At 43.3% G+C, this 57,671-nt stretch carries 47 protein-coding genes and 1 pseudogene (1 of these 48 running past the window's edge); 19 read left to right on the top strand and 29 right to left on the bottom strand.

Going from position 1 to position 57,671, the window contains the following annotated elements:
- Positions 1–1,185: the 5' portion of a cytochrome c gene (locus DVY93_RS09755; RefSeq protein ID WP_230710555.1), read on the bottom strand. Its footprint begins 192 nt before the window's first position; the window shows 1,185 of its 1,377 coding nt (coding positions 1–1,185); it begins with the start codon at positions 1,183–1,185; its stop codon lies beyond the left edge, outside the window.
- A gap of 242 nt (positions 1,186–1,427) precedes the next feature.
- Between DVY93_RS09755 and DVY93_RS09750 the strand changes: the two genes are divergently transcribed.
- Both DVY93_RS09750 and DVY93_RS09745 read left to right on the top strand, forming a co-directional pair.
- On the top strand, positions 1,428–3,536 hold the full coding sequence (locus tag DVY93_RS09750) for a PhnD/SsuA/transferrin family substrate-binding protein (protein WP_230710553.1): 2,109 nt from the start codon (positions 1,428–1,430) through the stop codon (positions 3,534–3,536).
- 48 nt (positions 3,537–3,584) lie between these two features.
- Positions 3,585–4,244, top strand: coding sequence for a response regulator transcription factor (locus tag DVY93_RS09745; RefSeq protein ID WP_198334143.1), 660 nt, complete (start codon positions 3,585–3,587; stop codon positions 4,242–4,244).
- Between the two features lie 113 nt (positions 4,245–4,357).
- On the opposite strand, the gene DVY93_RS09740 is transcribed toward DVY93_RS09745, so the two are convergent.
- From DVY93_RS09740 to DVY93_RS09725, 4 genes are all read right to left on the bottom strand, one after another.
- Entirely contained in the window at positions 4,358–5,152 is a 795-nt protein-coding gene (locus tag DVY93_RS09740) for an ABC transporter ATP-binding protein (protein WP_230710551.1), read from the bottom strand.
- A gap of 67 nt (positions 5,153–5,219) precedes the next feature.
- Positions 5,220–6,125, bottom strand: coding sequence for an ABC transporter permease (locus DVY93_RS09735; RefSeq protein ID WP_193006651.1), 906 nt, complete (start codon positions 6,123–6,125; stop codon positions 5,220–5,222).
- A 469-nt stretch (positions 6,126–6,594) separates the two neighbouring features.
- Entirely contained in the window at positions 6,595–7,632 is a 1,038-nt protein-coding gene (locus tag DVY93_RS09730) for an ABC transporter substrate-binding protein (RefSeq protein ID WP_230710549.1), read from the bottom strand.
- Positions 7,633–7,758: 126 nt separating this feature from the next.
- The gene (locus DVY93_RS09725) at positions 7,759–8,811 is read right to left on the bottom strand and encodes an ABC transporter substrate-binding protein (RefSeq protein WP_230710548.1); all 1,053 of its coding nucleotides are present in this window, start codon (positions 8,809–8,811) and stop codon (positions 7,759–7,761) included.
- Between the two features lie 568 nt (positions 8,812–9,379).
- Here DVY93_RS09725 and DVY93_RS09720 point away from each other — a divergent pair.
- Complete coding sequence (locus DVY93_RS09720; protein WP_230710546.1) at positions 9,380–9,772, top strand: hypothetical protein; 393 nt, start codon at positions 9,380–9,382, stop codon at positions 9,770–9,772.
- Positions 9,773–9,921: 149 nt separating this feature from the next.
- Here DVY93_RS09720 and metG read toward each other — a convergent pair whose 3' ends face one another.
- The gene (gene metG, locus DVY93_RS09715) at positions 9,922–12,018 is read right to left on the bottom strand and encodes a methionine--tRNA ligase (RefSeq protein WP_230710544.1); all 2,097 of its coding nucleotides are present in this window, start codon (positions 12,016–12,018) and stop codon (positions 9,922–9,924) included.
- An 830-nt stretch (positions 12,019–12,848) separates the two neighbouring features.
- Here metG and DVY93_RS09710 point away from each other — a divergent pair.
- The 5 genes from DVY93_RS09710 (at position 12,849) to dcd (ending at position 18,080) form a co-directional block, all read left to right on the top strand.
- Positions 12,849–13,562 carry a CoA transferase subunit A gene (locus tag DVY93_RS09710; RefSeq protein WP_193006656.1) on the top strand — a complete coding sequence of 238 codons (714 nt, stop codon included), beginning with the start codon at positions 12,849–12,851 and terminating at the stop codon, positions 13,560–13,562.
- Between the two features lie 142 nt (positions 13,563–13,704).
- Positions 13,705–14,334, top strand: a complete 630-nt coding sequence (locus DVY93_RS09705; protein ID WP_198334138.1) for a CoA transferase subunit B — start codon at positions 13,705–13,707, stop codon at positions 14,332–14,334.
- 460 nt (positions 14,335–14,794) lie between these two features.
- Positions 14,795–16,027: an iron-sulfur cluster carrier protein ApbC gene (gene apbC, locus DVY93_RS09700; RefSeq protein WP_230710543.1), complete on the top strand. Its 1,233-nt coding sequence runs from the start codon at positions 14,795–14,797 to the stop codon at positions 16,025–16,027.
- 208 nt (positions 16,028–16,235) lie between these two features.
- Positions 16,236–17,372, top strand: coding sequence for a DUF2804 domain-containing protein (locus DVY93_RS09695; protein WP_330165966.1), 1,137 nt, complete (start codon positions 16,236–16,238; stop codon positions 17,370–17,372).
- Between the two features lie 132 nt (positions 17,373–17,504).
- The gene (gene dcd / locus DVY93_RS09690; RefSeq protein WP_149489812.1) at positions 17,505–18,080 is read left to right on the top strand and encodes a dCTP deaminase; all 576 of its coding nucleotides are present in this window, start codon (positions 17,505–17,507) and stop codon (positions 18,078–18,080) included.
- A 90-nt stretch (positions 18,081–18,170) separates the two neighbouring features.
- Here the strand turns inward: dcd and DVY93_RS09685 are convergent, their stop codons facing one another.
- The 6 genes from DVY93_RS09685 to DVY93_RS09660 form a co-directional block, all read right to left on the bottom strand.
- The gene (locus DVY93_RS09685; RefSeq protein ID WP_198334135.1) at positions 18,171–18,605 is read right to left on the bottom strand and encodes a ClpXP protease specificity-enhancing factor; all 435 of its coding nucleotides are present in this window, start codon (positions 18,603–18,605) and stop codon (positions 18,171–18,173) included.
- A 140-nt stretch (positions 18,606–18,745) separates the two neighbouring features.
- Positions 18,746–19,360, bottom strand: coding sequence for a glutathione S-transferase N-terminal domain-containing protein (locus DVY93_RS09680; protein ID WP_193006660.1), 615 nt, complete (start codon positions 19,358–19,360; stop codon positions 18,746–18,748).
- Positions 19,361–19,556: 196 nt separating this feature from the next.
- The gene (locus tag DVY93_RS09675; RefSeq protein WP_193006661.1) at positions 19,557–20,273 is read right to left on the bottom strand and encodes a cytochrome c1; all 717 of its coding nucleotides are present in this window, start codon (positions 20,271–20,273) and stop codon (positions 19,557–19,559) included.
- A complete protein-coding gene (locus DVY93_RS09670) occupies positions 20,273–21,478 on the bottom strand; it encodes a cytochrome b (protein ID WP_193006695.1) in 1,206 nt (401 codons plus the stop codon). Before DVY93_RS09670 ends, DVY93_RS09675 begins: the two co-directional genes overlap by 1 nt.
- 22 nt (positions 21,479–21,500) lie before the next feature.
- Positions 21,501–22,085: a ubiquinol-cytochrome c reductase iron-sulfur subunit gene (gene petA / locus DVY93_RS09665; protein ID WP_198334134.1), complete on the bottom strand. Its 585-nt coding sequence runs from the start codon at positions 22,083–22,085 to the stop codon at positions 21,501–21,503.
- A gap of 490 nt (positions 22,086–22,575) precedes the next feature.
- Positions 22,576–24,516 (bottom strand): ATP-binding cassette domain-containing protein, encoded by a 1,941-nt coding sequence (locus DVY93_RS09660; RefSeq protein ID WP_230710542.1) that lies wholly within the window; start codon positions 24,514–24,516, stop codon positions 22,576–22,578.
- A gap of 236 nt (positions 24,517–24,752) precedes the next feature.
- On the opposite strand from DVY93_RS09660, the gene DVY93_RS09655 reads away from it, so the two are divergent.
- From DVY93_RS09655 to DVY93_RS09645, 3 genes are all read left to right on the top strand, one after another.
- Entirely contained in the window at positions 24,753–25,013 is a 261-nt protein-coding gene (locus tag DVY93_RS09655) for a SlyX family protein (RefSeq protein ID WP_193006664.1), read from the top strand.
- 220 nt (positions 25,014–25,233) lie between these two features.
- The gene (locus DVY93_RS09650; RefSeq protein ID WP_230710541.1) at positions 25,234–26,454 is read left to right on the top strand and encodes an OmpP1/FadL family transporter; all 1,221 of its coding nucleotides are present in this window, start codon (positions 25,234–25,236) and stop codon (positions 26,452–26,454) included.
- A 351-nt stretch (positions 26,455–26,805) separates the two neighbouring features.
- Complete coding sequence (locus DVY93_RS09645) at positions 26,806–28,134, top strand: OmpP1/FadL family transporter (RefSeq protein ID WP_230710539.1); 1,329 nt, start codon at positions 26,806–26,808, stop codon at positions 28,132–28,134.
- Positions 28,135–28,615: 481 nt separating this feature from the next.
- Here DVY93_RS09645 and putP read toward each other — a convergent pair whose 3' ends face one another.
- Both putP and DVY93_RS09635 read right to left on the bottom strand, forming a co-directional pair.
- On the bottom strand, positions 28,616–30,124 hold the full coding sequence (gene putP, locus DVY93_RS09640; protein WP_230710537.1) for a sodium/proline symporter PutP: 1,509 nt from the start codon (positions 30,122–30,124) through the stop codon (positions 28,616–28,618).
- A gap of 482 nt (positions 30,125–30,606) precedes the next feature.
- Positions 30,607–31,479 carry a LysR family transcriptional regulator gene (locus tag DVY93_RS09635; protein WP_193006668.1) on the bottom strand — a complete coding sequence of 291 codons (873 nt, stop codon included), beginning with the start codon at positions 31,477–31,479 and terminating at the stop codon, positions 30,607–30,609.
- Between the two features lie 416 nt (positions 31,480–31,895).
- Between DVY93_RS09635 and leuC the strand changes: the two genes are divergently transcribed.
- From leuC to DVY93_RS09610, 5 genes are all read left to right on the top strand, one after another.
- The gene (gene leuC, locus DVY93_RS09630) at positions 31,896–33,314 is read left to right on the top strand and encodes a 3-isopropylmalate dehydratase large subunit (protein WP_230710535.1); all 1,419 of its coding nucleotides are present in this window, start codon (positions 31,896–31,898) and stop codon (positions 33,312–33,314) included.
- Between the two features lie 72 nt (positions 33,315–33,386).
- A complete protein-coding gene (gene leuD / locus DVY93_RS09625) occupies positions 33,387–34,037 on the top strand; it encodes a 3-isopropylmalate dehydratase small subunit (protein WP_193006670.1) in 651 nt (216 codons plus the stop codon).
- Between the two features lie 140 nt (positions 34,038–34,177).
- Entirely contained in the window at positions 34,178–34,864 is a 687-nt protein-coding gene (locus DVY93_RS09620; protein ID WP_193006671.1) for a hypothetical protein, read from the top strand.
- 147 nt (positions 34,865–35,011) lie between these two features.
- Complete coding sequence (leuB, locus tag DVY93_RS09615) at positions 35,012–36,115, top strand: 3-isopropylmalate dehydrogenase (RefSeq protein ID WP_230710534.1); 1,104 nt, start codon at positions 35,012–35,014, stop codon at positions 36,113–36,115.
- A gap of 445 nt (positions 36,116–36,560) precedes the next feature.
- A complete protein-coding gene (locus DVY93_RS09610; protein ID WP_230710532.1) occupies positions 36,561–37,679 on the top strand; it encodes a L,D-transpeptidase family protein in 1,119 nt (372 codons plus the stop codon).
- Between the two features lie 271 nt (positions 37,680–37,950).
- On the opposite strand, the gene infA is transcribed toward DVY93_RS09610, so the two are convergent.
- The 7 genes from infA to dinB form a co-directional block, all read right to left on the bottom strand.
- Positions 37,951–38,172, bottom strand: coding sequence for a translation initiation factor IF-1 (gene infA, locus DVY93_RS09605; protein ID WP_021814850.1), 222 nt, complete (start codon positions 38,170–38,172; stop codon positions 37,951–37,953).
- Positions 38,173–38,278: 106 nt separating this feature from the next.
- Positions 38,279–39,118 carry a tRNA pseudouridine(38-40) synthase TruA gene (gene truA / locus DVY93_RS09600; protein ID WP_193006674.1) on the bottom strand — a complete coding sequence of 280 codons (840 nt, stop codon included), beginning with the start codon at positions 39,116–39,118 and terminating at the stop codon, positions 38,279–38,281.
- A 42-nt stretch (positions 39,119–39,160) separates the two neighbouring features.
- Positions 39,161–40,261 carry an asparaginase gene (locus DVY93_RS09595; RefSeq protein WP_230710530.1) on the bottom strand — a complete coding sequence of 367 codons (1,101 nt, stop codon included), beginning with the start codon at positions 40,259–40,261 and terminating at the stop codon, positions 39,161–39,163.
- Positions 40,262–40,393: 132 nt separating this feature from the next.
- On the bottom strand, positions 40,394–42,067 hold the full coding sequence (locus tag DVY93_RS09590) for a FimV/HubP family polar landmark protein (RefSeq protein WP_230710529.1): 1,674 nt from the start codon (positions 42,065–42,067) through the stop codon (positions 40,394–40,396).
- Positions 42,068–42,118: 51 nt separating this feature from the next.
- Positions 42,119–43,732, bottom strand: a complete 1,614-nt coding sequence (locus DVY93_RS09585; RefSeq protein WP_230710527.1) for a type IV pilus assembly protein FimV — start codon at positions 43,730–43,732, stop codon at positions 42,119–42,121.
- 204 nt (positions 43,733–43,936) lie between these two features.
- Positions 43,937–45,100: a tRNA preQ1(34) S-adenosylmethionine ribosyltransferase-isomerase QueA gene (gene queA, locus DVY93_RS09580; protein WP_414706621.1), complete on the bottom strand. Its 1,164-nt coding sequence runs from the start codon at positions 45,098–45,100 to the stop codon at positions 43,937–43,939.
- Positions 45,101–45,310: 210 nt separating this feature from the next.
- Positions 45,311–46,396, bottom strand: a complete 1,086-nt coding sequence (gene dinB / locus DVY93_RS09575) for a DNA polymerase IV (RefSeq protein ID WP_193006678.1) — start codon at positions 46,394–46,396, stop codon at positions 45,311–45,313.
- Between the two features lie 367 nt (positions 46,397–46,763).
- Between dinB and DVY93_RS09570 the strand changes: the two genes are divergently transcribed.
- Positions 46,764–47,009: a hypothetical protein gene (locus DVY93_RS09570; protein WP_193006679.1), complete on the top strand. Its 246-nt coding sequence runs from the start codon at positions 46,764–46,766 to the stop codon at positions 47,007–47,009.
- Positions 47,010–47,805: 796 nt separating this feature from the next.
- Here the strand turns inward: DVY93_RS09570 and DVY93_RS09565 are convergent.
- The 4 genes and pseudogenes from DVY93_RS09565 to DVY93_RS09550 form a co-directional block, all read right to left on the bottom strand.
- Positions 47,806–48,606, bottom strand: a pseudogene (locus DVY93_RS09565) (COG4705 family protein).
- 128 nt (positions 48,607–48,734) lie between these two features.
- The gene (locus DVY93_RS09560; RefSeq protein ID WP_025672617.1) at positions 48,735–50,390 is read right to left on the bottom strand and encodes a sensor histidine kinase; all 1,656 of its coding nucleotides are present in this window, start codon (positions 50,388–50,390) and stop codon (positions 48,735–48,737) included.
- Positions 50,383–51,042, bottom strand: a complete 660-nt coding sequence (locus DVY93_RS09555; RefSeq protein WP_025651479.1) for a response regulator — start codon at positions 51,040–51,042, stop codon at positions 50,383–50,385. The genes DVY93_RS09560 and DVY93_RS09555 overlap by 8 nt, the downstream gene beginning before the upstream one ends.
- A gap of 149 nt (positions 51,043–51,191) precedes the next feature.
- Positions 51,192–51,761, bottom strand: coding sequence for a PepSY domain-containing protein (locus DVY93_RS09550; protein WP_025651480.1), 570 nt, complete (start codon positions 51,759–51,761; stop codon positions 51,192–51,194).
- A gap of 196 nt (positions 51,762–51,957) precedes the next feature.
- On the opposite strand from DVY93_RS09550, the gene DVY93_RS09545 reads away from it, so the two are divergent.
- Positions 51,958–52,503 carry a manganese efflux pump MntP gene (locus DVY93_RS09545; RefSeq protein WP_025651482.1) on the top strand — a complete coding sequence of 182 codons (546 nt, stop codon included), beginning with the start codon at positions 51,958–51,960 and terminating at the stop codon, positions 52,501–52,503.
- On the opposite strand, the gene DVY93_RS09540 is transcribed toward DVY93_RS09545, so the two are convergent.
- The 3 genes from DVY93_RS09540 to DVY93_RS09530 all read right to left on the bottom strand — a co-directional run bounded on the left by DVY93_RS09540 (position 52,465) and on the right by DVY93_RS09530 (position 54,780).
- Positions 52,465–53,229 (bottom strand): PAP2 family lipid A phosphatase, encoded by a 765-nt coding sequence (locus tag DVY93_RS09540; RefSeq protein ID WP_025651483.1) that lies wholly within the window; start codon positions 53,227–53,229, stop codon positions 52,465–52,467. The two genes, DVY93_RS09545 and DVY93_RS09540, sit on opposite strands and share 39 nt — an antisense overlap.
- A 48-nt stretch (positions 53,230–53,277) precedes the next feature.
- Positions 53,278–53,751 (bottom strand): diacylglycerol kinase, encoded by a 474-nt coding sequence (locus DVY93_RS09535; protein WP_025651484.1) that lies wholly within the window; start codon positions 53,749–53,751, stop codon positions 53,278–53,280.
- A gap of 432 nt (positions 53,752–54,183) precedes the next feature.
- Complete coding sequence (locus DVY93_RS09530) at positions 54,184–54,780, bottom strand: PepSY domain-containing protein (RefSeq protein WP_025651486.1); 597 nt, start codon at positions 54,778–54,780, stop codon at positions 54,184–54,186.
- A gap of 274 nt (positions 54,781–55,054) precedes the next feature.
- Between DVY93_RS09530 and DVY93_RS09525 the strand changes: the two genes are divergently transcribed.
- The gene (locus tag DVY93_RS09525) at positions 55,055–56,035 is read left to right on the top strand and encodes a CorA family divalent cation transporter (protein WP_230710524.1); all 981 of its coding nucleotides are present in this window, start codon (positions 55,055–55,057) and stop codon (positions 56,033–56,035) included.
- A 56-nt stretch (positions 56,036–56,091) separates the two neighbouring features.
- Here DVY93_RS09525 and DVY93_RS09520 read toward each other — a convergent pair whose 3' ends face one another.
- Positions 56,092–57,438 (bottom strand): sensor histidine kinase, encoded by a 1,347-nt coding sequence (locus DVY93_RS09520; RefSeq protein WP_193006272.1) that lies wholly within the window; start codon positions 57,436–57,438, stop codon positions 56,092–56,094.
- Between the last annotated feature and the right edge of the window lie 233 nt (positions 57,439–57,671).

The following is a 57,671-nucleotide window of genomic DNA, read 5'->3' as shown; positions in this document are numbered from 1 at the left end:
TTCAGGCATAGTGAATGCCATACGGTCATGTGGGGTTTCAGGCATACGACCTCCGCTCAAGGTAATCTGTAGTACCGAATCAGCGTTTTTAGAATAGACTGCACTATTACCATCAAGCGCTGGGAAAATACGCGCGACCCCTTTACCATCGACACGGTGACAAACTTGGCAATATTCGGCGTACAAAATTGAACCGCGCGAATCATAGTCGCCATCTAGTAGTTTTTGCGTGGTGATGTCTTTTTTCGTAGGCAGTGTGGCTTCCTTGTTTGGCGCTGGTGTTAACGTTTTTAGATAGGATGACATGGCGTTGATATCGTAGTCCGTCATATATTGGGTGCTATGCTCAACTACTTCAGCCATGGCGCCAAAAGCAGCAGTGGTATCAGTACGTCCGGTCTTAAAGAAATCATTTAGTTCTGCAACTGTCCAAGTACCAAGTCCGCGATGCTCACCGCGTATGCTTTTGGCACGCCAGCCATCGATGATGGCACCGCTCAAATATTTGTTAGAATCTGCATTACTTAGAGCCGTTTCTTGGAAACCGATACCGCGCCCAGTGTGACAAGAGCCGCAGTGCCCGGGACCTTCGATTAAGTATTGACCACGAGTCAATAGGGCGTCGTTTGTCTCAGGAACAAAGTCACGCTTGCGATCAAATAAGACCTGCCAGTATGCCAAGGGCCAGCGCCAGTTTGCTATGGGAGGTAGCTCACTTTTTAGATTGGTTTGCTTGACGGCTTTGACATCGGACATAAAGAAGGCGTACATAGCGGCTAAGTCTTCGTCTGGCATGAGCTGGTAAGATGGGTACGGCATAGCAGGGTACAAGGTTTTATTATCACGGCGTACCCCATGTTTAACGGCGTTTTTAAAGTCGTCGAAACTATAGTTGCCGATGCCGGTTTCTTTGTCTGGCGTGATATTGGTTGAATAAATTGCCCCAAGCGGCGTTAGCATAGGCAGGCCGCCTGCATAAGTCTCGCCATTGAGCGTGGTATGACAAGCGACACAATCAGCGGTGCGTGCGATATATTCACCCTGTTTGATGAGAGCAGGATCAGTGATATTGACCTCGATATCGCTACTGCTAGTACGTATATTTGGCAGTAATTGCCCAATAATAAAGGCAACGGCCAGCCCGATAATGGCTGTTACTATTATAATCAGTGGCCATTTTTTCATAAGCCCGCCCTCCATAAGATATTTTTACCAAGCTTATAATCCATCACCCATATTTCATGAGGAGTGTTAGTCATCCAGATGAAAAACAAATATTTGTGATTTAAGCTTCGCGAATTAAAAGTTACACGACTGTCATCTAGTATAGGGTAGCGGGTAACATTGTGATATTGTGGAAAACCACATTATAAATAAGGTTTTCATTTATAATGCAAGTTTGGGCGGACAAACGGAAAGCGAAATTTATGCATAGAAGGCTTAAAAGCTTGGTGACCTTAAACGCTTTTCGCGTTATTTTTGCAGCGCTTCTTGCTTGGTCAATCTTGTCCAAGGCAAACGCACAAACTTACTATTTAGGTGTGTTGGCACCTCAAGGTGAGACTGCCGCGCAAAATCGCTGGCAGCCATGGCTCGATGAGCTCAATAATCAGTTGTCAGATGACACCGTGATATTGGTACCCTTAGCGCTGGAAAATTGGCAACAGCAAATTGGTGCCCAACAGTTTGCTTTGGTGCTTGGTCCTCAAGTACAGTTTATAAAAATGAATACCACGAGATGGCGCTGGTTGGCTACCCTCCAAGCAGATACTGCCCAATCGGACTTAATTGCTCCCGCGAATGACAATGCTCAAAGTTTTGATGCGCGCAAATATGAGAATCAGCTTTCTACCACTGTCATTCTCGCCAATGAATTTAATAAATTAAATGAGCGTGTATCACTAAAACAGCCTAGTGCGATGGAAGAAGTCGCTAGTGCACTATGGGTTGCCGCTGACAGCGATATTTATCGGCTGCAAGATTTACAGCAACGTAGTGTTGCTGCGGTTGATGCCGATGCATTTGGTGGTTATTTATTAGGAGCGCATTTATTACAGAAAAACGGCCTAGCACCCAATCGTTATCGAGTACAGTTTGTCGGTTATCCGATTGAGAATACTTTGCATACCTTGGCTAGCGGAAAAGTAGACGCTGCAATCGCGCCGCTTTGTTTAATGGAAGAGATGGCGCGGCAGGGTAAAATTAATGAAAGGCAGTACCGGTTGATTCATCCAGTCGCGACAGTATCAAGTTGTCAGTCTTCAACGGGAATATATCCAAATTGGACGTTAGCAGCGACAGAGCAAGCACCTGCCAATTTAATACGGCAAATCAATCAGAGTATTTTTGGTGTAGTACGACCAGTCAATGATAAAAACAGTTTAAGGCAACGCTGGCTACCACCAGAGTCTAGTACTGATGCTGAACGCATACTATATGAGATGAATCAGCATCCAGCGCAAAAGCCGCTTGGAGCACACATCGTAGATTGGATAAAGTCGCATCGATTGTGGATGGGTATGATCATTTTTATTATCGTGATATCGGCGATTAATTATGGCTGGATGAGCTGGCTGGCATGGCGGCAGCGTCAAAAGATACTGAAACAAAATAGTCTGATCCGAGGTTATGAACAGCAGTTGCGTCAAACAGAGCGCTTTGCTGTCATCGGCGAAATGAGTGGCTCAATCGCCCATGAGATTAATCAGCCACTAGCGACCATACAGAATTATGCGCAAGGGCTGTTGATACGTAGTCAGCAAGCAAACTCGCCTAAAAAGGCTGATGATATAGTGCCAAATGATAATGCACTGACAGACAATGCGTTGCAGCAAATCGTTAATGAGACCGAGCGAGTCGCCGCTGTAGTAGCTAATATCCGAAGCTGGGCGGGCCAGTCGCAAGCCAGTGAAGTCAAAGTCGATATCGCAGCAACGTACCAACAATGTATCTTGCTATTGGGTGAGCAAGCAGTAGGTACTCACTTTTGGCTAGCAAGTGATTATCAGCACTTAACTTTGCCAAATTTATTGCTAGATCAGTTACTGATAAATAGCGTAACTAATGCCGCGCAGCAAGGGGCGACCAATGTCCTGCTACGCTGTCAGGCAGAGGAGTATAATGATAAGCAATGGTTGGTATTGCATCTAAGCGATGATGCTGGCGGCTTTGACCAAGCCCAGCTTAAGGCGCGGCACCTACCAGAAATCCTGCCCAGTCAGTACGCTACCCAATCAACGAAAGCAGATGGACTAGGGTTGGGACTAATGATATGTCAGCGATTATGCAAGTCGCTTGGCGGTGTGATGCAGCTGAATAATGTGAACGTAGGTGATGAACTTGATAAAATTCATGCGATAGATGGCAAACATCTGCAGCGTTTCAAACGTATCCTAAATGGTAAAATCCAACTGACGCAGACCAGTACTGCCCACCAGCCTTTAAACTTCATAGGTGCACAAGTATCTTTTTATTTGCCTTTACCTGTAACGGATAGAGATGCTGATAGTGGCATGAGTCACAAGTATCTGAAATGAGGCACCTTGCTTTTTGAGATCCAACTGATATAGCCAATAAGGTAGTGTATGACCTCTGATCAAGTAGCAAGCACACATTCTGACAACGTATCTAATAAAGTACCGGAAATACTCCCTGAGCAGTTAATAATTCATATCATCGATGATGAAGAAAGCGTTCGTACCTCGTGTGACTTTCTAATTAGTAGTTTGGGAATGCCGACTCGAGTATGGTCGAGTGCCACGGTGTTCTTGCAGCAAGTAGATATTCATAGACCCGCAGTGATTGTCAGTGACTTGATGATGCCTGAGATGAGTGGTCAATCCTTACAAGCAAATCTTGACAAGTGCGGTAGCCCTATGGCGCTCATTGCGTTAACCGGTAATGGCGAGATTGCTGATGCAGTCAATATGCTTAAACAAGGGGCAGCCGATTATCTAGAGAAGCCTATCAAGAGCAGCCGCTTACAAGAGGCCATAGCATATGCTCAACAGCTAACTATTAAACGTGCTAAGCGTTACGAGATTCGCCATCTATACATGCAGCTGACTGATAAAGAAAAGCTGGTAGCCAATGAATTGTTAGGGGGTAATCTGAATAAGAATATCGCTGATCATTTAGATATATCAGTCCGCACGGTAGAAGTGCATCGCTCACAAGTCATGAAAAAAATGCAATCACAGCATGTCAGTGAGTTGATTCAAAAATTAGTTATGCTTGAGTCTTAACAGTTAGTAAAAAATTGATGCTTAACCATTTTGCCTGACAATAAAAAACGCCTGTTATTAGACAGGCGTTTTGCACTCTCTGTTTTCATTTTAAGGCAGTGAGTTTACATGAGCTAGCTCAAAATCAAGCTGTCATCTTCAACTTTTTCACCGCGAGTTTGCTCAAACATGTCGAGCAAATCATGCACGGTCATACCGCGACGAGCCTCACCAGCCACGTCTAGTACGACTTGGCCTTGATGTAGCATAACGGTACGCGTGCCATGTGCCAAAGCCTGCTGCATCGAGTGTGTGACCATCATGGTGGTAAGCCCATTGTCCGTGACAATCTTATCGGTTAACTCTAAAACAAAAGCGGCTGTTTTAGGGTCAAGCGCCGCAGTGTGTTCATCAAGCAATAAAATCTTGGAGGGTTGCAATGATGCCATCAGCAAACTAACCGCTTGACGCTGTCCACCGGATAATAATCCCATACGGTCAGTCAGACGATTTTCTAGTCCTAACTTTAGGACAGACAACTTTTCTCGAAATAAGTCACGGTTATTCTGGTTTAGGGCAAAGCTTAAACCACGCTTGCTGCCGCGTTTATAGGCCAGGGCCATGTTTTCTTCGATAGTGAGCGCCTCACACGTGCCCGCCATTGGATCTTGGAACACACGCGCCACCCAATGGGCGCGCTGATGGGCGCTTTTTTTGGTGACATCAATACCATTTAACAAGATTGAGCCACTGTCGACACGCGTGGTACCACTGACCGCATTTAAAAAAGTCGACTTACCAGCACCATTGGTACCGATGACAGTCACAAACTCACCATCCGCAATGTTCAGATCGATACCGCGTAGGGCAGGGTTTTCAATGGGTGTGCCAGGATTAAAGGTCAACCGTAAATCTGTGGCTTGCATCATAATAATTATTCCTTATGTTTGCCTCAAGCTTGGTGAGCACAGTCGCTGTTTACGACGTTGTTGTTCGTTAACGTTGAGATCGTAATTTGCGGCTCAAAATCTCGTTTTTGGCTTTAGGTAATACCAACGCTAATACCACTAGCAAGGCGGTAATCAAGTTCAAATCTTGCGGGCCAAAGCCAATACTGCGTAGCGTATCGCTTGACAGAGCCACCTGAATGAATAGCTTGTATAACACGGCACCCACGACCACGGCAAAGGTAATCAGCCAAATTCGCTTGGCAGGAATAATGGTCTCACCGATGATGACGGCTGCCAGACCAATGACAATCGTACCGATACCGATCGAAATATCAGCGCCGCCTTGAGTCTGGACAAACAGCGCACCCGCTAGCGCAATCAAACCGTTCGAAACAGCCATACCGACGATGGTCATCCATGAGGTATGGATACCTTGTGCCTGTGCCATTCTTAAGTTTGAGCCGGTAGCACGCATGGATAAGCCCGTTTCGGTACTATAAAACCAGTCTAAAAACAACATGGCAAGTAGCACGACCGTACCAATGATAAGACAGCGCATCCAATAGCCGTTGCCATCGGTTACCAAGGTACTAAAGACCGTCGTTTCACCCAGCAATGGCAAGTTTGGCGCACCCATGATGCGTAAGTTGACAGAATACAACGCTACCATCACCAAAATACTGGCAAGGAGTTGCAAAATACCAAGTTTGACGTGTAGCCATGCAGTAACGATACCGGCGACTGCCCCTGCTAGCATACCAAAGGCACATGCCAACCATGGGTTGATACCAGCAATGATAGAAATACCAGCGACTGCGCCGCCTAATGGAAAACTACCATCAGCGGTTAAGTCGGGAAAGTCGAGAGTGCGAAATGAGATCAGCACACCAAGTGCGACTAGGCCATAAATCAGACCACTTTCAAGCGCACCAAAAAAAGCAATTAAGGACATAAGAGATCAGTAAGTCATAACCAAGCGTTTAGTAAATAACTGTCTAGTCATAGCGTAAGTGAGCGGTACCTACCACCGCTGTTTTACCTATGGTTTGTCAGTCAATGTTAGCTAAACGGCTAAGCGGTGAATTTAACAGATTAAGCAATCTGCGGTTAGGGTAAACCAAAACATGTCACGATGAACAACGATCATAAGCCACCTTGGTTCAAAGCTTCGATTCAAAAATTTGTCAATCTAGAAATGCGTCAATACTTTATACTTAGCAAGTGTCTTATCAGAAATGAGCCACCGTAAAGTAGTAAATAACTCTCGCTTAAATAAGAAGCCCAGCCTACTGATTCATAGCTGGGTTTCTTATGTTAAACACTGGGTCTCATAGCGAAAAGCTAAATGACGAATAATGATAAATTGGTCAAAACAGTCGTTTATCGGGTGACTGCTATGATAAGACAACTATAAAAGTGCGTTATTCTACCACTTCTTTTGCTTTATCGATAACCGCTTGTGACAAAGTAATGCCTTGTTCTTTAGCGTGTGTTGGGCTGACATATAAATCGAGATTCTGCGGGGTATAGACAGGGATAGCGCCTGCTTTTTCACCGTTTAAGATACGCACAACGATTTTGCCAGTTTCGCGGCCAAGATCGTAGTAGTTTACTCCCAATGCTGCAATTGCACCACGCTCAACTGAGCTGGTATCTGAGGCAATGAGTGGAATCTTACTTTCTTTAGCAATTTGATATAGCGACTCATAAGCGGAGACCACATTGTTATCGGTCGAGGTGTAGATCATATCGACTTTACCTTCAAGGCTACGTGCTGCCATTGCGATATCATTACTACGCTGCGCAGGTGCCTCATGCACATTGATACCTAGTGGCGTCAGTTTCTCTTTGAGGTTTTGTAAAGTGATGGTTGAGTTTACTTCACCTGGACTATAGACATAACCGACGTTCTTTAAATCTGGAATGATTTGACGCATCAATTCGATTTGTGGCTCATAGGGTAGTGCGTCTGATGCTCCCGTTACATTGGTACCAGAACCATCTAGTTTAGGTACTAGCTTGGCTGCGACTGGATCGGTGACGGCTGAGAATACCAACGGAATACTGCTAGTAGAAGCGGCGACAGACTGGGCCGATGGGGTTGCAATAGCGACGATAACATCGGGTGCATCGGCAACGAATTGTTTGGCAATCTGGCCAGCAGTGGCCGTGTTACCCTGTGCACTTTGGAAGTTAACCTTTAAGTTTTCACCATCTTTAAAGCCGGCCTCATTTAACTCATCGATGACACCTTTGCGTACATCATCAAGCGCTGGATGTTCAACGATAGCGGTGATGGCAACGGTCTTCATATCAGTTGCGGCATCGCCAGTTGCACTATCCGTGGTACTCGCATCTTGTGCTGACTGGTTACAACCTGTCAAGAGGGCGGTACAAACGCCGCCTAACAATAGCGCCTTACTAAAATTGAAACGACCAAAAAGATTTTGATACAACATGGGTCTCACTCCTGAAAACAATAATGTGTCCGTACATTATTTAATAGATGGATAAAAGGTAAAGCGCGCCATATAGATGGCCAAATATTTTGTGTTAGTACTGTTTGTCAGTACTACTTGTTAGAGCTATTTATCCGCACTCTGTGCTTGTTTGTCGACATTGATGGCATTTTTTAACAGGTCATCTGACAAGCTCACCCCTTGTTCAGCCGCGTGTTTTGGGCTTGCGTATAAGGTGAGGGTATTCATCACTTCAGGTTTAATCGTGTTGACCGCCTCGCCACTTAACACCCGATAAACCATTTTGCCTGTGGTACGACCAAAGTCATAATCGTTGACACCAAGTGCAGCAGTGGCACCGCGTCTGACACTAAATTCATCTGAGGCGATGATCGGAATATCAAGCTCGTTTGCGGCACCGGCCATCGCTTCAAATGCTGATACCACATTATTGTCTAACGAGGTATAAATAACATCGGCGCGTCCTGCAAGGCTACGAGTCGCCATAGCAACGTCAGTGGGGCGATTGGCGGTGACGTCTAGTATTTTTAGGCCACGGGCGGGTGCGGCTTTCTTAAGTTGATTGAGCACCACAACCGAGTTGACCTCACCGGGGCTATAGACGTAACCAATGGTCTTGGCATTGGGCGCAATTTTTTGAATGTTGTCTAACTGTGGCTCGATTGGTAATTCACTAGACAAACCTGTCACATTGGATTGGATAGGCACGTCGTTTTCATCGATAAGCTTCGCTGCTACCGGATCTGAGATGGCGGTATAAATAACGGGTACCGTCTTGGTTGATGCGACAACAGACTGCGCAGATGGCGTCGAGATTGCGACGATAGCATCTGGGTTGTCACCGGCAAACTGTTTTGCAATCTGACCCGCTGTCGCTGTGTTGCCTTGGGCGCTTTGGAAATTGACGGTTAGGTTTTGACCTTCAACATAGCCTTTATCAGCCAGCTCATCAATAATGCCGCGACGCATCTCATCTAATGAAGGATGTTCGACGATTTGCGTGATGGCCAATGTTTTGGCAGGCTTATCAATATCGGCAGCTGTATTTTCATCAGTCGTGGCAGCGGTGTCTGTGGTATTTGAACAGCCAATTAATCCAAGGGTGGCGCTGATAGCAGCACCGTATAGGCTCAAGCGTAAGGTAGAAGCAATAGTCATTATCAGGTTAACTCATAGGTTATATCCGTCTCAAAACCAAGCGCACGTTATTACTTGCTCAGCCTAATTATTGTAAGGCTTACGCTCGTTTTCGTTAACGTTGGTTCTTAAGAATGATATTGGAAAGTGCAGATTAGCCGAGTCAATGCTATGTTGATGCCAAGATAGCAGGCTAACAATAAAGTAATCGTTCCATCGATCATTATGGTCATATTATGACAGTAATGTAACTTATCGCAATAAAAAATTAAAGCGTATTCGTCATAGGGTGCATTAAGGTATGTGCTGAGGGTTTTATTGGAGAAGGTTTCACGGGTTTTGATCACAAAAAATTCCGCTTAAGGCGTGTTTATATCTAATAAAACTGTCATTCAAAAGCGTACAAGCCAGCAACGCATTCATTACGTAGCCACTTTATAATGAACATAAACTAATTTTCATAAGAAAGTAACATTAAAAAGTCACGTTAAAGAGAGTCCAAAATTCATCGAATGCTGATTTGATGAATGTTCGATAGACTCTGGTATTTAGCTAATCTTTCATAACCGAATATACTAAGGATGACATCATGAACACTGCTAATTTTAAGTTATTAACCATTGCTGGTATTACGGCCGCCTCGTTGACTGGTTTGCCTGCTATGGCAAAAGACCATCATGGGCATAATGGCAACGGTCATGGAAATGCCAAAAACCAATCCGTTTATGTCGGTAATAACCATAGGGGCAATGCCCATCCGAACATCAACGCTTATCGCAATGCTAGCCCTAACGCCTCATTTAAGCGTGATCTTGATAAATACGGCTATAGAGTAGTCGGCAATCTCGATAGAGATATCTATGATCGGTCAGTCGTTTTAGATCGTTATGATGACCGCTACGTTCGTATTCGTACGCCAGAAAATAACATTGTGACCGTGATTAATGACACGTTGCAGATCATTGATATTTTGAGTAGATAAGGGTAAGGCTTGAGTTTTACTCATTTTATAAATCAAGCACAAAAAAACGGTCTGTTTAGACCGTTTTTTTATGGCGATAGTTTTATTCGTGTCTAGAGTCTACTGAATAATCATCCTATCATGACAGTATTGACCCCAACCTCATAAGGTTAGGCCAACGTATCACCAACCACACAATCATCAGGTAGGGTTACGACCGTTAGTCCTGTTTTTGGATTACCAGTCGATAGTACCATCCCTTCTGAAACACCAAACTTCATTTTGCGCGGCGCAAGATTGGTGACGCAAATGACTTTCTTGTCGACCAGTTGCTCAGGCTCATAAAATTTACGAATACCGCTAAACACATTACGCGGTTTGTCTTCGCCGACATCTAGGGTAAGCTGTAATAGCTTATCAGCGCCTTCGACATGGTTGCATGCTAAAACGTGTGCCACTTTCATCTCAACTTTGGCAAAGTCTTCGATACCAATGTAGTCAGTTTGCTCGGCATCTGCTGCTGGCGATGTGTTTTTTGCGTCTGGTTTGTTGCCTTCGCTAGGTACGGGCGTCTCTGTTTGCGTTAACGAGGCTTTTGAGTCTTCAACCATGGCCGCGACATCTTTTTCTTCGATACGCTGCATCAGTGGTTTGAACTTATTGATTTTATGTCCAAGCAGCCATTCATTACGGCTGGCAAAGCTTAAGTCATCAATGTTTAAGAATGCTTTGGCATTGGCCGTCAGTTCAGGCAGTACAGGTGCAAGATAGACCATCAACTGACGGAAGATGTTAATCGCCACCGAGCAGACGTCTTGGACTTCTTGCTCAGTGCCTTCCTGTTTAGCCAATGACCACGGTTTTTTAGCGTCGATATACTCGTTGGCTTTGTCCGCGCACTGCATGATTAAGCGCATGGCACGTGAGAATTCACGGTTTTCATAAGCGGCAGCAATCTCATCGCCCGTTTTGGTAATATCTTCTAACAGCTCAGACTCTACGCAAACATCCGAGAGCATACCGTCATATTTTTTCACTAAGAAACCAGCACTACGACTGGCGATATTGACCACTTTACCGACCAAATCAGAGTTAACCTTTTGCATGAAGTCTTCTAAATCAAGGTTGATGTCTTCAACTTTGTCAGACAACTTGCTGGCAAAGTAATAACGCAAATATTCAGGATGCAAATGCTCAGCGTAAGTTTCAGCCTTGATAAAAGTGCCGCGTGATTTACTCATTTTTTCGCCGTTGACCATCAAGAAGCCGTGGGCAAAGACACCCGTTGGCGTGCGGAATTCACTACCCGCAAGCATGGCTGGCCAAAATAAAGCGTGGAAATAAACGATATCTTTACCAATGAAGTGATAAACCTCGGTTTTGTGCTCGTTTTCTTGCATCCAATAACGGTCAAAATCAAGCGCTTGCTCTGTCCCTTCGCGCTTATCGCACAGGTTTTTAAAGCTTGCCATGTAGCCAACTGGGGCATCAAGCCACACGTAAAAGTATTTATCTGGCTCATCGCTTGGGGTGTCTGGAATCTGGAAGCCAAAGTAGGGCGCATCGCGTGAGATATCCCAGCTGGCAAGTCCAGCATCAAACCACTCTTGTAGTTTGTTGGCGACCGACACTTGCAAGCGATTGTCACTGCGCGTCCAATCTTTTAAGAATTGCTCAAACTCTGGCAAGTCAAAGAAATAATGCTTAGAGGTTTTGAGGACAGGTGTGGCATCAGATAACGTTGAATGTGGGTCTTTTAGATCTGTTGCATCATAAGTGGTACCGCAAACTTCGCAATTATCACCGTACTGGTCTGGCGATTCACATTCAGGGCAAGTGCCTTTGACAAAACGGTCGGCCAAAAATAACTGCTTTTCAGGGTCAAAAAGCTGCTCGACGTCTTTTGTACTAATGTGCCCTGCATTATTTAGACGACGATAAATCATTTCAGAGAATTGTTTGTTTTCTTCTGAGTGAGTGGTGTGATAGTTATCAAAGTTAATCAAAAACTTCGAAAAATCTGCTTCGTGAGAGGCTTTCACTGAGGCAATTTGCGCCTCTGGCGTCACGCCATTGGCTTCTGCTTTGAGCATGATTGCCGTACCGTGTGCATCATCCGCGCAGACATAAGTGACCTGATGACCTTGCGCTTTCATCGCGCGTACCCAAATGTCTGTCTGAATGTATTCTACAAGATGCCCCAAATGGATATAGCCATTGGCGTAGGGCAGCGCACTGGTTACTAGAATCTCACGCACTTTTATCACCTATATTTTTATATAAACGGGTTGGTTATCTAACGTCTCAAGCGATTTATAGCCAGCAAACGCGATATTATCAATATTAAAAACTTCTAAAAATAATAAAAATTTAAAAAGTGTGCCTATGATACCGTAATTCGACTAAATTTGTGATATTCCTTAGTAATTACTTCTCGTTTGTCAGGCATCTTTTCACCATAAACAATAGGCCTGCACCACATTTGATGGTGGTAGATCAGACATAAAAAACCCACCAAGCTACTCGCTCAGTGGGACCTTTATTTGCTTAGGCCGCTTCGATAATGAAAAACGAATGATAATTTCAATAGGCCTTAGAATGAACCAAACATCGTCCCTAAGATAATAACGGCGACCACAGCGATCAGGGGGATCACCATCGTGACCATTGCTAAGTTTAAGTACGACTGCTTATGCGTTAACGCGAGAACCCTCCTTGGCAAACTAAAGCAGCGAGTAATTAGGGCATATGGTCATACGTCAATGCAGCAGAACGGTTGAATGTGTTTTGTTAAGTATAAACTGAGGTAGATCCTGACTTCACATGTGCTGTATCACTGCGCTGGCTCGTGTGTTCTTAATGTTATTCTCTAGTCGCTGCTAGAATAATATGCTAAGTTAGCATAAGTATCTTATATATGATATATCGATAGGTAGTGTATTGGTATAATGTCTAAAAACCATGTGTTAGTGGGTAATGTAGCAGTCAGCAATAACTTAGACAGCTAATAGTAGCTAGTATCAGCGTCTTAAAAAAGTAAAGATCAATGATGATTAATAAACTTGAATAAAAAAAATAGACTTGCAAGGAGATAAGCATGAGTCGCTCAAAAGTATATAACAGCGCGGAAGCGGCGTTAAAAGATGTCGTTAGTGATGGCCTAACGCTCGCTATTGGCGGTTTTGGTCTGTGCGGTATTCCAGAAGCACTGATCGAAGCGCTGCGTGATAGTGGGGTTAAGGGCTTGACCTGTATCAGTAACAACGCGGGTGTCGATGGGTTCGGTTTAGGATTATTACTACAAACGCGCCAAATCAAAAAAATGATCTCCTCTTATGTGGGGGAGAACAAGGAGTTTGAGCGTCAATACTTGGCAGGCGAGCTAGACGTTGAGCTGACACCGCAAGGCACCTTGGCCGAAAAACTTCGTTCAGGCGGTGCTGGTATTCCAGCGTTTTATACCGCAACTGGCGTGGGCACCCTCGTCGCTGAAGGCAAAGAGACACGTGATTTTGATGGTCGCACTTATGTGCTTGAGCATTCATTGCGTGCGGATGTGGCACTTATTAAAGCGCAAAAGGCCGATAAAGCCGGTAATTTGATGTTCAATAAAACCGCGCGTAACTTCAATCCAGACTGCGCGATGTCTGGCAAAATCACCATCGTTGAAGTAGAGGAAATCGTAGAGACGGGCACCCTTGATCCTGATGAGGTGCATCTGCCCGGTATTTTTGTACAACGTATTGTGTTAAACAGCAACCCTGAAAAACGCATCGAAAAAACCACCACTAAAACGGTAGAAGGTGCTTAAATCAGAGCGTTGTAGAAGCTTAAGTGTATTTAAAATTAACGGTCAGTTTTTGGATGGATGATAATTTAGATAGCTAATTGTTTAAATAACTGACTATGTAAGTGAATAAAAATAGAATATCGTAAAAAATAAGGAAATCAACATGGCATGGACAAGAGAACAAATGGCACAGCGTGCCGCAAAAGAGCTACAAGACGGCTATTATGTCAATTTAGGGATTGGTCTACCAACGCTTGTGGCCAATTATATTCCTGAAGGCGTGGATGTTTGGTTACAGTCAGAGAACGGCTTGCTAGGTATTGGCGAGTTTCCAACCGCAGAAAACGTCGATGCTGACTTGATTAATGCAGGTAAACAAACCGTAACAGCAGAGGCGGGTGCCAGTTATTTTAGTAGCTCAGAATCGTTTGCGATGATTCGCGGTGGACATGTCAACCTTGCGATACTAGGCGCAATGGAAGTCTCAGAAAACGGCGATCTTGCCAATTGGATGATTCCGAAAAAAATGGTCAAAGGCATGGGCGGTGCTATGGATTTGGTCGCTGGCGTACAGCGCGTCATTGTACTGATGGAGCAAGTCAATAAACACGGTGACCCAAAAATCCTTGCCAATTGTGAGCTGCCATTGACAGGTAAAGGGGTGGTCGATCGTATTATCACTGAGCTTGCGGTATTAGATGTGACGGATAATGGGTTGACGTTGGTTGAGCTGGCGGATGGCGTTAGTTTTGATGAGCTGCAAGATAAAACACCAGTCAGCATTGCTCGCTAATTTTTATACGCCCAAAATCTTAATCATTTTATACAGTAGCCGCACTATTTTAGTGGCTTATTTATCGACTGGCTCCACTATTTTTTAAATGATTAAACCCTCACTTTAGATCACGGTTAAGGAACGTACATGGCGACCCAATTACAACAGGATTTGTCAGGAAAATTGGCCTTATTTTTAGCCGCGTTCCCAAGTAATGTCTTTACCGGCCAGTCTATCGTTGCCAGTCATGGTTGGTTTATGAATTAAAAGGTGATCACTAAGCGGCTATGAGGAGTACAAAACCACACGCTCAATTCTACTGGCGTTGTGGTTTTTTTATGCCTGTAATTGAGCTACACTGTCACGATAAAAGGTTTGGACAAAAGGCTTATCGGCTATATTATTGACCTTATCTGCTACGGTATTGATCGATTCGCCTTACCATACCAATCCACTTATATAGGTAGTAACGGTAGCTATGTTTAACTTTATGAAGAAAAAACCCAATTCAGCGTCTGAAACGCCGCAACAGCGGGCTGAACGTGACAGTGCGGTCGATAAGGTGCTGCTTGGCTATGAAGTAGGTACCCTCAGTATCGCAACCATGGTCACTGGCCTTGAGCGGGATGGAGACCAGCTGACGCTAGATTTGCGCTTGCCACAAGGTAGCAATCCTGAAACCATTCAACAAGAGCTTGGTCAGCTTCTGCATCCGCACGGTATCAAAACCATCCATATGAATGTGCGTTTACCTGCCCCAGAGAAAGGCGCCGGCTCAACCTTACCAAAGCCAATGCCCAAAACGACTAATGCCATGGAAGCTCAGCCTAAACCATCATCAGGCGCTGATAATCATTCTAATGATACCAATGCCGAGCCGCCAATCACCAAAGCCGCACCGACACAAGCATCATTAGCAGCGCATCCCCGTATTCGTCATATCATCGTGGTGGCGTCCGGCAAAGGCGGCGTTGGTAAGTCAACCACGACAGTCAATATTGCGTTGGCGTTACAAAAGCTTGGCAACCGTGTTGGCGTATTGGATGCCGACATTTATGGGCCGAGTATGCCGACAATGCTAGGCGTAGACAACGTCAAGCCTGAGCTAGAAAATGAGCAGTTTGTTCCTGTGAATGCTCATGGCATGGCGATGTTGTCGATTGGTAGCCTGCTCGATGGCGATAACACGCCGGTTGCGTGGCGCGGTCCTAAAGCGACGGGCGCCTTGATGCAACTGTATAATCAAACCAACTGGCCGCAGCTAGACTATTTGGTCATTGATATGCCACCAGGGACAGGTGATATTCAACTGACCTTAGCACAGCGAATTCCCGTCACTGGAGCCGTCATTGTCACAACACCGCAGCATGTGGCGTTACTCGATGCGCAAAAAGGTATCGAGATGTTTAATAAAACCAATATTCCGGTGCTTGGTGTAGTTGAAAATATGGCGCTGCATACTTGTAGCAACTGCAATCATACCGAAGCGATTTTTGGCACGGGCGGCGGGGAGCGCATCGCTGAGCAATATCATGTGCCGTTATTAGGGCAACTGCCGTTAGCAAGCGGTATACGTGCGCAAGTAGATAAAGGGGAGCCAAGCGTATTGGCTGATGATGAGTTTGCCACTTATTATTTGGACATTGCTAAAAATATCGAAACCAACATTGATAAATTCGCTAAGCCTGTCGATGATAAACGCATTTTTTGATAGTTGAGAAAACTGTTTATAGGGGATGCTTTTATACTAAGATGCTTATCTAAAAAGAGTGCTATGACTTTGTCTGGTTATTAAAGATAGTATTTGCAAAGCGTTCCCATAGACACCCGCTATACAGACGAGAAGAAAAGTAGTACTTACCACCGTGTACTGTCAAGGACAGATAGTGCGTTTAGGAAAATTTGGCTAGGATGCCGCAATGATGAACCAACACTACAGTGAGCAAACCGCGAAGGACAGTAAACCCGCTGTGCTCGAGCAACTTATCCAAAACGGCCAACCGGTTTTTGGCGTTTTCTCCCACGTTAAAAACATCAATTATCTCGATTATCACAGCCATCTTATCTCACAAAAGTCGCTACCCACTTGGCGTAAAGCGTTAAAAGCCAATCAGTTTTGTTTTATCCAGATTATCGAACCCCCTTATCGAATCTGCTTAGCGCTTGCGACTATTAAGCTTGCGACCAGTGCTTTTGTCTATATTTATAACGAGGATGCTGAGCAACTAGAGGTGTGTGAAGCGCTACAGCCGTTGACTCTCCAGACACAGCTAGAAGGGGATTGTTATCAAGGGCGAATGGCATTTACTCATGCCAAACTGTCGATGACGTTGAGTTTTACACCTTCGCAAGTCAGCGTTTTATTAGACAGTCACTGTATTGGCGTAAAGGCCACGCTTGTGCGACAAGCGCAGCCTTTAGTTGTATGTACACCAACTGGCAGGCGCGGCTGGACTTTCACGCAAAAGGAGCCACTGACAGCGATGTCTGGCCACTTATTCATTAAAGCGCATTCAAAATTTGCTGTTGAGGCGCAAGCCCAGCATATAGATTTTACGGCTAGTAGTGTCGCCAACCTAGATTGGACGCTTGGTTATATGCGCCACGAGACCAATTGGTTTTGGGCATGTATCAATCATTATTTGGCTGATGGTCGACATTTTGTACTGAACCTAGCGATGGGGGTAAATGAGACGGGCGCGAGTGAAAATGCCTGTTGGCTTGATGGGCAGATATCCTACTTACCGCCTGTTATGTTTGTTCGTGACGAGTGTGAACCATCAGTAGGCCAGCAAGCTGCGTCGGCCCAAACGACAGAGACTAGTGCCCCAAAACCTTGGCGGATATATCATCAAAACTTGGGTTGGAGCACGGTACATATTGACTTAACCTTTACGCCCATCAGGGCCTATAAAAAGACCGATAACTTCGGCGTGGTTGCCAGTATTTTTGAGCAGTGGATTGGGTTTTATAGTGGTGAGATACATCTAGGAGAAAAAGTGATTACGCTTGATAAAGTGATTGGGCTGGCGGAAGACCATTTTGCCAAATGGTGATTCATCAAAGATGGCTTACTCACAGTAGTAAGCACTTAAATAGCCGCTTTGATTTAAAGTGGACGCTCCACTATAAATTAAGCCATCAATTCCGTATAATCGTCGCTATTCAATATTTGCTAAGGAACAAAAATGTCTATCAAATCTGACCGCTGGATTCGTAAAATGGCTGAAGAGCACGGCATGATTGAGCCATATGAGCCGGGTCAAGTACGTTTTAATGATGCAGGCGAGCGTTTGGTGAGCTATGGTACCTCAAGCTATGGTTATGACGTACGCTGCGCACCTGAATTTAAAGTTTTTACCAATGTGCATTCAGTCGTCGTTGATCCTAAAAACTTCGATGAAAAAAGTTTTATCGATATCGTCGGTGATGAGTGTATTATTCCACCAAACTCATTTGCATTAGCACGTACGATGGAGTATTTCCGTATTCCACGTGATGTATTGACCATCTGCCTTGGCAAGTCCACTTATGCGCGCTGCGGTATCATTGTCAACGTCACACCGCTTGAGCCTGAATGGGAAGGGCACGTTACTTTAGAGTTTAGTAATACCACCAATCTGCCAGCGCGTATTTATGCTGGTGAAGGGGTGGCGCAAATGCTGTTTTTCCAAAGTGATGCGGATGATGTGTGTGAAACTAGCTATAAAGATCGCGGCGGTAAATACCAAGGTCAACGCGGCGTGACACTACCTAGAACTTAGTAACAGTTTTGACAGTCCAGTTCAGCTAAAACAACAGTAAAAAAGCCAGTCATACATGTGATATGACTGGCTTTTTTTACGACTCAATTTTTATTTTAACACTTTTAAACCCGCTTTATTATCGCGCTTAGGTTTAGACGTCGTATTGGTTTTCTTAGGAGCCGTGATCGAATCGTCTTCAGGCTGATAGTGATCATACTCTTTTGGATCAAAGAACATCCCTTGTGAGTTTTCTTTGGCGTAGATACCCATCACCGCAGTGAGTGGTACCCAAATCTCTTGTGAGACCCCACCAAAGCGGGCACTAAAATGTATATAGTCGTTTTCCATACTCATGTTGCCCGTTGCACGACTGGCAATATTGAGAACGATGCGTCCATCTTGTACGTGTTCCGTTGGAATCTGGACATTCTCAGCAGTGGCATCAACCATCAGATATGGCGTGAGCGCATTGTCTTCTATCCATTGATATAACGCGCGTACCATATAAGGGCGGGTTGGGGTAATAGACGTGGTTTCGCTCATCTGATGCTTTCCTATACGAATGGTTTTTAATGATTAAAAGATATTTGTTCAGCAGTCTACCGAACGATCAGGGTAAAGGGGTGACATTTGCCCTCTATTTATTTGTATCTATTTTAAGGCAGCGAGTCATACTTGTCTAATTAACGCACGCTTTTTTGGAAGCTTGCACGCTCAAAGACACGTGTTTGATAGTCAAACAGTGGGCGACTAATCGCGCGCGGTAATTCGATGCCCATTTCTTCTAACCGCCATAAGAGGGGCGCTAATAGCACGTCACACCAGCCAAATTCGTCAGCCATAAAGTAAGGCTTGTGAGCAAATAGGGGCGATAAGGTAATCAAAGAGTCGCTCAGCTGCTTTTTAGCGACTGCTGCTTGGCTTTTATTAAAGCTGTCTGGATGCATGAGTAGACGCTTACCAAGGGCTAGCCAATCGTGCTGAATGCGCCAAGCCAACTGTCGAAACTGCGCCCGCTCTTGCGGGGTATCGGGCAGTAACTTATTTGTGTGGTAGCGCTCCTCAAGATACTCAAAAATCACGTTGATTTCATAGAGCGCAATTTCACGCTGCTGTAACACAGGTAGCGTGTGATAAGGGTTTAGCTCAGTCAAATCTTCAGGACGCTCAGAGTGTAAGCGTGACAAATAGTAAGCGAGCTTTTTTTCTTCAAGTAACAGGCGCACCACATGACTGTCGTAGCCATCATCAGCGTATAAAATTAGCTGACTACTTGGAATGTCATTCGCATCAATCATGAAAGCCTAATGGTAATAGTGAAGACTGTCATCGTAAACAAAGTCGCCTTGTTTATCAAGGTAACGTACGTAAACATTGCTTGTGAGGACCTTATTTGTCTGGTTTTTAGCACTTGCTTTGATGTCAAAGCACAAAAAAAGCACTACCGAAGTAGTGCTTAATATTGTATGGCTATTTTACGTTCTAAACACGTCGTTATTTGACATCTTTCCAGAATTCTTTGTTCAATAAGTACACTGGAATCAGCAGTACTAATAAGAATAAGATCACAAAGAAACCGATTACTTGACGGTCATGACGCGCAGGCTCTGCCATCCATGCCATAAAGTTGACCAAGTCACCCACTTCAGACTCAAACTCTTCTGCACTCAATTCTTCTTGCATGTTATGCAAGACATGAGGCATGGCAGCATTTGCTAGCACCAAGTTGTTAGAGCCCCAAGGACGGCTTGGGTCTTCATAAAACGACAGTAGGTAGGTGTATACCCAGTCATCACCGCGTAGTCTTGTTTCAAGTGACAAATCTGGCGGTGCCGCGCCAAACCAAGCGGCTTGGACATCAGGATCAATCTCAGCTGTGATATGGTCACCGATTTGATCGGTGGTGACCATCAGATATTTTTCAACCAATTCAGGCGGTATGTCCAAATCTTTGGCAATGCGCGAATGACGAACGTACTGTGCTGAGTGACAACCCGCACAGTAGTTCATAAAGATTTTTGCGCCGTTTTGTAGTGAGCCCTTATTGGTAAAATCAATAGGAGCAGTACTACAAGCCAAATGTTCTTCTACGCCCTCAGCATTAGTGAACGTACCACATCCGCCACCGCCAGCTGCCAGTGCAGTCCCAGCAGTCAACGTTAATGCCGCGCCTAAGCCTAGACCAGCTAGGGATTTAATTAGCGTGTTCATTAGTGACCTCCGGTAACGCGTTCTGGTGGCTGTTTACACTTCTCGATGGCAGTGTAGAACGGCATCAGTAAGAAGAACAAGAAATATAGAATGGTAAATACACGTGCCATGATAGTGGCAGTTGGTGTGGCAGGTGTCGCACCCAAGTATCCCAACACAACAAAGCTAATAGCAAAGACAGTCAGCGCGATCTTAGACAAGATGCCTTTGTAGCGAATAGAGCGGACAGGCGATCTATCAAGCCATGGAATCAAGAACAACACAGCAATGGCTGCGCCCATCGCGATAACACCACCAAGCTTATCAGGAACCGCACGTAAGATGGCATAGAATGGCGTGTAGTACCATACTGGGGCAATATGCGCTGGTGTTTTTAGTGAGTTCGCTGTCTCAAAGTTTGGTGGCTCAAGGAAGAAGCCGCCGCCTTCGGGGAAGAAGAACACCACTGCAAAGAAGCAGATAAAGAATACGACGATACCAACCATGTCATGCACAGTATAGTACGGATGGAATTCAATACCATCTAATGGCACACCATTTTTGTCTTTTAGCTTCTTGATGTCGATACCATCTGGGTTGTTTGAACCCACATGATGCAACGCCACAATGTGCATAAATACCAAGCCCACAAGGACTAATGGAATCGCAACAACGTGCAGCGCAAAGAAGCGGTTTAGGGTAATACCTGAGATGATATAGTCACCACGTACCCACTCAGCAAGGCCGTCACCGATTACGGGTAGAGCAGCAGGAAGGTTAAGAATAACCTGTGCACCCCAAAATGACATGTTGCCCCAAGGAAGTAGATAACCAAAGAAACCTTCAGCCATAAGTGCTAGGTAGATACCCATACCGATGAGCCAAATTAGCTCACGAGGTTTTTGGTATGAACCGTACAGCAGTGCTCTAAACATGTGTAGATACACCACGACGAAGAACGCAGATGCGCCAGTCGAGTGCATATAACGGATGAGCCAGCCACCTTTTACGTCACGCATGATATATTCAACAGACGCAAATGCCCCTTCGGCACTTGGGTTGTACATCATCGTCAGCCATATACCGGTCACCAACTGGTTGACCAATACAATCATTGACAATACGCCAAAGAAGTACCAAAAGTTAAAGTTCTTTGGTGCATAGTACTTTGACATGTGGTATTCATAGGTTTCGGTCGCTGGGAAACGTGCGTCCACCCAATGCATTAACTTTTTACCCATACTCATATTAAGCCTCCCCAACCGTTAAGATGGTACCATCCATGCTATATTGTGGAATAGGTAAGTTAAGCGGTGCAGGAACGCCACTATAAACACGACCTGCTAAGTCATACTTAGAACCGTGACATGGGCAGAAAAACCCGCCATACCAGTCATTACCACCTAGATCAGCTGCGCCAACATCAGGACGGTAGTTTGGTGCGCAGCCCAAATGTGTACACACGCCTTCGACCACCAACACGGTTGGTTCTAAAGAGCGCGTAGGATTGGTACAGTATTCAGGTTGCACTGAGGCACTAGAATCAGGATCAGACAGTAGCGGCCTAACTGCATCAAGAGTGTCCAGCATATCATCGGTACGTTTAACCACATAAATGGGTTTACCGCGGTATTTGACAACAATCATCTGTCCGGCTTCGATAGCACCAATATCTTGGGTTACTGCAGCCCCTGCAGCCTCAGCTTTAGCGCTTGGGTACCAAGAACGGACAAAAGGGGTTGCCACAGCAGCTACCCCAGCTGCACCAATCGCGGCAGTTGAGGCAATAAGAACTCTACGGCGTTGTACATTAACGCCTTCGGCTTGGCTCATTAATACTTCCTCCAGGTGAATGAAATGGGATTATCCCACACTGGGTTTGTGGCTTAGAAAATATACAATATCAAGCCACTTTGGCTGTGCCTAATTTTGCTAATTGTTGCTATTCTAAGCTATTTCGGTGATAAAATAAATTATTGCGTTAAAAATAAAGCAACCTTTATAGGCCATATTATAAGGTTGAACACGGTAACCACAGCAAAACAGCTTGATTATCAATGTTTAACATCCGTTTTTTTGTTGAGGATTGTAAACGCGATGACCTTATAATTAATAAGGATATTTAGCAATAGCGAATGATACTTGAAATTAAGGCAATGTTCACTAACTTTCAGTACCTAACTACTTTGTAATCCTCTATAAACCAATAATCACCCCTCTATACGATAGAGTGGTGATTATTGGCTGTCTTTCACGGCTTACTTAAAAAAATGAGAAACGAGCATTGAATACTGATATAAAGACAATAGTTTAGTTGTTGCTACTAACCCTCAAGCGTACTCCAACGCTCAAGTTTACTCATCATCTCTTCTTCAATAACCAATAAACGCTCGCTAGCAGCAGTGGCGGCATCAACGTCTTTGTTGAACCATGAGCCATCGGCCAGCTTTTCTTCTAGCTGCTTTTGTTCCGTTTCTAGTGCTGCAATCTCTTTGGGTAAGTTATCGAGTTCGCGTTGCTCATTATAATTGAGTTTTTTGGCTGCTTTTGCAGGTTTGGCTGTTGTTGATTTATGAGCCGTCTTGTTGCTTGTGGCGTTGTTAGCAGGCGCTTTGGCAGCGCGGGCGGCCTCTTCACGGTTTTTTTGCACCAGATACTCTTGGTAGCCGCCGACATACTCTTTCACAATACCTTTGCCGTCGTCATCTTGGTCAAACACCCAAGTAGAGGTAACCACGTTGTCCATAAAGGAGCGGTCATGACTGATGAGCAATATCGTGCCGTTAAAGCTGCTGACAGATTCTTCTAATAACTCAAGGGTGGCCATATCCAAATCGTTGGTCGGCTCATCTAGTACCAGAATGTTCGCAGGTTTTAGTAACTGCTTGGCAAGCAGTACGCGGTTACGCTCACCACCTGATAAGGCCTTGACCGGTGTGCGTGCCCGCTCTGGTGCAAACAGAAAGTCTTGCAAGTAACTCATGATATGGGTCTTGCGGCCACCGACTTCGACAAAGTCTGAGCCTTCTGAGACGTTTTGAGCCACACTGGCTTCAAGATCTAACTGGTCACGTAGCTGGTCAAAGAACGCAATTTGCAAATTGGTACCAAGCTCAACCTTGCCTGTTTTGGTCACTTCAGCATCAGACATATCGAGTAGGGCTTTGATCAATGTGGTTTTACCAGCACCGTTTGGCCCCACAATACCAATCTTGTCACCGCGCATAATCGTGGTGCTAAAGTTGTCAACCAAGACGTTGCCATCGTATTCAAGATGCAGGTTTTTAACTTTACAAACCAGCTTACCGCTTTTTTCGCCTTCACCCATGGTGATATTGACATTACCCACTTGCTCACGGCGACCACTACGCTCTTCGCGCAAGGCTTTTAGTTCACGGACGCGGCCTTCATTACGGGTGCGGCGTGCTTTGATACCTTGGCGAATCCATACTTCTTCTTGCGCCAATTTTTTATCGAAGTTGGCGTTATTTTTTTCTTCTGCCAGTAGTTGCTGCTCTTTTAGCTCTTGATAACGCGCGTACCCTTTGGCGCCTTGAGTGACGTCATAACTGGTCAATTGACCACGGTCGAGCTCTACGATACGGGTGGCCAGCTTATTCACAAACGCTCTATCATGGGTAACAAATAACAGCGTCAATCCTTGCCAGTCAAGTAAGAAGCGCTCTAGCCATTCGATACTCTCGACGTCCAAATGGTTGGTTGGCTCATCTAACAGTAGTACATCAGGTTTAGTGACCAAGGATCTGGCGAGTAGTACACGGCGCTTACGACCACCCGATAAAGAGGACAGATCGTCTTCTGGATCAAGTCCCATTGTCGTAATCAGGCGCCTAGCGTCACGCTCTAGATCCCAGCCATGCACCGCATCAATATCATGCTGTAGCGTTGCCATGTGCTCACAGGCATCCATGTCGCCATTGGCACAAAGATCAACTTGTTTATTATAGTTGATCAGCAAGTCAGCCGTCCGGCGACTGCCGCCCATAACGATGTCTAAGATGCGTCCGCTGGTTTCAGGAACGTCTTGTTCTAGCATCGCGACACGCATGCTGCTGTTAGTAATGATCTCGCCACTGTCAGGCTGCAATGAGCCGTTAATCAGTTTAAATAAGGTGGATTTGCCTTCGCCGTTGCGGCCGATTAAGCACACACGCTCACCTGCATTGATAGCAAAATCAATACCATCAAGAACAGGTGCGACGCCAAAGGCTAAGTGAATGTCTTTTAAATGTATCAGTGCCATAGAGTATCTTAAGCTTATATAATAGAGAGATAGGGGTTGTTGCAAAATTGCCAGCAGTATAACATGCCACCACACAACAGTAGTGAACGTAAATGGTTTTATAAGCACTATTTATCGCTTCTATAATTAGCCGCTGCTTTAGGGCTATCATCGTAGATGTATTACTACTATTTATGGGTTACCCATCTATATCATAAAACCTTGCTAGCCCTGTATTTACTAATGTAGAGAAGAATATGAATCAATCTAACGCTCAAAACGACGCTTCGACTGGACAACATGACTTACAAACACAACACGTTATTGATCTACAAATGAGCATGGCACACCTTGAGCTGACAGTAGAGCGACTCGATGAGGTGATTGCGCGACAAGACAAAGACATTCAGACGCTACAACGACAGTTGCAGCTTATCTATAAGCAAGTTGAAAGCCAAGACACCGAAGGAGGGATTGCTCCATTTGATGTCATGGCCGATAGACCCCCTCACTACTAATGACTAAAAACGCCATTAGCCTAAGTTCTAGGTAAAAAAACTATATTTTTATTGTTAAATGAATGCACTATCTGATGACTGTTTGGTCATAATAAGGAAATAATGTATTTTTGCAGTTGTTTTACCGTTCGAAAAACTTTAATATCCTCCACCTCGGATACTGCTTACCCATAAAAATTGGGTAAAACAGTAAAACAATGCGGATGTTTGGAGATATATAATGCGCGCCACTTTTCATTTAAAAACTCTCACAGTAGCTGTTGCTGCTCTTTCTGTTGCTAGCGTTGCTAGTGCTGCTGGTCTGGATCGTTCTGGTCAAGATATCACCGCATTCTTACAAGATGGCACCTATGCCGAAGCTGTCTATACTTATATCGATGCCGATGTAAGTGGTAAAGACTCGTCAGACAATAAAATTGATGATATAGCTGAGTCATATGATTTTTTCCGTTATGGCGTAAAAGCAGATATCAACGAAACTTTTAGCGTTGGTGTCTTATATGATGAGCCTTTTGGTGCAGCGGCTGACTATACTGGCGACATTGGCGACAATAATTTTATAGATGCAAATGGTGAAGGTACTAACGTAGAAGTACGTACTGAGAGCATTACCGGCATCCTCGGTGCCAAACTTGGTGAAAATAAGAGCTTCCAAGTATACGGCGGTCCAGTTGCTCAACGTGTAAAAGCTGATGTAAAGCTACGTGGTACTGCTTATGAAGCTGCTAATGGTTACACTACCCACATCAGCGCGGATCAAGATTACGGTTGGTTAACAGGTGTTGCTTATAGCAAACCTGAGATTGCCCTAAAAGCAGCATTAACCTATCGTTCTGAGATTGAGCACAAGGCTCCAGCAGCTGAGGTGTATCCTTTTGTTGATTCTGGTCTTATACCGGCTCCTGTCGTGTCTGCATTAGGGCTTTCAGTAGAGAGAAGTAGTACTATTGAAATCACTACCCCTGAGTCAGTAAACTTTGATTTCCAGACTGGCATTAATCCTACGACTTTAGCAACGGCAAAAGTACGCTGGGTACCATGGAGCGACTTTGCGATCGTACCATCACTGTACAATGATGTTAGTAAGTTGTCGACAGGAGATGACGAAGGCTTGTCACTGGTCAGCTATGATAAAGACCAGTGGCAAGTTGAGCTAGGATTGGCCAAACGCTTATCACCAGCGCTAGCAGTAACAGGTAACGTCGGTTGGGATAGCGGTGCGGGCAATCCAGTGACTTCATTAGGTCCTATTGAAGGCTATTACAGTGCTGGCCTTGGTGCAAAATACAGTGTGACCGAAAATTGGGCAGTCTCTGCGGGTGGTAAATACTTATGGTTCGGTGATGCCAAAGGTCAAATCCCGACCAAAAAAGTAGTCAGCAACTTTGAAGACAATGATGGTTTCGTACTGGGTATGAAGCTTTCTTATCAAGCGCAGTAATAGGTAAACCAGCTATGCTGTTGAGCCTATAGCTTAACAGCGTTGAAAAGCGACCCTTAAGGGGTCGCTTTTTTATTGATTAAATTATACAAATCGTTATTTGGCTTTTGTATTAGATATAGCGAGATAGATCAGTCAAGTTATAAAAGAAAAAACCAGTATCTTGTTTACATATTATGTGTACTGTTCAGTCATATTTGGGAAATAAAGTGCTTTAATTGTTGTTTTAGTGTCAAAAAGGCATTAGTATTCAACTTAGGGAACGACTTTGATAGTCTCAATGCTAAGCATAGCAATGCTACGTATTAATTATTAGAGTAGTAATACAACAAGGACCGTTGGAGATACACAATGCGCACTACCTTTCACTTAAAAACCCTTGCAGTGGCAATTGCCGCTCTTTCTTTTGCTAGCGTAACCAACGCTGCTGGTCTCGATCGTTCTGGTCAGGATGTCACGGCTTTTTTCCAAGATGGTACCTATGCGGAAGCTGTCTATACCTATATCGATGCTGATGTAAGCGGTTACGATAGTTCTAATAATAATCCGGGGGTTAATACCTATGAACGTGGTAATAAAACGGGTGATATTGCTGAAGCGTATGACTTTTTCCGTTATGGTGTAAAAACCGACATCAACGATACTTTTAGTATTGGTATCTTATATGATGAACCTTTCGGCGCTGCTGCTGAGTACAAGGGTGATAATAATTTCGTTGCAAATGAAAATCCAGCGGATTCATTAGGTGAGTTTGCTGACGATCAAGTACCTAGTGGAATGTTGGGTGGAGCAATAGTAGGTGCGGAAGCAGGCACTGCAGGTGAAAGCACTAATGTCGAAGTCCGTAGCCAAAGTCTAACCGGAATTCTCGGCGTAAAATTTGGTGCCGATAAAAACTTCCAAATTTACGGCGGACCAGTTGCACAGCGTATTCAGTCTGAAACAAAACTGCGTGGATTAGCTTACGGTCCGGCTACTGGTTATACTTCGAATAGTAACCCTGATATGGATTACGGTTATATCGCAGGTATCGCTTATAGCAAGCCTGAGATTGCATTAAAAGCGGCTTTGACCTATCGTTCAGAAATAGATCATAGCATGGATATATTTGAACGTTATCCTTTAGCCCCAACTATTGGGGCAATTGGTACACCACCCCGTGCTCTTCCAGCAACTCAGGACAGCACGATTGATATTACTACGCCAAAGTCAGTCAATTTTGATTTCCAAACAGGCATCAACCCAACTACACTGGCCACAGCAAAAGTTCGTTGGGTACCATGGAGTGACTTTGTTATCACCCCCCCATTATATAATGAGGTTAGCCAAGGGAGCTATGGTCCTGACGGTTTAAACTTGGTTGAGTATGAAGATGATCAGTGGCAGGTGGAGTTGGGCCTAGCCAAGCGTGTCGCACCAGCACTTGCTATCAGTGGTACTGTTGGTTGGGATAGTGGTGCCGGTGATCCAACCACATCACTAGGACCTATCGATGGCTACTACAGTGTTGGTCTTGGTGCCAAATATAATGTCACTGAAAACTGGGCAGTATCCGCTGGTGGTAAATATTTGTGGTTCGGTGATGCTAAAGGGCAGCTACCTAGTGGAAAAATCGTTGGTGATTTCCAAGACAATGATGGCTATGTCGCTGGTTTGAAGCTGTCTTATCAAGCGAAATAATCTCTTTATATAGCTGTTAGATAATAAAAAAGCGACCTATAATAGGTCGCTTTTTTAATGGGATTCTAGTGCCGTAGTTACGATAAAAAACTTTATATCAAAGACAGTAACTCAATATTTTTATAGCGTGTACCTTTATATGGAACCGCTAGAGTTTGTCACTTTGCAGTTTAAAGCTTCTCTCTGTACCTAACTCTTTCACTTAGTTCTTTGAGTGGCAGGTTACGTATTCGCGTATGTGAAATTAAAGATAATTGTTGATAAAACAAGGAAGTAATAGAGCCGCGGTTAAGCATTAAGTAAGGGAGTCTTATCTAGTTCTACAGATACATGGAGGTTATGAATGAATGTTGAGGTACGGAGTAAGAGTCGTTTGAGCTTATCACTTATCAAGTTTGCATAGATACAGTAAGTAACCTGCCATAAAAAACCTCGCCAACAATGACGAGGTTTTTTTATAGCGATAAGATAGGGTATCAACTTACTTGTTTAGGTTTAGCTCCATCTCTTTGTACTTAGCAGATACTGAAGGTTTTGGACCGCCAGTCATGATACTAACTGCAAAGATAGCAATGGTACTTAAGATAAAGCCTGGAACGATAGCGTATAACCAGCTATTAAGTGCCATACCATTCATCTCGAAAGGACCATAGATCCATAGGATAACAGTCAATGCACCAACGACCATACCGGCAACTGCGCCATTACGGTTCATACGGCGCCATGTGAGACTGAAAATCACCAACGGTCCGAAAGCTGCACCAAATCCTGCCCAAGCGTTAGACACCAAGTTCAGTACTGAGCTGTCTGGATTAGAAGCCAATAAAATAGCAACGAGTGCAACGAGTGCAACGATGATAACGGATATACGACCGACCAGTACTTGACGAGCTTCTGGTGCGTCTTTATCAAAGAATAACTTATAAACATCTTTGGTTAGAGAGCTTGATACTACCAACAGCTGCGATGAGATGGTACTCATAATGGCTGCTAAAATTGCCGCTAATAAGAAACCTGAAACCAATGGATGGAATAAGAATTGAGTAAAGACTAAAAAGATGGTCTCAGGATCATCTAGCGTCATGGCGGTTTTTTGTACATAGGCGCGACCAGCAAAACCAGTCATCAATGCACCAATCAGACTCACGATCATCCAGCTCATACCAATGTTACGTGCAGTAGGAACGTCTCTTACTGAGCGAATCGCCATAAAGCGCACGATAATATGCGGCTGACCAAAGTACCCTAGACCCCATGCCATTAATGAGACAATACCAAGAATACTCATACCACTAGTGATATTGAGCAAGCTTGGATCAATGTTTCTAACAGCTTCCGAAGTGGCTGAAACTCCGCCAAGATCCGTAAAGGCGACCACAGGTACGATTACCATGGCAAACAGCATGATAATACCCTGTACAAAGTCAGTCATTGATACGGCTAGGAAACCACCGAAGAGCGTATAAGCAACGACGACACCAGCAGTAACCCAAAGGCCAGTACTATAAGATAGGTTGAGCGAGCTTTCAAAGAGTTTACCACCACCTACTAAGCTTGCTGCCGTGTAGACGGTAAAGAATAGAATGATAACCACAGCAGAGATAACGCGCAGCATGTGCGATTTATCTTCGAAGCGGTTGGCGAAGTAATCAGGTAAAGTGATGGCGTTGTCAGCGACTTCGGTATAAACGCGAAGACGAGGGGCCACGATGATATAGTTTAAAAACGCACCAAGTGTCAAACCAAGCGCGATCCACACACTAACCACACCATCAGCATACATGTAACCCGGTAGGCCAAGCAGTAACCAACCGGACATATCTGATGCACCAGCCGAAAGGGCGGTGACAGCTGGGCCTAAATTACGCCCTCCTAACATGTAGCCTTCAGTATCATTGGCTTGCTTAAAGTACGCGTAAATGCCAATCCCAATCATCACTAAAAAATAGGCGCCAAGTGATATCAGCACGCCACTAGAAACTCCGTTCATATAATTGTCCTTAACCAACATCGTTGGCTGTAATTATTTTTAACTATAAAGATTAAGTTTTATCAGACGATGTCCCAAACAATATCTAAAGACGAAAAAAGCCATTAAGTAGGACATAATGGCTTGTTTCAGTATTTGCTGTTAGTTTTATATGATTGATGCTGTTCTAGGGCTAATATGAATAAGCAGGGGTGAGAAGCAACCGGAATCTCGCATTCCGTCTGTGCATTTTTATTGCTCGCATCTGCTAGTGATATCTCAATATAAGCCGCCTATATAACCAATCATTTAAAACCATTAAACCTACTGTCAACCATCATATCTTACTCGAAGTGTTCAATATATGACTATCAGTACTCTTATGGTAAAAATTTGTTATAAAAACAACGTCAGCCGTATTATAACGTATGACTGTCACAAATGCGAATGGCGTACTTTTCTGTTTGAGTAGCAGGCCCGCACGCCAAACGTCGCATTAGTTCCTATTCAATGGGGGCGAGTAAATCTAGTAACGCGGTCACACTGCTAGATTGAGTCAGCTTTGGATTGATGACCACACCTAGATAGCGCTGCAACTCAATGTTATCCGCCATGTCAATACGTTCTAAATCCTGACTGATCATTGTCTGGGGCAACACCGACCAACCAAGCCCGACAGACACCAACATGCGAATCGACTCAAGTGGATTGGTGCTCATGGTGGCATAAGGCTTGAGATTATGCTTAGCGAATTCGGCCAACGTAATCTGACTGGTAAAGGTGTTGGCAGATGGCAAAATAGCAGGGTAACGTGCCAATTGTTCTAAGGTCACATTGGACTTGGTTGCCAACGGTGACAGCGTACCCGTCATAAAGTAGAGCGGATCTGACCATAGCGTATGATAGGTCAAACGCTTATCGTAAACAGGGGGCAGAGTAACAAAAGCCAATGATAAATCCCCGTCCAATACCGCTTTGTGTGCCTTTTCTGAATCGACAAAATGCACTTCTAACTGCACGGCAGGATAAGTTTGAATAAAATGCTTAAGCACAGGCGCTAAATGGTGCAAACCAATGTGATGACTGGTGCCGATGACTAATTTACCAGAGACAATATGTTGAGAGTGTTGTAGGTTGATTTTGAAATTTTCATAATCTTCTAACCAGCGCTTGGCATGGGGAAGCATTTCACTGGCAGCTTGGGTGGGCACAATCCCGCGACCTACCGTGTCAAACAAAGTAATGTTAAACTCATCTTCTAGATTTTTGATGCGCTTACTGACCGCAGGCTGTGTGATAAACAGCTTTTCTGCAGCGCCTGAAATACTGCCTGTGTGCATGACAGTAACGAATGTCGTTAAGTTTGTGGTGTTCAAACGGATGTCCTTAGCTACTTAGCGAGCTATAAATAAAAGTTGGCTAACCTAATCACAATGTATTAGAAATAAAAGTTTGTATCTGGTTAAAAATCATCAATTATTATTATAGGATTAGCCTGCTATAATCACAAGACATCAGGGCGTATTGTGACATATTTATTCTATTATCTTGATAATTTGCCGTATAAAGCGCGTTCTGATAGCCCAATGTAGTAATAAATGTAAAATGACAGGTAAGCGATGTGTCTGTTTTAAAATTACTGTTACGCTAAAAAAGCCGCTACTCTCAAATAGCAGTTTACATAAAGTGGATCTAAAAGCAGCGCTAAATAGACATACATTTAAATAAGACGCTCGTTTACTAGTCAGCAAACGAAAAATTCAGTCGTCAGCAACTCATAAAGGATAGCAACATGGCCGGTCAAACGTTATATGACAAACTTTGGAACGCTCACGAAGTCACCAAACGTGATGATGGTTCGAGCCTGATTTATATTGATCGCCATCTGTTGCACGAAGTGACGAGTCCGCAAGCGTTTGAAGGTCTAGAGCTGGCTAATAGAGCGCCATGGCGTTTGTCTGCCAATATCGCAAGCCCCGATCATAACGTACCAACGGTGACCAAAGAGCGTCTAGAAGGCGTACCTGGTATTAAAGATAAAGTGTCACGCTTGCAAGTGGTCACACTCGATGATAACTGTACCAAGTTTGACATTGCAGAATTTACCATCAACGATGCGCGTCAAGGTATCTTGCACGTTGTTGGTCCTGAGCAAGGCTTAGTGTTACCAGGTATGACGGTCGTTTGTGGGGATTCGCACACGGCGACCCATGGCGCACTTGGCTGTTTGGCACATGGTATTGGCACATCAGAGGTTGAGCACGTTTTGGCAACGCAGTGCTTGATTCAAAAGAAATCGAAAAACATGCAAATCCGTGTCACTGGTAAGCTTGGCGCTGGTGTGACACCAAAAGATGTGGTGCTCGCTATCATTGCAAAAATTGGTACGGCTGGCGGGACAGGGCATGCTATTGAGTTTGCAGGACAAGTGTTTGAAGACATGAGTATGGAGGGTCGCATGACCGTCTGTAACATGGCGATCGAAGCGGGTGCTCGCGTGGGTATGGTGGCCGTTGATGACACCACCATTGATTATGTCAAAGGTCGTCCTTATGCACCAAACGAATCACAGTGGCAGCAAGCGGAGGCGTATTGGCGCACACTCTATTCAGATGATGATGCGGTGTTTGATACGGTGGTCGAGATTGATGGTAGTGAGATAGCGCCGCAAGTCTCTTGGGGTACATCGCCTGAAATGGTCGTGGATGTCACGCAGTCGGTTCCCACACCTGATCAAGCAGCTGATGAAGCGCAAGAAGAGGGCTGGTTGCGTGCTTATACGTATATGGGATTAGAAGCCGGTCAGAAAATTACCGACATTCAGCTTGATCGTATATTTATTGGGTCGTGCACCAACTCTCGTATTGAGGATTTGCGTGATGCGGCAGCCGTGATCAAAGGCCGTAAAGTTGCTGATAATGTCAAAGAAGCGATTGTCGTTGCTGGGTCTGGACAGGTGAAGCTACAAGCCGAAGCTGAAGGCCTAGACACTTTATTTATTGAGGCAGGGTTTGAGTGGCGTGAGCCTGGTTGCTCGATGTGTCTGGCAATGAATGCTGATAAGCTTGAGCCACAAGAGCACTGTGCCTCCACTTCTAACCGTAACTTTGAAGGTCGTCAAGGCAATGGCGGACGTACACATTTAGTGAGTCCCGCGATGGCCGCCGCCGCCGCGTTGGCTGGTCACTTTGTTGATGTAAGAACATTTTAAGACTGGGGATTGGTCGCTAGTAATGACCAGTAATCACCTCTCATCAATAAAAAATAATGGACAGGACATTTTATGCAAGCTTATAACACTCAAACGGGGATCGTTTGCCCACTTGATCGCGCAAACGTCGATACCGATCAAATTATTGCAAAACAGTTTTTGAAATCTATTAAACGTACAGGCTTTGGCGTAAATCTGTTTGATGACTGGCGTTATCTCGATGAAGGATATCCAGGTCAAGACAATAGCACACGCATTATCAATCCAGACTTTGTCTTAAATCAGCCGCGTTACCAAGGGGCGAGCATCTTACTGGCACGCCGAAACTTTGGCTGTGGCTCTAGTCGTGAACATGCCCCTTGGGCACTCTCAGAGTATGGCTTTCGTACGGTCATTGCGCCAAGCTTTGCTGATATTTTTTATAACAATTGCTTCAAAAACGGTATGCTTCCAGTTGTATTGGATGAGGCTACTGTCGATATCTTAATGAAAGCCACGGTTGCCAATGAAGGTTATGAGCTTACCGCAGATCTTGAGCGTCAAGTGGTCATTACCCCAACGGGTGAAGAGTACGCGTTTGAAGTGGATGCTTTTCGCAAACATTGCCTATTAAATGGACTGGATGATATTGGCTTAACCTTGCAGCAAAGCGATGCTATTAAAAACTATGAGCATAAGATGATGCAAAAAACCCCGTGGATATTTAACGAAGTACGCGCATAAGTAGTAAATCGATAAGCTATTGCTCAGAAAACTGCTGAACAGCGGCAATGCAGCGTTGAGTTATGAGGGTGAACTGGCTAAAATGAAGGATAGTTTTCTACAATATTTTATCATTTCTCTTATGAAGAGTAGCCACCACTATGAATAAAAAACGTTATGCTCTATGGACAGGTACAATTTTTGCTACGAGCTTGTTATTGTCAGGCTGTCAGCTATTAACTGGCTATCAGAAAATAGATGAGGCAGAAAGTGCTAAGAAGTGGGCAGGTAAAATCCATCCTATTGCTGGTGAAGTGAATATTGCCTGTGTGGGTACTTATCACTGTGAAATTGTACAGATAGATAAAACGCTTGTTATTGCCCCAGACACTCATGAACCGGTCAATTCGAGGATGCTGGTCAATGTACCAAGTGTCTATGCGGCCAAAAATACGGTAAAAGTACCAGCGAATATGAAAGTGGCTCCACTCGCCAATAAAAGTGCCATCAAAATAGTTCCATTAGCCGCGTCTGGGATGCCAGGCCTGACCAACTACTACGCGCGGGTCATGCCGGCAAAGCGTGAAGTCCACGTTAATTTCTATCCAGAAAACAACATCGGTTATGTTGAGCGTTTTGCGATGATTCATGACTTTGTTGAGGCGGGCACCTATCAGTTACGCGCTTATCAAAAAAAATCTAGCGAGCGTTCTGGGAGTTTGCTAGAAACCGCCTCACCTGAGCCTCTCTGTATTGAGCTGCTGCAAGGTAGTAAAGTACAGCGCCGCTTCTGTAAGCAATTGGATACTGAGCATCAAGGTGAGTTTGTGGAAACCAGCATGATTTAGGCAGTGCCAGTCGTGTCTTATGTAAAAAAGCCAAAACAAAATAAACAGCGCATTAGAGTATCAAACTTATTCGTACCCTTTAAGTTACAGTGTCTCTAATTAATAAAGTCTCTAATCAATATAAACCACCTATTCAAAAGGACCAGTATGGCAACGATTTTAACATTAGCAGGCGATGGTATCGGCCCTGAAATCATGACTCAAGCCATTGATGTGCTCGAAGCTATCAACAAAAAATTTGCTTTAGGTTTGACCCTAGAATCGGGTTTGATTGGTGGTGTGGCCATTGATGCGACTGGTGAGCCTTTGCCTGATGAGACGTTGGCGCGCGCACGTGCAGCAGATGCCGTATTACTGGGGGCCGTTGGTGGGCCTAAGTGGGATGGTATTGAACGTAGCAAACGTCCTGAGCGTGGCCTTTTGAAAATTCGTGGGGAGCTTGGTTTATTTGCCAACCTACGCGTGGCAAAGCTGTATCCGCAGCTTGCCAATGCCTCAAGTATCAAACCTGATATCATTGCAGGCTTAGATTTGCTGATCGTACGTGAGCTGACGGGTGGTATTTATTTTGGTGAGCCACGTGGTATTCGCACGTTAGAAAATGGCGAGCAGCAAGGCTATAACACCATGGTCTATAGCACAAGCGAGATCAAACGTATCGGTAAGGTTGCATTTGAGCTGGCAAAAACGCGTGCCGAAGCAGCGGGTACGGCAGCAAAAGTTTGCTCAGTAGATAAAGCGAACGTCTTAGAGGTCACCGAGCTGTGGAAGCAGACGATGACCCAAATGCAGCAAGCGGACTATAGCGATGTGGCACTGTCGCATATGTACGCGGATAACGCTTGTATGCAATTGATTAAAGACCCTAAACAGTTCGATGTTATGGTGACGGGCAATATGTTTGGTGACATCTTATCTGATGAAGCTGCGATGCTAACAGGCTCTATTGGTATGCTACCGTCAGCCAGCCTTGATGAAGCAGGTAAAGGCATGTATGAGCCATGCCATGGTTCGGCGCCTGATATTGCTGGACAAGATAAAGCCAATCCACTGGCCACTATTTTGTCTGTCGCCATGATGCTGCGTTATACGTTTAAGCAAGAAGCGGCCGCCCAAGTGATCGAGCAAGCGGTAAGTGATGTTTTAGATGATGGACTTCGTACTGTTGATATCTTAGATAGCAGTGAAGCTGGATTGAAGCAGGTAGGCTGTCAAGAAATGGGTCAAGCCGTGTTGGCCAAGCTGCTATAAACAAACCACTTCTCGTACAGCCGTATTTTTTATAGAATTTTTGCCATTCTCATTTTGTGATTGTTCCGCCCATAAGTTGCTAAGCAATTTATGGGTTTTTTATGGCGCTATTATTGGTGTTAGGACACTGATCTCAATGAAGAGAAAAATGGCTAATAGAATCTCGATTCTAACAATGCAGCGTAAATGATGAGCCATCATTAACAGAGACACTGTACAAGGCAGGTCTTTTTAACACAAAGCTGTTATATGCTCACACAGGGTTATGGCACCATAAGTATACTTGTAAAGGAATAAAAAATTGATGGCTGCCTTAGAAGGTATCAGGGATGAAACGTCGGCTTTCAATAAACTTCATCATGAAAGGGTCAAAAATTCAAAATAACGAACCTTGATAACCTTAACAAAAAAAATAACGATTTTTATAAAAAATTAGGAGTGTGATATGTATCAATTAAAAAAAATGAGCACGGCGCTAGCTATGATTGGCGTCTCTACGGCTATGTTTATGGGGCAGAGCGTTGCCGCAACGACGGATAGCGCGAGTGTCGGTAATGCAACAGATACTACTCAAGATATCAGCCCCGTGACCAATGGCGTCAGTCAAAAGCTCAAAGGAGATAGCAAGGCGGTAACATCGCTAAACGAGTTACTTCCTACTATCAAGTATACGACAGATAACTTATCAACCGTGGCCAAAAAAGTAAATGACGCCACTTGGACCGCAGGGTCAGATATAGACCGTAATGTTGGTACGAAATTGCAGGCGTTGTTGAATTGGCATCATAATGGTGCTGGACCTGTGGACGGCTATTGGGGCAAAAACACTCGTAAAGCAATGCAAGCGTTCCAAAAAGCAAATGGTCTAACTGTTACTGACACTCTAAACAATGAGACATGGCAAGCACTGACCAACAACGAAAAACTCGCTGGGCAGCCAGTGTTGGTAAATTATCAGCTGACTGATGCTGACGTGAATGTCACGACGACCACTATTCCTGCTAGTGCTGAAGCCAAAGCCAAACTTGATGGTATGTACTATGAAAGTATCCCAGAAGCGTTAGCAGAAAAGTTTCATCTCAGTGAGAAGTATTTAAAAGCCCTAAACCCTAACGCCAGTTTTACGGCTGGCGAGACGATTACTGTCTATAATCCAGGTAATCCTAATACTAAGCCTGTTAGCCGCATCGTTGCGGACAAGGCGACCCAAACATTATATGCCTACGGTGAAAATGGCAAATTAGTTGCCAGCTATCCGACGACAGTGGGTAGTACAGCAACACCGTCGCCAACAGGGACCCACACCGTAGAAGTGAAAATTCATGAGCCTAATTATACTTACACAGCTGATGACGGGGAAAAATCTATCATTCCTCCAGGTCCTAACAACCCAGTCGGATTGGTTTGGATTGGTCTTAGCAAACCTTCTTATGGTATTCATGGTTCACCAGATCCGGCTCGCATTAGCCGTCAGGCCTCAGCTGGTTGTGTACGGTTGACCAATTGGGATGCATTAGCGCTTTTGGGCGTGATTAAGGACGATGCGACGGTGGAATTTAAATAAATCCTTGATCTTGAGGTGATGTTTTTATTCCAATAAACCGTAAAAACCAGAAAAAAAATACCGCTGAAATGAGCGGTATTTTTTATGGTAAAACAGGAATTTTATTGAACACTAAAACATTGATAGGCAATAATGAGCAGATTAGCATTTTCATTATTATTATCAGTTAAACCACTCAAGCATTCATATCAGTAATAAAGAAGCTATTTAATAGTTAGTAGCTGGCTGTATTTACTAAAATGCTTTTATAACCATTTTAGTTAAGCAAAATTTAGTTTTTACCACGGTAAGTAATACGACCTTTAGATAGGTCATAAGGCGTCATTTCAACCTTAACCTTATCACCAGTCAAGATGCGGATATAATGCTTACGCATTTTACCAGAGATGTGCGCAATGATTTCGTGTCCGTTTTCTAAACGAACTTTAAATAAAGTATTAGGAAGGGTGTCGATGACTTCGCCTTCAAATTCAATAATATCGTCTTTTGCCATAATTTGTATCAATCAGTTAAAAATAAGCCCATATTATACGTAAGTTAGCGGATTAAAGCAATACGAAACCTGGTTTTGACTTGACAGCCTGTAAGTGATATGTATGTCAATCAGGTAAATTGAGCCAAATAGGGGTTAAAGGCGCGTCTGGCAACAGTTGTTGGAAGCGCTCAGGATAGTAAGCATTAATAAAATATAAGCCATCACCAGAAGCGGTAGGCGGTGCAATGGTACGGTCTTTTTTATTCAAAATGTTCAAAAAATCGTCTGGTACTAACTCATACTTGCCAATGGCATGTAAGGTGCCCATTAAGTTGCGCACCATATGGTGTAAGAACCCATCTGCTTGAATGTCAAAAACGATAAACTGACCATGAGCAAAAATCCTTGCGTGGCTGACGTTACGCACTGGCTGATTGGATTGGCAAGCCGCCGCCCGGTAACTACTAAAATCGTGAGTACCAACGATATCAGCCGCTGCCCGTTGCATTGCTGCTAAGTCGAGAGGTTCATAGATGTGCGTCACTTGATGATTGAGTATCGCCGGACGTTGCGTTTGATTGAGCGTAATATAGCGATAACGACGGGCAATAGCACCAAAGCGCGCATGAAAGTCAGCTGGCATCGGTTGTACCCAGCGTAGCGCGATATCGTCAGGTAGTAAGCTGTTGACGCCGCGCAACCAGTTGTGAGTGGGACGATACGCGTGAGTGGTGAAATGGGCAATCATATTGCTGGCATGCACGCTGGCATCGGTACGCCCAGCGGCGATGACCTCTACTGGCTCGTTGGCGACTTTACCAATAGCCGTCTCTAGTGCCTCTTGCACACCCAGCACCTCTCGTTGCCGCTGCCAGCCGTGGTAATGTGTGCCTAAAAATTCAATCGCAATCGCTAACGTGTAAGTTGGCGAACGTTCAGGTTTACTGATTTTAGTCTGGGACATTGGCGTTTCGGCGCTTATAAAGTGAGAATAATGAATGGTGGTTTACCGTTTTTTGATGGTCGTGCCAGTTTGATTGATACTGTTCAACCAGCGCTGTCTGCGCCTTGCTGGGGTGTCATAACGTAGTAGTAACCACAGTAACCGTGCATAAATAGCAGGAATGGTTAAACGGCCACCAGCAATGACATGATGGTCATATTGCCAACTGCCAGCGGCATAGTTATCGCTAACACCCCCAAACGGGCATTGGCTGGCACATATCACCATGTGTCCTTTTTCATGAGCCAGCTCTAGCGTATCTGCCAAGGCTTTTGAATAAGGAATGTTACCAGCGCCAAAGCCTAATAGAATAATGCCACAGGGTTGCTGTGATAATAGGGCTTGGAGTTGTTGAGTGATGACCTCAACGTCATTCGGCAAACAGTATAAAGCATGAACGCGGGCATAGTGAGCGCGGCTTTGAATGCTACTTAATATTTCTTGCCGGTCATCAAGCCAATGCTGTCGACGGATATCTGGGAGGTTTTTTATATAACTGTTGGCTGGATATGCTGCCCGAGTATGACCGGTAAATGCCATCAAATCATGACTGTGAATCTTTTGTACTGTCTGCGCAGGCCAAGCTTCACCGCCAAAACTTATCTTGACACCTGCCTCACCAGCCGCTGCTAGTTTTAGCGCCTCGTTAAGGTTGTCCCAAGCATCGCTATGGGCATCGATACTATAAGCATGTAGGTTCTCGCTGTCCAATAATGGGCGCATACTTCCGGTGACAACGACACAAATATCGCTACCTGCGAAGGCTTCTGCTAAAAATGCACCCAAATAACTTAAGGTATCAGTACCAGTGATGACCACAAAGCGCTTGTCACCTTGCGCATATGCTGTTAGCAGCAGCTGATAGAAGTGCGTAAAATCGCTAGGCGTCAGTTGACTACTGTCTTTAATCAGTGGGTTATCTAACCATGAAATTTTCGGCAAATTGATAGCATTATCTTGATCAGCCAAGAGTTTTTGTAACGTGGGTAAAAACACTTCTGCTGATAATGGCGCTAAGGGTCGCCCATAGCTACCAAAGGTGCCACCAGCATAAATCAGTTGAATGGGATCAGAGAGGGTCTTTGTCATAGCAGAAGAGGGCATAGTATAGTCTTGGTGCAATAAAAAAGTGTGAGAGAAAAAAGAGGCTAGTCATAATATAACGGTTGAACGCAAAAAAATCAGCAAGTATCCCACAATGATAGAATACCTGCTGTTGCGCGAGCGGGCGATTTACTACGCTGTACGCTCAAGTAATGCTTTGGCTTGATTTTGCTGTTCACTATTACCCTGAACCATCACTTCATTCAGCAAACGCTTGGCACTGTCATATTCGCCTAATTGTAGATACTGAGCCGCCAAGTCTAGCGTCACTTGATGACTGTCTAACGATTTCACAAAGTCAAAGTCTGCTGAAAAACGTGATGAGAAGTCTTCTGCTGTTTCCGCCTCTGCTTCAGTAGTAATGTCAGTGTTGATTTCAACCGGAGCATCTGGGGTGGCTGCTGTTGGTGAGTCAGACAAAGAGTCAAGATCGAAGTCATCGTCTATTAAAATGTGATCATCAAATAACAACGGAGCAGTTGGTGTGGTACTAGACTCTTCATCAAGCGCATTTTCTAAGTCATCATCGAGTTGTAAGTCATCATCGAGTTGTAAGTCATCATCGAGGGACAGTTCTGCAATCTCACCATGCTCAATATCGTTGTCTTCAAGTTTACTCTCTTCAACATCAGCGTCTTCAAGAATAAAACCATCACTATCGCTACTGTCATCTGCAAACACAGGATTTTCGTTTTCTAATACTGTCTCTGGGCTATTTGTTTCGTCTAAACTGTCTAAAGATAAAGTAAAGTCATTATCATCTGCTTGAGTGGTATCAAGCGCCAATGCTTCAGCGGCAGGTTGTTCCGTTTCTTTATCGACATCGCTCGCTAAATCGTCAAAGTCTAAAATAAATTCTTCATTATCTAGCGACAACTCTTCAGCCGCACTATCAGGGCTGTTTGAATGGATAGGTGGCTCTGTCAGTGTCGTGCTTTCTTCAGATGCGTCAAAACTAAAATCAAAGTCACTAATGTCACTAATGTCATTGTCTTCGCTGGTGATAGCGTCATCCGTGGTGGAGACATCACGGCTGTCATCGTCTGTACTATCTAAGTCTGTACTATCTAACGATGTGACAGGAGAGACGCTAGTAGTGTTGGGTTCATCGAAGTCATTTTCAAAATCGCTCAGACTAAGGTCAAAGTCGTCTGCGCTATTTTCACTGGCAGCGTTAACCTCATGCAAATCATTTGAAAGTGTGGGGGTGGCGCTAGGCGCGTCTATCAAAGTACTACTATTTTCGTCAGCGTCTGGCTGGTCGGCAAGAGCTTTTTTCTCAGCGACTGGACTGCTCGCTAAATCAAAATCAATACTTTCAAAGTTGGGGTTATCTTCTACCGGCACCTCTTGTGTCACGTCTTGACTCTGCTCTTCAAAAAATAGAGCCTTTAGCTCATCGGCTCGCGCGATGCTGGTTGCATCGTTCTGAGTCTTGATAGCGTCATACACGTGTTGAAAGTTTTCTGGCTGATTGGTAGTCGCGTACACACTAAGTAGCTTCAGCGACAACTGGCTGTCATGTGGCTTTTCTTTAAGACCACGATTGAGCGTTTCTATCGCTTTGTCATAGCGCTGTTGATCTATAAAGCGTTGGGCAATGGTAATATGGTCGAATTTTTTGTCGTCACCTTTATTGCTTTGGGCAGGAGCATTATAGTCCGTTTTAGCCGTTGCAGTTGGCGTCGCTACTTTCCTGCCTGACGGTGGTACTGAAGGTTTCTGCGCTTTTTGTTTGCGCAGTACCAAACCCGCGACTAATAAGATAAGCACCAATCCGGCGATGATATATAGCATATTGTCCATAGTTACTCCCACGCCTATGATCATGGCACACTGTGTTGATCAATCAGGCAATTATTGATTGCGTAGTTTTTTGAGACGAGCTTGTAGCTCAGCCAGTTTTTGGTTTTGTAGTTGAATCTTTTTAGTGTAGCTATCCAGTGCACTACTGGTTTTTGACAAGCGCTGAGCTTGTGACGCGGCAGTTTGTCTTGAGGCTTTAAGCGTGGCTAATATATCTGTGCTGACACCGTTGCTTGTTGTCGCTGCTGATTTTTCTTGTGTCCCATCTGCACGACCATCACTACCAGGCGCTAGCACTGAAAACTGTGCTTTTGGTAATGTTTGTGTTTTAGTGATTGTTGGTTTATCAGAACGTTTGGCCGCTTTTGTTGTCTCAGACGATATGTTGGTGGGTGACTTAGCGGATTTTTTTGGCACAAGTGGATTCGTTCTGCGACTATATAGTCGTTGCGCACTGATAGCAGCTTCTAGGTCTTTTTGTGAGGGTATGACGTCGTAACTAGGTAAGTGCAGTTTGGCATCTGCTTTTAATTGATCCGCGTCTTTATTGATAAAAGCGTCCGGATTTTGTGATTGGATCTGTTTCATCACTGTTTGGATATCTAGATTGTTTTCTTGCGCGATTTGCTGTGCTATAACCCATAGACTATCGTTGCGCTGCACCTGATACTGGGCGGTAGTGCTATTAGCTGCGATGGTGTTAGTACTACTACTGCTACGGACTACGTTAGGCGTTGCCGCTTCAACGGTGCTGGTAGGTACATTGCTGGCTGAAACGGTCTTTAGAGTATTTACTTCGTTGTATTCTGGAGCTGGAAGAGTAGGCGTAGTAGCGACCATGCCCTTCTCTGATTGACTACTGGGCTGTATTTGACGAGTGACTTGTATATTTAACACGTCCAAGGGTTTGTTAGTCGTGACTGTAGTAGGCGTATTACTGTCCTTCACTAACGCTTTACCACTGATTGTGGCCACGTCATTTACATCGGTTTTGTTACCCGTCTGATTATGAGCTGCACGCTGAACAGAGTTGCTGTCGGTATTATTAGTACCATTATTAATACTAATGGTCACAGCACTGCTGTCTGAGTTTAAGTGGGCATTAGCTAAGCGGCCGCTATCTAAACGACTAGGGGCGTAAGCCAAGTTGTTACTTTGTTGTGTAGCGGTCACAGTAGGGGTTTGAATACTAGGGGCTTGTCTACTAGGCGCTGATATGAGTGGCGGCGGTGCCCCTTCTCGAACGGTCAAGGGTTTAGCCACACTGGCAGAAACGCTTGGCAAGTTGGGTTTTTTGGCGCCTGTCACAATATGTTTTGTCGTGTCAATCGGTAGGCTATCACTAAGTGGCATCAGTAAAGTCTTAGGGACGACATTGCGCTGACCATTATCGTTTATGGCCAACACCACATCAGCAAAAGGTTTAGACACAGGCTTTGAGGTACTAATAAATACTTGACCACTGGTCGCCGAGGTAGGCGTAAAGCGTATCGTCATGGAGTCCGTTGGGGTAAGTCCCATTTGCTGATAAATGACTGGGCTTGCCAAGCTGGCGGAAAAATCCGCTGCTTGTATGCCAGTGACCGTAATACTCGCGGTGAGGGGCTCATGTTGAGCAGAGGTCACAACCGTCTTGCCAATCGTAGCAGCTTGTGTGCTCGACATGAGAGCGACGTAGCCCACCGAACAGAGAAGTGTCATTGATATCGCGCGATATACAGGAGTCAAGCGATGAGATAAATGACAAGACATGAGCCGCCCTTTAGGAGATGAAGATAAGTTATCTTTGCTGTTATAACAAAATAGTGTTTAGTTTACCAGTTTATTTCATAACTGTTGGGCACACCATAAAAAATGTCTTTATCGTGTTCAGTCAGATTTTTTATCAAGCAGCATCGCATCACCGTAGCTAAAGAATCGATACTGGTTTTTGATGGCATGCTGATAAGCCTGTTCAATAGCCGCTTTACCCGAAAACGCCGACACCAGCATTAACAGAGTTGATTTGGGTAAGTGAAAATTGGTCAACAAGCGATCTATGACCCCAAACTTAAACCCTGGATAAATAAATATATCCGTATCCCCTGACCAGCTAGAAAGGGCTTGTCCATCACTGGCGGTTTTTTGATACGCCGTTTCGAGAACGCGCGTGACGGTCGTGCCAACAGCAATGACTTTTTTGCCATTTGCATGCGTTTGATTAATAAGCTCGGCAGTGGCTTGCGGCAGATGGGCATATTCGCTATGCATGGTGTGATTGAGTAGGTTGTCTGTTTTCACAGGAGCAAACGTACCAGCGCCAACGTGTAGCGTCACAAAAGCCGTATTCACACCTTTTGCCGTAAGCTTACTGAGTACGGATTCATCAAAGTGTAAGCTTGCGGTAGGGGCCGCCACACTCGCAAGCTTGGTTGGATCGTGAAAGACCGTTTGGTAGCGGGTATTGTCTGTCTCATCAGCGTGGCGCTCAAAATAAGGCGGAATAGGCAACTCACCGTAAAGCTCTAAATGCGGCAAAATAGGTGCCTCAAACGCTAGGATAAATAAGTTATCTTGACGGCCAACCATCACCGCATTCATATGATCATCGGCAAGGTGCAGGCGTTGGCCAAGCTTGGGTGCTTTACTGGCTTTGACATGACAAAGGGCAAGATGCTCTCGATTGACGGGTGTCTCGTTTGTTGTTTCTAAATGCAGCGTCGTTGTATCCAAGTCTGATATATCAACCAAACGCTCAATCAGTATTTCAACCTTACCGCCAGTGTCTTTTTGGCCAAACAAGCGCGCTTTCATTACCTTGGTATCATTAAATACGATTAAGTCACCCTCATTTAACAAGTCCGGCAACTCAGCAAATAAGCGATCTTCGACTTGGGTAGGGTTTCTTTGTGCACTGGTGGGCAAATACAGAAGTTTTGAAGCAGAACGCTGTGACAGCGGATAGCGAGCAATCAAGCTATCTGGTAGCTCATAATCGTAGTCATCGACGCTCAGATAACTCAAAGTGTCATTATTTTTATCGGAATCAATCATTGCGCTAGTATCAGTATCTACAGAGTGAGAGTTGGTCATAATCAGTCTTTAAATGAATGTAAATTTTGGCGTAATTGTAGCAGAAATGAGGCTATGAAAGGACAGTTTAATAGAAACGCAGACATATAAAAACGCTCTGAAACTTTTAAATAGCCTAAGTAAAATTTAATAATAATCAGTAAAGTTCTATGAAAAAAATTATAGACTACATTACTCAAATAAATTTAACTGCGGCCGTAACTGTGCAGCTGGTGCTAATGATGAGAAAGTAACGCCGACGAGGCGAATAGGCAGCTCGCGTGGAATGTCTAAAAACAGCTTATCTAACCAATAATGTGCGGATTCAGCACTGTCAAAAGCAGTCGATAGGGTGTGTGAGCGCGTAATTTGAGTAAAGTCTGCATATTTGACTTTTAACGTAATGGTGTAGGCAATGAGTTGTTTTTTTTGCATCTGATGAAACGCATCTTTGTTTTGTTCATAAATCTGGACTCGCAGTTCATCATCATTGTGTAAATTGTCTTTGAATGTGGTCTCCGAACCAACAGACTTATACGTACGTTCAGGTTTTACCGCACGCTCATCACGGCCATGAGCAATATCATGATAGAACTGTCCGCGCTTGCCAAACTCCTGCACCAATACCGCAGCTGGCGTGTGCTTAAGATCAGCGCCACTCTTCACGCCCATCGCGTGTAAACGCTTGGCAGTGGCCTTGCCAATACCGTGAAAGCGCTCGATAGGTAGCGTACTGATAAAGGCGTCAGCATCTGTTGGCGTGATCACGGCTATGCCATTGGGTTTATTGATATCCGAAGCGATTTTGGCCAACATCTTGTTAAATGATACCCCAGCCGAAGCCGTTAAACCTGTGTGCGCTAGGATTTGCGCCCTTAGCCAATTGGCCATTAACGTCGCTGAACCTTGATGAACTTGCAAGCCAGTGACATCCAAGTAAGCCTCATCTAATGACAAGGGTTCCACAAGAGGCGTTAAGTCGTACATGATCTCACGAATTTTGCTGCTGACGGCTCGATAAACTTCAAAACGCGGACGTACAAAGATGACCGCTGGACAACGTTTGCGTGCCTCATAACAGGACATAGCGGAACGGACACCAAATTGCCGTACCTCATAACTGGCCGCTGCGACCACACCGCGACCATTCGGATCGCCCCCAACAACCAATGGCTTACCACGCAACTCAGGAAAGTCACGCTGTTCAACACTGGCGTAAAAAGCATCCATATCGATATGAATAATCTTACGAAGGCTCGGATTTGTAGAAGCTGTCATAACTGTTATCTTATCTGACTTCACCGCTTGACGTCAGTATCAATCGTTAGTGGAATAAAAATGCCATTTATGCAGAATACTACATTTATTAAATTTGGTTTTTCTTCGCTACCTTTTATCACGACAATTTAACCGTCTGTCATGAATATTTTAGGTAAATGTTACAGTTTTGACGCTGGTGTTCTACACTAGAATCTCCAACGTAATCAATCACGGGGGAACGATAAACAGTGTCTTCTTTGCCTCTTTATAAATAAAAAAAGACACTGCTTATGGCTCGTACCAAACATGAAAAAGGTGTTTGGTAATATTAACGCTTTAAAACTGCATAGTTTTCAAGGTGTTTAAAAGAATTAAGGAGCTAAAGATGAATAATGAACTAAAAGGGAGCGATTTAACGCGAGCGATGCTAGCAGGCGGACATAAACAAATATGGTGTGCGGTCTGTGATGAAAGTGATGAGCAAGCCATGATGGATCACTATGATAATGATTTTACTGCTTATATCGTGTCATTTCATGACGGATACTTTCACTGCCGTGCTGGTACACCATGGAGCTTTGCCGTCCCCATAAAAATTAGTGCTGTCACGCAACACGAAATAGAGATGTAAGCACCACGACAAATACGACTGACACAAAAAAACCTCCAAAAGAGGAGGCTAGATTGTTTTAGTATTGGTACCAGTGGTCGGACTCGAACCGACACGCTTTTAAAGGCAACGGATTTTGAATCCTTTGGCTATCTCAAATAACTAGATATACTTAACGATAATAAGCAATGAGTAGAGATAAAATATATTTATAAACAATTACTTAGGGTTAAATTAACTATATTTAACTATAACTAAAAAGATATAACAATATTTTTCAAGTATCAAATAAGTATCAAAATTACTTTTAAAAATTGGTTTGTTTAACTAGTTTTAGATCTCGTCGTTAATTTTAATATGATGAAACGCATTTATGTAACGGACTTCGATTCAGTTAAGAGTACCAAAAAAGTTATCAGCAGATTGTACAAAATATTAAATTATATAGATTGTAATAATTAAACTTTGACCCAACCGTTTATCCCTAATTATTACATTGAATGCGCAGCATATCGAATCAGCTGCGTACATTTATTTATTGCTTAGCCAATAAGCTCTCTAGTACATAATTCTTTATTATACATTAGATACAAACCCCAATATTAAGCACACCACCTAAGTAAAATGATAAATACAAAAAGGTTGCTAACGCTATATTTTATAATACGTGAGCAACCTTTTTCACTACTACCTATATCTAATCATTATCCATATTTATTCATCACACTAATAATCGCAGCCCTTCGTTAACAAAGCTATGAGCATCTAAGAAATTATCATTTAATCCATAAAGTAAACTTTACTAGATGCATTATCATCAATACGCTTTAGCACTAGCCCGCTGTTTGAAGACTAATAAGCAGACAATGATAAACACTAACAAGGCTGCTGATGCTCCAAAGCGACTTAGCGCGAGACCGCCATGATCAATAGGCTTATCTAAAAAGTCGCCTAATACCGCTCCTAAAGGCCGAGTCAGTACGAAAGCACTCCAAAATAATAGTGTTTTAGATATCTTAGTATAAAAATGAGCTAGCGCAATTAGTGCTAACAAAGATCCAAAGATAATCGCACTCGTGGTATAACCCATGCCTGTGCTATCGGCTACCCAGTCACCAAGTGCGGTACCTAATGTCTGCGAAAACATAATGGTCGTCCAGTAAAACACCTCTGCTTTGGGTTTGCTGATACTATCAACGGCAATGCTTCCCATCGTCTTCTGCCATGTCATTAGACATATTCCAAGTAAAGCTACTAGAAGCGCTGAGCCGCCAGCATAGCCAATTCCTAGTGATCTTGTCACATAGTCTGCTATTGTTGTACCTAAAGTCGTTGTTGCTATAATCGTGCCCCAATACAACCATTTATTAAATGAGTTGGCTTTAATCTGGGTAGCGACTGCTATAGCAAATATAATAGCGAAAATGCCAGTACTGACAATGTATCCTAGATTTAATGACATTGATAAAGCATCACCCGCAGTCTCACCAAGCGTAGTAGCTGCGATTTTAATTATCTAAAAAAGAAGGGTAACTTCCGGAACTTTGGACAAAGCGTTTAGCACTGGATCGTTACTAGAAGCAGTGGGTGAGTATTGATTGTTTAAGGTTGTATTCATGGTTAGATTCACTCTATTAGTAAACAAATTTAATGTTACGTTGTAGATGTCACTAAATTATCAATAGAGATGTTAAGAAAGTGTGAAGATGCAACTATTTAGATCTATTAAAATTTCTATGTATGAGTTTAAAAGATCAAAGTTATACAAAGTCCTCGATTATCATGTAAGTTTAAAATCTCAGAATTAGAGTCCTTCATAAAGACATCGATACCTGCCTGCTCACAGATTGATTTAACAATAGAGAGCCCAAGTCCTGTACCTTCTATTTCCTGTGATTGCTTACTTGCGCTATCTGATCTTGAAGCGCTTATACTATTGTTAAGTTTACTGTCGCTAAATTGATCAGCTGCACTAATCACTTGATTAAGCCGTATAAAGGGTTCAAAAGCTTTCTCATAATCACTAGGGTCAATGCCTGCGCCTGAATCTATGATCTGTAATACTAATTTGTTATCTAGCGTCTTGGATATATCATTTAATTTCCCAGATTGAATCACATGTGAGCCAAAATTATATTGAGCATTTAAAGCCGATTTATCCAAACTGCCTGAGTTTTGCTCAAGTTGATAGAGTTTAACCATGACTTGACCATTATCTAGCGTATAAATAATAGCGTTTTGAATCAGGTTTTTTATGAGCATTAATAATGATGTCTCATCTATCTTTACTTTGCTACTTGACTGTAAGTCGACAGTTAGTTCGATGTTCTTATTATCAGCAATAGGAATGAGTAACCCTATGACTTGTTCGATAATAGATTTAACATTGGTTGCTGTTGTCTCGGTACCAAGCTCGGTATTGATATTACCAGCACGAGCGAGCGTTAATAATTGCTCAACCAAACTTTGATTACGCCTCAAGCGAATAGCCAGTTTATCGAGGCCTTCCGACATAACGTTATCATTACTAATACGCTGTAATCGTTGTAATTGTAGTGAGATGGCAGTCAGCGGCGAGCGCAGTTCATGGGCAGCATCAGCGATAAAGCGTTGCTGACGTTCAATACTAATTTTGACTATAGCCAATAATCTATTTAACGATTCGGCTAGTGGCAGCAATTCAGAGGGCAGTCTACCAATCGATAAAGGACTTAGGTCATTCTCATTACGTGCGCTTATCTCATGATGCAATTGACGCACAGGTTTCATCATGCGCCACATGATAAAAGGCAGTAAAAGCAGTAATAATGCTATACCGATAATAAGGGGTAAAAAAGACTGTAAGGCACTAGCTTTGGCTAAATCATCCTGTAAATCTGTCTGTTGGCGCAAAATTAGAGCCACTTCTTCATCAGTATCTAAAGACTCAATCTTGACATCATTTCTATAGGTTCGCCAAGAATGACCGTCAATGTTTTGATCGCTTATCCCTTGTGGAACGCTATTTACTAATGCCAACGGTATAGGTTCTGAGTAATCATGCTCATCATCGCTTTGAACGTTCTGATAATCTTCTACCCCGTTATTGAGTGAGGCGGAGAGTATGACTATATCAACGGTGATCGCACCATCATCGTCATCGGTATCAAAGTGAATGTTGCTGCGGGCATGCTCGTCACTGTATGAATAAGCAGCATTATTATTTAAACCACTAATATTAAGCGACTGCTCTAATAAGGCAGCAGTATTTTTTAAGTTATCATCCTGAAAGTCATTTATCTCGTTATAGCTGTACCAAAATCCATAACCACCAGCCACTATTGCCAGTAGTAATAATGACACAACAGACCAAAAGATAAGTTGGAACTGTAATGAGTTAAAGGGCTTACGAAATTTAGGCATTGCTGATATACCATCCAAGGCCACGAACATTTTTGATTCTATCTTGTCCGACCTTTTTGCGTAAACTATGAATCAAAAACTCAATGGCGTTACTTTCAACTTCGCCGCCCCAGCCATATAACGAATCCTCAAGCTCATTTTTGGACATGACTTTTTCAGGCGATAGCATAAAGGTAGTGAGAAGCATGTACTCCTTTGCGGTTAAATCGATAGGGCTACCATCCATCATGACCCGTTTGTGCGCGGTATCTAAACTTAAATTGCCAACCGTCACTTGATTATCAGCCTTGCCTTGGGCACGGCGAATAAGTACTCTCATGCGTGCAAAGACTTCTCCTAACTCAAAAGGCTTGACGACATAATCATCAGCCCCTGAGTCTAAGCCTGCAATTCTATCTTTTAATTGATCACGCGCGGTGAGTATCAACACTGGTGTTTCAATCTTGGCATCGCGAATAGCAGTCAACACGCCCATGCCATCAACTTCTGGAAGACCTAAGTCTAATAAGATGATGTCATAAGGTTGCACCCTTAATGTCAGTATGGCTTGACGACCGTCTTTGACCCAATCAACCGTATAAGCCTCATCTTGCAAGGCTTCGCTCAGACTCTCGCCAATCATCAAGTCATCTTCGACTACCAATACGCGCATGGGATATCCTTATTATGTGACTAGTAGGATTAAAAAATATTTATCTATAGTGACACTTTTTATAGCGTCCTCAAACTAAAAAGCTCTAATCGATACTAGTGTACAGAGTAGAGCCGTTGTTAAGCTATATTCAACCAAGTTTTAAAATATTAATCATCATCTAACTGACTGCTGACAACCTGACCATTCATGCTATCGATTATCAGTTTATTTATGTCCATCCCTTTAGCTATTTCAATCTCATAAGCGGGTATACCGTTATCAAAATCAAACTCTGCTTCAGTAATTTTGCCACCAACACTTTGCGTTGCTTTTTGCATGGCTTGGGTTAGGGTTATTTGGGCTTGCCTCATAGCGTTATATTCTGCTAAGTCGTCTTGATCTATTTTTTCCTGCTTAGATTTTAGAACTTTGCCGCTACTGGCGTCAATTTTTACTTCATGCTCCACTCCATCATTGATAAGCTTGATTTCATACTCGCCACTTGCCATATAATCGTTTTGGTCAAACTCAGCGCTAATTAAGTCTCCTTTGACTGTTTTTTGTGCAATAGCGACGGCTTGCTCTAGACTGATTTTACTCTGTGCTATCGCGACTGCGTCACTCGTCTTTGCGCCTGAAATAGCAGGTATTTGACCTGAGGCAACAGCGAGAGTACCAATACCTAGAACGCTAAGAGCAATAAGTAGGGATTTGCTTAGGGTTGATAGTTTTTTCATCGTGTTTACTCCGTATTTAAGGTTCATGTCTGACGACTCATTATCAAAGTTGTCAGAAGTGTCGATATGAGTCCATCATACAAAACAAGACATAGAAGAAGCTTAGCGTAGAATAAGCGTTCAGTTAGCTACTCATATTTTTGGGCTATAATGCTGTTGCTCTTTCGATAATCCTTATACAGAGTAATATTTTATTATGTTTGAGATACTATTATTGGCGTTAGCACTCGCTGCGGATGCGTTTGCGGCTGCAATCGGTCTTGGCTCGACACATAGAAGCGATGGTAAGTCGCAGTTTATAAAAATGGCGTTACTCATTGGATTATACTTCGGTGTTGCTCAGGGGGTGATGCCGCTAATTGGTTATGCGCTTGGCTCTACTATGCTCGGTTGGTTTGCGGAATGGGCTGCTTGGATTGCTTTTATCATACTAGTGGCTCTTGGGATTAAGATGCTTTATGAGTCGTGTTCGGTTAGTGACGATACTCGGATCAATGTAAGTCATAAAACCTTGCTGTCATTGGCTATAGCGACTAGTCTCGATGCGATGGCAGCGGGCTTTACGTTAAACCTGTTGGTAGTTAATGCTTATGCTGCCTGTTTAATCATCGCATTGACGACCGCTATTTTAAGTGTTTTAGGGGCTTATATAGGACGCCAGTCAGGAACATGGCTCGGCAGTTGGGCAGAAGCTTTGGGCGGTTTAGTGCTGATAGCGATTGGTGTGAAGATGGTTATTTGAAGCATAATTATGCTCTGTTCTCTTAAAAAACACGCTGGCCAGCGCACAAGCTATAGTCAAAGACACCAACATCGATACTAAGGTATGACTAAAAAAATGATCACCAAACATCATTTTATATAGGCCCATTGTCCAGCCTAATACGGTTACGATTTCAAATATTCGATAGCGATACTTATAAAGAGTAGGTAAAAATGCTAAGCCATACAAAGAAAATCCTGCGCTGGCATGAGCTGCTGGAAAACATTTTGTATCGGTTTTAGCAAGCATATTTTGCCATAGATTAAGATAAGGTAGATCCCCGCCAAAAAGCGTTAGATGATTAGGACAGCTCACATGAGTAACGCTTTTTAATAGCGCGATAGTAGAAGGCACCACAATAAGAACAATAAGTAAGTAACTTATTTCACGAATTGAGAAGGGCACAATAAATTTACTTGTTTTATTGTTATCGATGATAGAGGCGATATTTGAAGATTGTCTGTATTTGATAACCAATACGGATATTAAATAGAGAGCCAACAAGATTAATAATGCTTTAGGACCATCATAAAAAATAAAAGCGTAAGGCTGTTCGCCTTTTTCTATCAGCCACTGACCATTATTATAGAAAAACTCACTAATACGAACATCAAATTGGCTATGCTCAAAGGTTAGAGCGGCAATAATTGTTAAGCAAAAAAGCTTAAGCCATATCCAGTTAGTTGGGTTATCTTCTAAAATCATGAAAATACCTTACTCAATGTATAAAATTGCTAAAAATTTAAGCACTTTTTAAAATAAAAGATTAGATAACGCCATGCACCACAAAACGAACAATAGTAATAATGCCAAAAATTGCGCGGCAGAACCCACGTCCTTGGCTATTTTAGCGAGGGGATGATGATCCGTTGAAGTATGATCGACGCTCGCTTCAATACCCGTATTAATAAGCTCCACAATGAGGGATAAGAATGAAGCAATCACAAGCACCATTTTGGCGCTGACGTTAAAAGGCATAAATATAATGACCGTGAACAATAAGAGATTGAGCCAGATAACTTGCCTAAAGGCCGCTTCAAACTTATAAGCCGCTTTAAAACCATCTATAGAATACCCCGTAGCTTTTACAATACGGGCTAACCCTTTTTTACCTTTAACCTCATTTGCAAAACTATCCGCTACAAAAGTATCATCAGATACAGGCTGATTTTTATAATCAAGATTTGTATGTTCGTGGCTCAGAGCAGTAGTCTTGGAATTATTCATATCGATAGCTTAGTATTTATTAAGATTAGAATAGCTGGCAGGTCTTAATGATATTACAGTGCATGTTAAGATCGCGTTAAGATGAATTTCATATAATAAAAAGCAGTAGCGAATACCGAGTTTGATTAAGGTATTGGCTACTACTGACTATTGAAGTTACAGTGAAAATAAGAAAAAGTGCAATCACCGATATATTTATTGTTGTAATGATCCCAGTGTAGGAGGGCACTGGTTAGCACTTGGGTATCAGTATGTGCTTGGAGCTGTTAAGGAAGCGTTAAGATAAAAAATATTTATAAAATTATTTGGAAAGGGCAATATTAATATCAAAATTCAATATATACAAAAAAGCAATAGCCGACACCTTGTTTATCAAGGTATTGGCTACTGCATCCTATTAATGAAGAGTTAGTATTTAGCTTTGCTTACTTTTTAGCCATCATCCTCCATATCAACTTGGCTGCTTAGAACCTTGCCAGTATTGGCATCTATGCTCACATCATATATCTGATTGTCTTTGACAACTTCGATGTCATATAAGGCTTGACCTTTTTCAAGCTCGAACTCAACACCGATGACTTTACCATTTACGCTTTGAGTGGCTTTTTGCATAGCACTAGTTAGCGTAACTTTGGCTTGCATCAGCGCTCTATATTCAGCCATGTCTTCTTTATCTAACTTCTCTTTTTCAGTCTCGATGACTTTGCCAGTATTGGCGTCGATCTTGACCTCGTAAGCCGTACCGTTTGATACAAACTCAACTTCATACTCGCCCGTTACAGCACCGTTGCCATTATCATCATCGTCGTCATAATCGAATTCTGCGCTGATTAGATCACCTTTAGCATTCTGTTTAGCTATATCGATTGCTTGCGTTAAGCTGATCTTACTTTGCATAGCGCTGACAGCTTCACTTGATCCAGTTACGGCTTTGGTATTAGCAGCAGGGGCGGCGATAGCGGTTGCACCTACGCCTGCAATAGTAAGGGCGATGATTGCTGATTTGGTTAGCGTTGATAAGTTTTTCATGAGAGTCATCCTTTGTATTAATCAATTTCTGACACACCATTAGTGGTTTTGCCAGCTACCTCGTGGGTATGAATCTATAATACGAGAGACGACATAGGGGAAACTTAGCGGAAAATAAGAGTTTGATTAGCGAGTAGATATAATAAATATTGCTTAATTTTCTGAGTTAAATCATTATTTAAAAGACTACTAAATGTTTAACAGATCTAATGTCTGGCTTAGATACTAGGCTTGCTAAGTTTTGATTAAAGGAGTTTCTATAGGAGGAAAAAGGATGTCAGACGAATTCTTACGAAATACGACGCTTATCGCTTATTCACCTTCAACAGTATCAAAAGTACCTTGCGAAGATATCTTAATTTTGAACTTTGAGCCTCACGGCGACGAAGTTTTTTGGCTCAATACTTATGGATTGAGAGAGTTAGATGAGATGGAGCAAGTTGTCATCCAGAACCAGTTTGATGATTTTTTAATTAAATTATTGCAAGATGATGAGCATGCCAATAAGGTTATCGAACTCGATAATGTCCTGTTTATCGCTCTAAAAGTATTAAAAACTGATGACAAAAATCTAGATAATAAACAATTGATTTTCGTTGTATCGTCAAATATGTTATGGAGTTTGCAAGAGAATCATAATAATCATTTTCAGTGGATTCGTGATCGCTTAAGCGAAGGCAAAGGACAAGTTCGAAGCAAAAAAGTAGATTATTTGCTTTTTCTGTTGATTGAATCATTGATAGCAAACTATGAAGAGACGTTTGAGAGCTTATTGAATGCTGACGGTGACTCGATAAAGGTGACCAATATTAATCCAACGCCTTATTCTACTAAAAAGGTTGAGGAGCAAAAACGTCGCATGTTGAACTTTAAGAAAGCGACGCTGAGCCTTCGCAATACCATTGTAAAGCTGGAAACGATTAATATTATTCCTATGGATAGTAAGTATTTCACCGAACTTAAAGAGCAAGCCAACAATTTGATTGATGAAATTGATTTTGAGTTGTTTGAGCTTGATAGTAAAACCAATCTGATATTCTCAATTCAGGGCCATCGTTTGAATGAAATCATACGTACCTTGACCTTAGTGTCAGTGGTATTTATACCATTAACATTTTTGGTAGGCGTTTACGGTATGAATTTTGACTATATGCCTGAGTTAAAATGGAATGAGGGTTACTTTGCCTTGTGGGGTGTGATGGTAACATTGACTGTGGCCATCGTTGTGTATTTTAAAAGTAAGAAATGGTTTTAAACTGTACTGCTAACTTGTAATGTCTTAGGCTTTTAAAGATTGTTTATTAGTAGAATTTATTTATAATAAATACTAAACGTACTACCGCCTGCAGCATTAGCTTGATGGGTAAGTTGCCAGCCCATATGCGTTATGATGCGCTGAACAATACTTAGACCTAACCCTGTGCCATCAACCTTATAGCTCGTATAATCTTTTGACGAGAACTTATCAGTTAATTGCCCATCATTTTTCTTTTGCTCTAAACGCTCAAACCTTTCATAGAGTAGAGGCATCATCGCTTCAGGAATACCCAAGCCAGTATCGGTAACGGTGATTTTTTTATCGTCAATAATAATAACTACCTCACCCTCATCCGTGTATTGAAAGGCATTCTTTATTAAGTTGCCTAGTGCCATTTTTAGTAATTCAGGTCGTACGTAGGCAAAATACTCTTGTTCAGCGACTACTGCATAAGTCACAGTCTTATACCGTAGCAAATATTTTAAGCGTTCCACTTCATTGTTAGCAATGCTATTGATAGAGGTTTGCGGAGCGTCCAGTTTTTCAGGAGCACGCGAGAGTAGTAATAACGCGCTGATAATCTCAGAGGTCTCTTTAGCTGTAGTACTAATACGATTAGTAAACTCGCTCAAACGGCTATCGCCTTCTAATTGAGAAGCCAGTACTTCTGATGCACCCATAATAATCGTCAAAGGCGTGCGCAGCTCGTGGCTAACATCTCCAGTAAATAGCTGCTCACGTTTGAGATACTGCTCAAGCTTATGATTCTTCTCATCAATAGCGCGTGCTAATACGCCAACCTCGGAGGGCAAATGGGTCAATTCGGTTAAGTTTTGATGATCGGTTTCTACTGCTTTTTTTAAGTCTAATAAAGGTTTAGTAATTTGCCTAGAGGATAGCTGAGAAAATATTGCGGCAATTAGTAAGCTTAAAATAACGGCAACTCTTAAGGCATTGGCAAAGATGTCTTCTAGGTGTTCAAAAATGGCAAGGACAGGGTAGTTCCCCATTACCATCTCAGTGTCTTCTAAATAGGTTAAAACATAGCGTTGTTTATTTTGCTGATAGATGAAGAAATGTAGATTAGTTCTAACATTGCCATCTTTGGTGGGCACGGTTACGGGCATCTCTTGCACTGTCTCGGTTGCCAAAGCTTTTAAATTATCAGGTGCATGATTATAGCGATAAATTTTTATGCCCGGATCTGCAGTGTAGACAGGCTGATCGCCATCCTTTTCTTGACTAAGCTCTAGCTGTTGCAGTAAGCGAGCTTTGACCAACTCTTGCTCCATCCTTGTCTCAGCGTACATAAAAATACTGACGAAAGCAGCGCAAAGTAATATGGCAAATAAAAAATATGACAGTCGAAATTTATTAGCGATAGAGTCGAGGCTGAACATGGCATTTACTTCATAGTATAAGGTAGTAGAAAGAGGATAGGAGGTATAACTAGGACGACTCTTAATCAGATTGAGTCTGTAAATCGTACTAAGATATTCTACACTTTGAACCGCCCCGGGATTGTCGGAGACTCAACATTCTGAGAGAATACGACAATGAAAAAACAAACCTACACTCCTGAGATTAAAGAACGCGCCGTTCGCATGCTGATAGAAGCGTTGGGCGACTATCC

It is taken from the genome of Psychrobacter sp. CCUG 69069 (genome assembly GCF_021023115.1).
Taxonomy (GTDB): Bacteria; Pseudomonadota; Gammaproteobacteria; order Pseudomonadales; family Moraxellaceae; genus Psychrobacter; species Psychrobacter namhaensis.
This window is presented reverse-complemented; position numbering and strand designations above follow the sequence as displayed.

Excerpts from the sequence above, each read along its gene's own strand:
- DVY93_RS09750 (WP_230710553.1), top strand. The coding sequence starts at position 1,428 with ATGCATAGAAGGCTTAAAAGCTTGGTGACCTTAAACGCTTTTCGCGTT.
- DVY93_RS09745 (WP_198334143.1), top strand. The coding sequence starts at position 3,585 with ATGACCTCTGATCAAGTAGCAAGCACACATTCTGACAACGTATCTAAT.
- DVY93_RS09740 (WP_230710551.1), bottom strand. The coding sequence starts at position 5,152 with ATGATGCAAGCCACAGATTTACGGTTGACCTTTAATCCTGGCACACCC.
- DVY93_RS09735 (WP_193006651.1), bottom strand. The coding sequence starts at position 6,125 with ATGTCCTTAATTGCTTTTTTTGGTGCGCTTGAAAGTGGTCTGATTTAT.
- DVY93_RS09730 (WP_230710549.1), bottom strand. The coding sequence starts at position 7,632 with ATGTTGTATCAAAATCTTTTTGGTCGTTTCAATTTTAGTAAGGCGCTA.
- DVY93_RS09725 (WP_230710548.1), bottom strand. The coding sequence starts at position 8,811 with ATGACTATTGCTTCTACCTTACGCTTGAGCCTATACGGTGCTGCTATC.
- DVY93_RS09720 (WP_230710546.1), top strand. The coding sequence starts at position 9,380 with ATGAACACTGCTAATTTTAAGTTATTAACCATTGCTGGTATTACGGCC.
- DVY93_RS09710 (WP_193006656.1), top strand. The coding sequence starts at position 12,849 with ATGAGTCGCTCAAAAGTATATAACAGCGCGGAAGCGGCGTTAAAAGAT.
- DVY93_RS09705 (WP_198334138.1), top strand. The coding sequence starts at position 13,705 with ATGGCATGGACAAGAGAACAAATGGCACAGCGTGCCGCAAAAGAGCTA.
- apbC (WP_230710543.1), top strand. The coding sequence starts at position 14,795 with ATGTTTAACTTTATGAAGAAAAAACCCAATTCAGCGTCTGAAACGCCG.
- DVY93_RS09695 (WP_330165966.1), top strand. The coding sequence starts at position 16,236 with ATGATGAACCAACACTACAGTGAGCAAACCGCGAAGGACAGTAAACCC.
- dcd (WP_149489812.1), top strand. The coding sequence starts at position 17,505 with ATGTCTATCAAATCTGACCGCTGGATTCGTAAAATGGCTGAAGAGCAC.
- DVY93_RS09685 (WP_198334135.1), bottom strand. The coding sequence starts at position 18,605 with ATGAGCGAAACCACGTCTATTACCCCAACCCGCCCTTATATGGTACGC.
- DVY93_RS09680 (WP_193006660.1), bottom strand. The coding sequence starts at position 19,360 with ATGATTGATGCGAATGACATTCCAAGTAGTCAGCTAATTTTATACGCT.
- DVY93_RS09675 (WP_193006661.1), bottom strand. The coding sequence starts at position 20,273 with ATGAACACGCTAATTAAATCCCTAGCTGGTCTAGGCTTAGGCGCGGCA.
- DVY93_RS09670 (WP_193006695.1), bottom strand. The coding sequence starts at position 21,478 with ATGCATTGGGTGGACGCACGTTTCCCAGCGACCGAAACCTATGAATAC.
- petA (WP_198334134.1), bottom strand. The coding sequence starts at position 22,085 with ATGAGCCAAGCCGAAGGCGTTAATGTACAACGCCGTAGAGTTCTTATT.
- DVY93_RS09660 (WP_230710542.1), bottom strand. The coding sequence starts at position 24,516 with ATGGCACTGATACATTTAAAAGACATTCACTTAGCCTTTGGCGTCGCA.
- DVY93_RS09655 (WP_193006664.1), top strand. The coding sequence starts at position 24,753 with ATGAATCAATCTAACGCTCAAAACGACGCTTCGACTGGACAACATGAC.
- DVY93_RS09650 (WP_230710541.1), top strand. The coding sequence starts at position 25,234 with ATGCGCGCCACTTTTCATTTAAAAACTCTCACAGTAGCTGTTGCTGCT.
- DVY93_RS09645 (WP_230710539.1), top strand. The coding sequence starts at position 26,806 with ATGCGCACTACCTTTCACTTAAAAACCCTTGCAGTGGCAATTGCCGCT.
- putP (WP_230710537.1), bottom strand. The coding sequence starts at position 30,124 with ATGAACGGAGTTTCTAGTGGCGTGCTGATATCACTTGGCGCCTATTTT.
- leuC (WP_230710535.1), top strand. The coding sequence starts at position 31,896 with ATGGCCGGTCAAACGTTATATGACAAACTTTGGAACGCTCACGAAGTC.
- leuD (WP_193006670.1), top strand. The coding sequence starts at position 33,387 with ATGCAAGCTTATAACACTCAAACGGGGATCGTTTGCCCACTTGATCGC.
- DVY93_RS09620 (WP_193006671.1), top strand. The coding sequence starts at position 34,178 with ATGAATAAAAAACGTTATGCTCTATGGACAGGTACAATTTTTGCTACG.
- leuB (WP_230710534.1), top strand. The coding sequence starts at position 35,012 with ATGGCAACGATTTTAACATTAGCAGGCGATGGTATCGGCCCTGAAATC.
- DVY93_RS09610 (WP_230710532.1), top strand. The coding sequence starts at position 36,561 with ATGTATCAATTAAAAAAAATGAGCACGGCGCTAGCTATGATTGGCGTC.
- infA (WP_021814850.1), bottom strand. The coding sequence starts at position 38,172 with ATGGCAAAAGACGATATTATTGAATTTGAAGGCGAAGTCATCGACACC.
- truA (WP_193006674.1), bottom strand. The coding sequence starts at position 39,118 with ATGTCCCAGACTAAAATCAGTAAACCTGAACGTTCGCCAACTTACACG.
- DVY93_RS09595 (WP_230710530.1), bottom strand. The coding sequence starts at position 40,261 with ATGCCCTCTTCTGCTATGACAAAGACCCTCTCTGATCCCATTCAACTG.
- DVY93_RS09590 (WP_230710529.1), bottom strand. The coding sequence starts at position 42,067 with ATGGACAATATGCTATATATCATCGCCGGATTGGTGCTTATCTTATTA.
- DVY93_RS09585 (WP_230710527.1), bottom strand. The coding sequence starts at position 43,732 with ATGTCGAGCACACAAGCTGCTACGATTGGCAAGACGGTTGTGACCTCT.
- queA (WP_414706621.1), bottom strand. The coding sequence starts at position 45,100 with ATGATTGATTCCGATAAAAATAATGACACTTTGAGTTATCTGAGCGTC.
- dinB (WP_193006678.1), bottom strand. The coding sequence starts at position 46,396 with ATGACAGCTTCTACAAATCCGAGCCTTCGTAAGATTATTCATATCGAT.
- DVY93_RS09570 (WP_193006679.1), top strand. The coding sequence starts at position 46,764 with ATGAATAATGAACTAAAAGGGAGCGATTTAACGCGAGCGATGCTAGCA.
- DVY93_RS09560 (WP_025672617.1), bottom strand. The coding sequence starts at position 50,390 with ATGCCTAAATTTCGTAAGCCCTTTAACTCATTACAGTTCCAACTTATC.
- DVY93_RS09555 (WP_025651479.1), bottom strand. The coding sequence starts at position 51,042 with ATGCGCGTATTGGTAGTCGAAGATGACTTGATGATTGGCGAGAGTCTG.
- DVY93_RS09550 (WP_025651480.1), bottom strand. The coding sequence starts at position 51,761 with ATGAAAAAACTATCAACCCTAAGCAAATCCCTACTTATTGCTCTTAGC.
- DVY93_RS09545 (WP_025651482.1), top strand. The coding sequence starts at position 51,958 with ATGTTTGAGATACTATTATTGGCGTTAGCACTCGCTGCGGATGCGTTT.
- DVY93_RS09540 (WP_025651483.1), bottom strand. The coding sequence starts at position 53,229 with ATGATTTTAGAAGATAACCCAACTAACTGGATATGGCTTAAGCTTTTT.
- DVY93_RS09535 (WP_025651484.1), bottom strand. The coding sequence starts at position 53,751 with ATGAATAATTCCAAGACTACTGCTCTGAGCCACGAACATACAAATCTT.
- DVY93_RS09530 (WP_025651486.1), bottom strand. The coding sequence starts at position 54,780 with ATGAAAAACTTATCAACGCTAACCAAATCAGCAATCATCGCCCTTACT.
- DVY93_RS09525 (WP_230710524.1), top strand. The coding sequence starts at position 55,055 with ATGTCAGACGAATTCTTACGAAATACGACGCTTATCGCTTATTCACCT.
- DVY93_RS09520 (WP_193006272.1), bottom strand. The coding sequence starts at position 57,438 with ATGTTCAGCCTCGACTCTATCGCTAATAAATTTCGACTGTCATATTTT.